This window comes from Arthrobacter sp. NPDC056727 (genome assembly GCF_042790555.1).
In the GTDB taxonomy this organism is placed as follows: domain Bacteria; phylum Actinomycetota; class Actinomycetes; order Actinomycetales; family Micrococcaceae; genus Arthrobacter.
The window spans coordinates 228,366-285,272 of record NZ_JBHTZA010000001.1 but is presented as its reverse complement, the minus strand read 5'-3'; the positions used below and the strand labels follow the sequence as shown (position 1 = coordinate 285,272).

Below are 56,907 nucleotides of genomic sequence, written 5' to 3'. Positions count from 1 at the left end.
GCCAGCGCCTTCAGGGCAGCCTTGTAGCCGTGCACGACCTTCGGGGACCCTGCGTCCCGGAGCCACTGTGCCAGAACGTTTTCCGCCTCGGCGTCCAGGCCTGTGAGGTCCACGTAGCCGGCGGCATCGTCCCGCACGATGGCGACGGCGTCGGCGTCCTCGCCGATCCGGCCGGCGAGCACATCCACGGCGAGGGCTGACCGCTGGCCGGCACCTGCCTCGAGGAAGGTCCGGAGGGAGTCCGCATCCTGCAGCGTTGTGAAGTCGCGGCTTTCCAGGGTCTCGCGTTCGGCTTCCGTGACCTCACTGGCGTAAAGGTCAAAGAGCCGGGTGCGGATGGTCTTGAATTCGAGCTCATCGAAGAGCTCCTCCAGCGCCTGCTGGTCCGGCCGCGGATCGGCGAGCTCGTCCAGCGTCACCGGGAGGTCAAGGTCGGTGTGGAGCTGGTTGAGCTTGCGGTTGCGCTTGACGGCGTCCACGTTGGCCCGCAGCGAGTCTCCCACCTTCCCGCCGATGGCATCGACGTGTTCCAGCACGCCCTCGAGGCCCCCGTAGAGGTTGATCCACTTGGCTGCAGTTTTGGGCCCGACGCCGGGGACGCCCGGCAGGTTGTCCGCGGTCTCGCCCACCAGCGCGGCGAGGTCCGAGTACCGGGAGGGGCTGACGAAATACTTGTCCTCGACGGCTGCGGCGTCCATCCGCGGGATGTCGCTGACGCCCTTCTTCGGGTACAGCACGAACACGTTGTCGGTGATGAGCTGGAAGGCGTCGCGGTCGCCCGAGACGAGCAGGACCTCGTGGCCGGCCTTTTCACCCATCGCAGCGAGCGTGGCCAGGATGTCGTCCGCCTCGTAGCCGGGCATCTTGATGGTCTTAATGCCCCAGGCGCCCATGACTTTGTCAATGAGGTCGATCTGGCCGCTCATTTCCCGCGGCGTCTCGTTGCGGCCGCCTTTGTACTCGCTGTACTCGGCCTTGCGGTGAGTGGTGTCATCCGAGACGTCGAACGCGACCGCGATGTGGGTGGGCTTCTGCTCCTTGATCAGGTTGATGAGCATGGAGGTGAAGCCGTGGATCGCGTTGGTGTGCTGGCCCCGGGCGGTGGAGAACTTGTCCGCAGGGAGGGCGAAGAAGGCACGGAAGGCCATGGAGTGCCCGTCCAGCACCAGAAGCCGGGGCTGCTCCGTCAGGGGAACGACGGGGGCCTCGGTGGCAGACACCGAAGTGACGGCAGGATCGGACACCGGAATGTCCTGAAGGGTCTGGGTTGCGGACGGATTTGGGGCCGGTTTGGTTGTTTCACTCACAGGTGCCAGCCTAGTTGCCATGATGGACAATTTCACGCCCGGCCCTGCCGGTGAGGCCAGCCCCACAGAGGCCGGCCGGACCGCGGAAGCGCCTGCAGCCGTAGAAGCGCCGGCCGCCGTAGAAGCACAGTTCCGGGAAGAGCTCGTTGCCGCCGGCGTCCCGGAGCACCTGCACGACTGGCTCGCCGAGTACGGCATCGGAGCGCTGGTGGTGAAGATGGGGATCCGGTTCCTGGAGATGAGCCCCGAACGGTGCGTGGCCACGATGCCGGTGGAGGGGAACACCCAGGTGGCCGGGATCCTGCACGGCGGCGCCCATGTGGTGCTGGCCGAAACGCTGGGGTCGTTCGCCGCCGGGATGCACGCCGGCCCGGGCCGCCAGGCGCTGGGCATCGAGGTTGGCGCCACGCACCACCGAGCCGTTTCCGCAGGCACGGTGACCGGAACCTGCACGGCCATCCACCTGGGCCGGACGCTGACCACCCACGAAATCGTGATGACCGACGAGCAGGGACGGCGGCTGTCCACGGCGCGCATCACCAACCTCATCAGGTAGCGGCCGCAAACACCCTAACGTCCAGAGAGAACTAACGTTCAGGCCAGCTGTACCGGAGCTCCACGATCCCTCGCCCCTGGCTGCGTGCTTCCTGCAACTCGAGTGGCGCCGTCGGGCCTTGGACCAGGGGAAGCAGACGCTTGCCACTGCCGAGCACCACGGGGATGACCGAGACGATCAGTTCGTCCAGCAGGCCGGCGCCGGCGAACTCGGCGGCCAGCTCTCCGCCGCCCACCACCCAGATGTTCTTGCCGCCGGCGTCCCGCCAGAGGTCGTCCATGAATTCGGTTACCTCGCCGCGGACGAACGTGACGTCGGCCCCCGGCGGGGCGCTGAACTCGTGGTGCGTGAAGATCCAGCAGGGCGTCCCGGGGTAGGGCCAGTTGCCGGGTTCGTGCTCCATGAGCCACTCGTACGTGGTCCCGCCCATGACGATGCAGCCGACGCCGGCGATGAAGGCGTCGTAGCTTTCCTTGCCGCCTTCGAAGCCGTCAAACTGCAGCAGCCAGGCAAGGTCATCGTCTGCGGTGGCGATGAAACCGTCGAGGGAGGACGCAACGTAATACTGGACGCTCGGCATGCGCCCAGCCTAGCCATTCCCGTTCCCTCTTCCCAGAGGGACCAGCCCTTCCCGGCAGGGGGTTAGCTGTTGAAGTACGGAATGATCAGGTAGAGCCCGAACAGCACGGCGATGCCGCAGAGGCCGAAGCAGGCATAGGAGAGGTACCTGACCCACACCGGCGCGCCGACCTGGCGGTCACCGGCGATGGCGGTCAGGCGGACGCCGAGGGAATAGAGGACAACGACGGTCACGGCGGCGACCAGGGTGGCGCCGGCTACGGTGAGGAGTTCCAGCCACTTCATCGCTGCGGGCCCTTCGGGTTGTTGTTCCTGGCGCGCTCGGCGGCGCGTGCCCTGGCGAGGGCCTTCTTCTTGGCGAAGCGGACAGCCTGGCCGGCTTCTTCGACTTCCACGGCGTTGTGGTGGCCCACCTGGGATTTGCGGGAGACCAGGAACATGTACAGCACGGCTCCGATTCCGGCCACGGCCGCGATCACCACGCCGATGACGCCGGTCTTGACCAGCAGCGCCGTCAGGGCACCGACGATGCCGGCGGCGGGCAGCGTGAAGAGCCAGCCGAGGGCGATCCGCCCCACCATGCCCCAGCGCACCGTGGTGCCCCGGCGGCCCATGCCGGAGCCGATCACGGAGCCGGAGGCGACCTGGGTGGTGGACAGCGCAAAGCCCAGGTGTGAGGAGGCGAGGATGGCGGAGGCCGTGCTCGACTCGGCCGCGAAGCCCTGCGCGGGCTTCACCTCGGTGAGCCCTGCTCCCATGGTCCTGATGATGCGCCAGCCGCCGGCGTAGGTTCCGACGGCGATAGCGAGCGCACACGCCGTAATCACCCACAGCTGCGGGCCCGTGCCGGGCTCCTGCGTCCCCGCGGCGATGAGCACCAGGGTGATGATGCCCATGGTCTTTTGCGCGTCGTTGGTGCCGTGTGCCAGCGCCACCAGGCTGGAGGTGAAGATCTGGCCGGTCCGGAAGCCGCCGCGCTTCTGCGTCAGCTTGCTGCCGGTTTCCGGATCATGCCGGGACGTGAGCGCGTAGGCGATCCGGGTGCAGACGTACGCCACAAGTCCGGCGATGACCGGGGCGAAGACGGCGGGCAGAATGACCTTCTGCAGCAGCGTCTCAAGATTGACCGAGTGGAAGCCGATGCCGACCACCGCTGCGCCGATGAGGCCCCCGAACAGTGCATGGGACGAACTGGAAGGCAGTCCCTTGAGCCAGGTGATCATGTTCCACAGGATGGCGCCCATAAGGCCGGCGAAAATAATGTCCGGCGTGATCTGGACCCCGCCTGACCCCTCGCGGATGATGCCGCCCGAAACCGTCTTGGCGACCTCTGTGGACAGGAAAGCGCCGACGAGGTTCAGGGCCGCCGCGAGGGCAACCGCAGTCTTCGGCTTGATGGCACCGGTGGCAATGGGCGTGGCCATCGCATTCGCAGTGTCATGGAAACCGTTCGTGAAGTCGAAAAATAATGCCAGCGCAATGACCAGCGCCACCATGAAGGTGATGTCCACCTGTTGCCCAATCTGCAGAGTCTACGTACAGCAGTTCCACTTCCCCTGCCTGCACTGCACAGCATAGTTCACCCGGTCTTCACGAGGTGTTAAGAGGGTGGGGATAGCGGAGCTGCAGGGCAGGCTTGAAACCTTATCGATGGTACGCGTCCTGCAGTCGAGGTCCAACCTGCGCCGCGTACGGCCTGTCACACCTTCGGGTCCGGAGGCCGCGCGAAGGCGCGGACTGCCTCCAGGTCAGCGGGCGAAAGGCCGGTCCGGGGGTCCGGCGAGACCAGCAAGGCACGGCGGCCAAGGATGCGCGCCCACGCCTGCGCACGTCTCTCAAAGGCGAGCTGGTCGTCCACCCAGATGATCCGCTCCGGGGTGTTCCTGCCCACATCAGCCTGGATGGCTTCCAGCTTCCACCATTCCGCGCCGCCTCCGGACCCGCCGGCGGTCAGCACGGGCCACGAGCTTCCCTTCAGTCCCGTGACCGGGCAGAGCACGGCGGGCGCCAGTTCCTCCCAGCTGGTGAGCCAGACGCAGCGGAGACCGGGCCACACCGCCAGCCGGTTCAGGGCCGCCACCAGCTCCGCCGCGTAGGCCACTTCCAGCATCCCGGCGTAGGCGTAGTGCCAGGCCGAGTCCCAGGGCGTGTGCCCGGCCGGGCCGAACGGGCACACGACGCCGTCCACATCGAGGTAGAGGGTGACTGTATTTTCCACGGCGTTCCTCCAGCGCCTGCTCTGCAGCCCACGCTACGGACACCGTGTCCGGAGGGGCAAGGGTTTGTTAGGCGGGGACCCTCACCCGGTCCGCCGGCGCCGCTGCGGCGGGCACGCCGTCGCCGTCCTGGCCGTACAGCCAGTCGTTGTACTGGAAGTCGCCGTCCTTCCGGCTCTTGAAGAGCAGGTTGCGCAGGGTGCGGGCCAGCCCCGATACGTGCCAGGATTCGCCCCAGACGCGCGCTGTCCGCTGCACCCGGGCCGTGCGCGCGCCGCGTGCAGAGTTGAACGCCCGGATGGCGGCATCCCAGGCGTCCGGGTCTGCGCCGTCCTCCGTGAAGACGGTCCCGAGGCTCGCTTCCTCAAGCACGGCGGCGTCCTCGAGGGCCTGGCAGGCGCCCTGGGCAAGGTACTGGAGCATGGGGTGCGCGGCGTCACCCATCAGGACCATCCTGCCGGCCACCCAGTTTTCGATGGGGTCACGGTCGTACATGGGCCAGCGGATACCCGTGGCGAGGTTTTTCAGGGCCTCCCGGACCGCGGGCACGCAGTCCCTGTACGCCGCCTCGAGCTCGTCCACTCCCCCGTACTGTTCCTCTCCGCGTTCGAAGGAGGCTGACTTGAACACTGCCACGGTGTTGAGCAGCTCGCCCTTCCGCAGCGGGTACTGGACCAGGTGGCAGTCCGGCCCAAGGTAGACAATCACGTCCTCGAGGTCGCCCCGGGGCGTGTCCGCCGTGATGGGGACGGTTCCGCGGTAGGCCACGTACGACGACGGCACAAGGCCCGATGACGATACAGCGCCGTCCTGCGCCACCTCACGCCGGAGGGTGGACTTGAGTCCGTCCGCTCCGAGGACGACGTCGGCCTCCCAGGTGGAACCGTCCGCCGCCAGCGCGGTGGCCCGGCCGTCCGCGGTCCGGACGGCCTCGACCGCCACATCGTTGACCAGGCGGACGCCGGCGTCCCGGCAGGCCTCAAGGAGGATGCGGTGCAGGTCGCTGCGGTGTATGACGACGTAGGGGGCGCCATACCGTTCTTCGAAGCTGCCGCCCAGTGACTGCCGGGTGAGTTCCTCGCCCGTTACAGCGTCGCGGAAGACCAGATGCTTGGGCCGGACCCCGATCTCCAGCGCCTTGTCCAGCAGGCCCCAGCGCTTGAGGACGCGGGAGGCGTTGGGCGCCATCTGCAGGCCCGCCCCGACTTCGCCGAACTCCGGCGCCCGTTCCAGCAGGGTGACCTCCGCGCCGTTCCCGCGGAGGGCGAGGGCGCCGGCCAGGCCGGCCATGCCGCCGCCGATCACCAGGACATCGGTGGACGGTTTCGGGTTAGACATTATTGACTCCTACAGGTGTTGAGGTTGTGCGGATGGTTTTTGCGCCGACGGCCACCAGCAGGAGTGCTGCGACGGCGGCTGCCCCGGCGAAGGCCAGGAAGTTGGAGTTGACGCCCAGCCCCGCTGCCAGCAGCAGGCCGCCGGCCTGGGGTGCGGCCACGGCGCCGATCCGGCCCACACCAAGGGCCCAGCCGAGGGCCGTCCCCCTCAGGTGGGCCGGGTAGTGGCTGGCGACGGCGGCGATCACCAGGCACTGCGTGCCGTGCGTCCCGACGCCGGCCAGCACCAGCATCAGGTAGACCACCGTGACCGGCGGGCCGGCCACGAGCACCAGGAGGGCGACGGCGGCGACGGCGGCTGCTGCCACCGCCGTCGGGACGGGGCCGAAGCGGGTCCCGGCCCAGGCGGTCGCCACGGAACCGACGACGGCGCCAAGGTTCAGGGCCAGGGCGAACGTCAGCGCGGAACCGAGGTTGTAGCCGGCCAGCTGCATCAGGTTGGGCAGCCAGGTGCCCAGCCCATACCAGGCGAAAAGGGTCACCAGGGTGGCCACGGCATAGAGCACACTCACGCCCAGGTACGGTGCTCGGAGCAGCGAACCAAATCCGGCGGGACGGCTTTCCCGGGCTGGGGTTCCGGCGTGCTGGTCTCCGGCCGGTGGCAGGGTCTCGGGCAGGTAGCGCAGGCCCACCGGGATCACCACCGCCAGTGCCAGCACCGCGACGAGGAACATGACGGGCCAGCCAAAGGCCGGGATCAGCGGAATGCCGGCCAGCGCCGCCAGTGATCCGCCGATCGGCACGCCTGACATCATCAGGGTGGCGATGGTGGACCGCCACTTCGCGGGTACGAGTTCGGCCACGAGGGCGTTGGCCGAGGGCACCAGTCCGCCGAGGCCGATCCCCGCCATGAGCCGCAGTGCGCCGAACACATAGGCGTTCGGGGCGAAGGCGCACAGGATGGTGAAGATGGAAAACACCACCGCGCAGCCGAGGATGGTTCGGCGGCGGCCCCAGGTGTCGGCCATCCGGCCGGCAAAGACGGCACCGATCATCATGCCGGCGAAGGCCATGGACCCGACCGTCCCGGCGGTGGCCTTCGTCAAACCCCAGCCGGTGTCGCTGATGAGCGCGGACTGGACGGTGCCGTAGACGATGAGGTCGTAGCCGTCGAAGACCACCAGCAGCCAGCAGACGAGCACGGCCATGGCGGACTGTTTCGAAAACTTGGGCGGCTCCGCGGACTTCGGCGGCGCTGGCGTGGACACTGCTCCGGACGCGGACCGCTCCGTCGCGGCAGCGGAAGGTGTGTGATTCATGCCACCAACTGTCAGTGCTGAAGCAGTGGCCTTCCAATAGAATTCTGTCATGCAGAACTTGCCGCTTCGGAAGAAGCCCGCGTATTCCATCGAGGCGGTGGACAACGCACTGCAGCTGCTCCAGCTCCTGCGCGACGGGGGCAGCCTGCGGCTCAAGGACGCCGCGGATGAACTGGGCGTGGCTCCGTCCACCGCGCACCGCCTGCTGGCCATGCTGGTGTACCGGGGCTTCGCGGTGCAGGACGAAAACCGGCGCTACGTCCCCGGACCCGCGATGGGGGCTGGTCCGGCCGGCGTTCCATGGACCCGGCTGCTGCGGAACGTCTCCCGGCCGCACATGGAACTGCTGAGCTCGCGCCTGAACGAGACCGTGAACCTCATGATCCGGGTGGGCACCAAGGTCCGCTTCCTGGAGACGGTGGAGGGCACCAGCACCCTTCGGGTGGGCGACCGGCAGGGCACTGTGCTGCCGGCGAACAGGGCGTCCGGCGGCAAGGCGATGCTGGCAGAGCTGGAGCCGGCGCTCATTGAGCAGCTGTTCCGGAGCCAGAACGCGGAGATCGGCGGCGACAGCATTCCCGACGCCGAGTACCCGGCCTTCCTGCGGGAGCTGGAAACGGTCCGAGGGAACGGCTTCGCGGCGAACTTCGAGGGCACCGAGGAGGGCATCAGCGCCCTGGGCATGGCCCTGCACAACGGGAAGGGCGAGGTGGTGGGCGCGATCAGCGTGGCCACGCCGGTGACCAGGTTCCGCGCGGTGTTCGACGGCGGCCTGGTGGCGGCCATGCTGGAAACGCGCCGGCAGCTGGAGATCGACATCGCCGCCAACCCTGCGGAGCCAGGCTGACCTGAGTAAATTCTGCCTGCCAGAATATCGTGGGGATCACGGCCCCGGTGTCTCTAATCTCGGTACTACGCCAGACGTACCAGGAACCACCGAGGAGGCCGCCGTGTCCATCAGCGCCGAGACCACGACCCACGAATCCGTTGCCGCCGCCCATGTGGCCCCGGAGCCGACGCCGGAGGAGGCCGCGCAGCTGGAGCAGCTGTACCGGGACTTCGACAAGGAAAACCTCATCCCGCTGTGGACCGAAATCGGCGACCTGATGCCGATGGTCCCCTCACCCAAGGCCGTGCCCCATGTGTGGCGCTGGCACGACCTCTACCCCCTGGCTGCCCGCGCCGGTGACCTGGTTCCCGTGGGGCGGGGCGGCGAGCGGCGGGCCATAGCCCTCGCCAACCCGGGGCTGGGTGGCACGCCCTACGCGACACCGACGCTGTGGGCGGCCATCCAGTACCTGGGCGCCCGCGAAACCGCGCCCGAGCACCGCCACTCACAGAACGCGTTCCGCTTCGTCGTCGAAGGCGAAGGCGTCTGGACCGTGGTGAACGGGGACCCGGTGGCCATGCGCCGCGGCGACTTCCTCCTGACGCCGGGCTGGAACTTCCACGGCCACCACAACGACACCGACCAGCCGATGGCCTGGATCGACGGCCTGGACATCCCGTTCGTGCACTACGCGGACGCGGGCTTCTTCGAGTTCGGCACCGAACGCGTCACCGACGAGGCAACTCCGGACATCTCCCGGTCCGAGCGGCTCTGGGCCCATCCCGGCCTGCGTCCGCTCTCCGGCTTGGACAACACCACCAACTCCCCCATCGCCGCGTACCGCTGGGAACACACGGACCGGGCATTGCGTGAGCAGCTGCTCCTGGAGGACGAGGGGCACCCGGCCACGGTCAGCCAGGGCCACGCCGCGATCCGGTACTCGAATCCGACCACGGGCGGGGACGTGATGCCCACCATCCGCGCCGAGTTCCACCGGCTCCGCGCCGGGGCCGCCACCCAGGGCCTCCGCGAGGTCGGTTCCAGCGTGTGGCAGGTCTTCGAGGGTACCGGCAGCGTGCTGCTCAACGGCGAACGCAAGGGCCTGGCCAAGGGAGACCTGTTCGTGGTCCCGTCCTGGCAGGAATGGTCCCTCGAAGCGGACAGCGAGTTCGACCTGTTCCGCTTCAGCGACGCCCCCATCTTTGAACGGCTGAACTTCAGCCGCACCTACACCGAAGGACGCAAGTAAATGAGACTCCTCACCCTCCGCACTGCTGATGGAACCGTGGCAGTCCGCCAGGACGGCGGTACCCTGACGGAGATCGACGGCTTTGCCGACGTCGGCGAGCTGCTCCGCAGCGACGACTGGGAGACCACGGCCACGGCGGCCAACGGCGCAACGCACGCGCTCGACGGCGCCGACCTCGCCGCCGTCGTACCCGCGCCCGGCAAGATCATCTGCGTGGGCCACAACTACCGGAACCACATCAAGGAGATGGGCCGGGAAATCCCGGACCATCCCACCCTGTTCGCCAAATACCAGGAATCCCTGATCGGCCCGAACGACGACCTGGCACTGCCGCAGGAATCCGACACCGTGGACTGGGAAGCCGAGCTCGCCGTCATCATCGGCAAGAAGGGCCGGCGGATCAGCGAAGCGGACGCCGCGGACCACATCGCCGGCTACTCGGTCCTGAACGACATCAGCATGCGCGACTACCAGTTCCGCACCGTGCAATGGCTGCAGGGCAAGACCTGGGAAAACTCCACCCCGTTCGGCCCGGCCCTGGTCACCAAGGACGAGTTCACCGTTGGGCCGCTGATGACCTCGGCCGTCGACGGCGAGGTCCAGCAGAGCACCCCCACCGGCGACCTCGTCTTCACCCCGGAGTTCCTGGTCGCCTACATCTCCACCATCATCACGCTGAACCCCGGTGACGTGATCGCCACCGGCACGCCCGGCGGCGTCGGCCATGCGCAGGACCCCAAGCGCTACCTGCAGGAAGGCCAGGTCCTGGTCACCACCATCGAGGGCCTGGGCCAGCTGACCAACCGCGTGGTCAAGGAGGCCTGATGGCCGCCCGGCACGACCTCGCCACCGATCCGGGCCTGCAGGAAGAACTCCTGCAGGCCCGGCGGGGCACCGCGTTCTTCGCACGCAAGTTGAACGAACTCACCGATGCAGAGCTCGACGGCGGTTCCCTCCTTCCCCGCTGGACACGCCGGCACGTCGTGGCGCACGTCGGCTACAACGCCAGGGCTGTCGCCCGGCTGGTGGAGTGGGCCGCCACGGGGGTAGAGACCCCGATGTACCCCTCCACCGAGGTGCGCGACCACGAGATTTCCTTCGGCGCGACCCTGTCACCGATCGCGCTGCGGAACCTCTTTGACCACTCCGCCGTCCACCTCAGCGTCGAATGGCGCGACCTGCCGGACCGGGACTGGGCCAGCGAGGTGAAGACCATCCAGGGCCGCACCGTTCCGGCGTCGGAAACCGTGTGGATGCGCACCCGCGAAGTCTGGATCCACGCCGTCGACCTCGGCAACGGGGCAACCTTCGCCGACGTTCCGGCACCTGTCCTGGAACGGCTCCTGCGGGACATCACCGGAGCCTGGCACGCCCGCGGCACTGACGCCGGGCTGATGGTGAGGGTGCCGGGCACAGACCTGGAGTTCGGAGACACGGGGGCGGAGGATCCGACGATCGTCAGCGGACCCCTGCCCGCCGTCGTCGAATGGGCCTCCGGCCGCGGCACCGGCGGCGTCACCGCGAGCGGGCCGGGTGCCACGTGCGGGGTGCCCGCCGCCCCGAAGTGGATCTGAGGGAGCCCAAAACCCCGGGGGTAGACTGTGCCCGTCAGCGCGGGAACGGAACCGACGGAAGGCACACCAATGGGCATGGCCGAGACAAGCGGGACGATATCGGATGAAGAGCTGGACCTCCTCCAGCGCTACTGGAGTGCGGCCAACTACCTCACGGTGGCCCAGATCTACCTCCAGGAAAATCCGCTGCTCAGGGAACCGCTGCGGCCGGAGCACATCAAGCCGAGGCTGCTGGGCCACTGGGGTACCGGGCCCGGGCTGTCCCTGATCTATGCCCACCTGAACCGGCTGATCAGGAATACATCTGCCGAGGTGCTCTTCATCGCCGGGCCCGGCCACGGCGGCCCGTCCGTGGTGGCGAACGTCTACCTCGAAGGCACCTACTCGGAGATTTACCCCGACATCAGCCGCGACGCCGAAGGCCTGCGCCGGCTGGCGCGGCAGTTTTCGACGCCGGGCGGTGTGGGCAGCCACGTTGGCCCCGCCACCCCCGGCTCCATCCACGAGGGCGGCGAACTGGGTTACTCCCTGATGCACGCCACCGGCGCGGTGATGGACAACCCGGACCTTATCGCCGCCTGCGTGGTGGGCGACGGCGAAGCAGAGACCGGCCCGCTCGCCGCCTCCTGGACGGCGCCGTTCTTCCTCAACCCGGCACGGGACGGCGCAGTCCTGCCCATCCTGCACCTCAACGGCGCCAAGATTTCCGGGCCCACCGTTCTGGGCCGCCGCCCGGACCGGGACGTCGAGGCACTGCTGCACGCCAACGGCTGGGAGCCCGTGACGGTGTCCGGCCACGAGCCCGGGAAGGTCCACCACGCCTTTGCCGCCGCCCTCGACAACGCCTACGCCACCATCCGGGACATCCAGCAGGGCGCCCGGGGCGGCGCCAGCTCTGGGGCCGCTGACGGTTCCGGAAACAACCGAACGACGGCGGCCCGCTGGCCTGCGATCATCCTCCGCACGCCCAAGGGCTGGACCGGCCCGGAGAGCGTGGACGGCAACCCCGTGGAAGGTACGTTCCGTGCGCACCAGGTTCCCTTGTCCGGTGTCCGGGACAACCCGGAGCACCTGGCGCTGCTGGAACAGTGGATGCGCTCCTACAAGCCGGAAACCCTGTTCGACGACGACGGCCGGCTCCTTCCCGAACTTGCTGCGCTGGCTCCCGAAGGCAAACTCCGGATGGGGGCGGCCCCCCGGGCCAACGGCCAGCCGTCCGTCCCGCTGGAGATTCCCGACCTCGCGCAGTACGCCGTCGACCCGGGCCAGCCGGGCTCAACCAGCATCGAAACCACCAAGCCGCTGGGCGAGCTGTTCCGCGACCTCTACACCGGCACGAAGGACAACCCGCGGTTCCGGCTGTTCTGCCCGGACGAGACCAACAGCAACCGGCTGGGCGCCGTGTTCGAGGCCACCGACCGCTGCCTCATGCTGCCGGGCAGCGACGGCGACGACCACGTCTCGGCGGACGGCCGCGTGATGGAGGTGCTCTCCGAGCACCTGTGCCAGGGCTGGCTGGAAGGCTACCTGCTGACCGGCCGGCACGGGTTTTTCGCCAGCTACGAGGCGTTCGCCATGGTCAGCGCCTCGATGACCGTCCAGCACGCCAAGTGGCTCCAGCATGCCCGCGACCTGGAATGGCGCTCGCCCGTGCCGAGCCTGAACATCCTGCTGACCTCCACCTGTTGGCGCAACGACCACAACGGCTTCAGCCACCAGGGCCCGGGCCTGATCGACACCGTGCTGTCCCTGTCCGGCGAGGTCACCCGGATCTACCTGCCGCCGGACACCAACACGCTTCTGGCCGCCGCAGATCACGCCCTCCGCAGCAAGGACTACGTGAACCTCGTCGTCGTCGACAAGCAGTCCCACCCGCAGTACCTCACGCTCGACGAAGCCAGGGCGCACGCCGAGGCCGGGGCCTCCCGCTGGGACTGGGCGGGCAACGAAAACGGCGGCGGCAGTGAACCGGACGTCATTCTCGCCTGCGCCGGCGACATCCCCACCGAGGAGGCACTGGCGGCCGCCTGGCTGCTGCAGCGCCACGTGCCCGACGCCACGGTGCGCGTGGTGAATGTCATGGATGCCATGGTTCTTCCGCCACGGGACGTGCACCCGCACGGGCTCGACGACGGCACGTTCAGTTCGCTGTTCACGGACACATGTGAGGTGGTGGTGGCATGGCACGGCTACGCCCGCTCCTTCCACCAACTCCTGCACGGCCGGCCCAACCCGGAGCGGTTCCACGTCCGCGGCTACAGCCAGCAGGGCACCACCACCACGCCGTTCGACATGGTGGTGGTGAACCGCATGAGCCGCTACCACCTGGCGCTGGAGGCGCTCCGCCGGATGCCGCGGCAGTTCGACGGCGCGGAGACCCTGGCCGGGCACTGCCACCGGCAGCTGGACGCCCACGCCGAGTACATCCGTGAGCATTTCGAGGACCTGCCCGATGTCCGCGAGTGGGTCTGGTCCCCGCCGCGTTCCTGAACCGCTTACTGCCCTAACCGCAACGCGGGGTCACTTGGCGCCCAATAAGCCTCCGTTATTGGGCGAAAAGTGACCCCGCGTTGCTTTTCTAGTTCAGGAGGCAGGCGCTGCGGAGGCTCCGCTGACGTTCACCAGCCAGGCGATGCCGAACTTGTCGGTGCACATGCCGAAGATGTCGCCCCACGGTGCCTTGTCCATCGGGACGGTGACCGTACCGCCGTCGACGGACAGCTTGTCATAATAGCCGCGCAGTTCGGCCTCGTCGTCGCCGCTCAGCGACACGGAGATGTTGTTCCCCGGCGAGTAGTCCATGGAGTTGGGGGTGTCGGCCCCCATAAGCACGAGCCCCTTCGCCGTGGTCAGCATCCCGTGCATGATCTTGTCAGTTTCGGCCGGATCTTCGCTGGCGTGGAATTCTCCGAAGGTGCTGAGCGCCAGGTCGCCACCGAACACGGACTGGTAGAAGGTCAGGGCGTCGCGGGCGTTGTCCCGGAAGCTGATGTACGGGTTGAGCAGGGTGGACACGATCGGTTCTCCTTCGGCTGTACGTGTGGCGCCCGGTGTGCGGCGCAACAGTACACATGTTGCCCGAATCCGGCTCCCCTTCATAGGGGTTCATGGAAGTTCACGGGACGTTCATAGGCGCAGGTCAGGGCCGGAAACGGTAACCGACGCCGGCCTCGGTCAGCAGATGGCGCGGGTTGCCGGTGTCCGCCTCCAGCTTGCGCCGGAGCTGCGCCATGTACACCCGCAGGTAGTTGGCTTCCTTCTCGTAGGCCGGCCCCCACACGCTGGCCAGGATCTGCTGCTGTGTGATGAGCTTCCCGGGATTCCGTACCAGCAGTTCAAGGATGCTCCACTCTGTGGGAGTGAGCCTGACGGGTTCTCCGTTCCGGGTGACCATCCGCCGCCCCAGGTCCACGCTGAACTCCGCGGTGTCCACGGTGGACGGCTCGGGGGCTTCCGGGGCACGGCGCAGGAGTGCGCGCAGCCTGGCCAGGAGTTCCTCCAGCCCGAAGGGTTTGGTGATGTAGTCGTCGGCCCCGGCATCGAGCGCATCCACTTTGTCGGATGAGCCGTGCCGGGCCGAGAGCACCAGGACCGGGGCGGTGCTCCAGCGGCGGAGTTCCCTGAGGACCGCTGCACCGTCCATGTCCGGCAGTCCGAGGTCCAGGACAACAAGCTGGGGCGGATTGCGCGAGGCAGCGAGCAGCGCCTCTTCACCGTCGGCGGCTGTCTCCACGGTGTAGCCGTGCGCCTGCAGCGTGATCCGCAGGGCCTTAAGGAGGTGCTGGTCGTCGTCGACCACGAGGACGCTGCTCACTGGGCCGCCTCCTGTTGGGTAGCGGCCGGTGAGGCGTCATGCCCTGTTGGCTCATGTCCTGTTGGGTCATGTCCCTGCAGGTCATGCCCCGTGGACAGGGGAAGCCGGATGACCATGGTGAGTCCGCCGCCGGGCGTTTCCTCGGCCGCCAGGCTCCCGCCCATGGCCGAGACGAACCCCCGGGCGACGGCCAGTCCGAGGCCCACGCCGGTTGTCTGGGAAAGGTCGTCCAGCCGCTGGAAGGGACGGAACATCGCCGGCACGTTCCGGTCCGGCACGCCGCGTCCGTGGTCGATGATCCGCAGTTCTCCGGCAGGGTGTCCGTTAAGGACGGCGCTGCTCAGCCCGCCCGCCGCGGAGGTCACGATGATGTCTGAGGCGGGAGCGTACTTGACCGCGTTTTCCGCGATGTTGGCTATCACGCGTTCCAGCAGGACGGCGTCGGCGTCGACGGCGGGAAGGTTCGGCGGGAGGATCACCCGCACCCTGCCCGCCGCCAGGCCGCGCAACGCCGGCGGTACAACATCCAGCCACCGGACGGGCTTCAGCAGGGGGCGCACCGAGTCGGCGGTGATCCTGGACATGTCCAGGAGGTTCCCCACCAGGCCGTCCAGCCGGTCCGAACATTCGTCGATGGTTTCCAACAGCTCCTGCTTCTCCTCGGGGGTGTACCTGACGGCGGTCTGCAGCAGCCCGCCGACGGCGAGCTTGATGCCGGCGAGCGGGGTGCGGAGGTCGTGTGAGACGGCCCGCAGGATGGCGGTGCGCATGCTGTTTCCTTCGGCCAGCCGAAGCACCTCCAGACGGCTGGCGGCCAGCTGCCGGCGCTCCAGCTGGGCGAGCACGTGGGCGGCGAAGGCGCCCAGCAGGCTGCTGTCGGCTGCCGGCACTGCCCGGCCGAACAGCACCAGCCAGGTGCCGTCGTCGAGCGGTTCCACCGTGTGTTCGGCGAAGTCCGTGCCCTCCCGTTCGGATTCGGTCAGTTCGCCCGCACTGGCGAGCAGCTTCCGCTCGGATTCACCGTCCCCCTTCCGGACCGCCTGCCGGTCACCGAAAGCGGACGGGTCACCCAAGGCAAACCGGCCGCCCGGCCCATACCGGTCACCCGGGGCAGCGCCGTTCCGGAAGGCCGGGCCGCTGAAGAGAGCCGCGCCCCGGACACCGAAGACGTCCAGCGCCTGTTCCAGCAGGCTGCCCACCGTGTCCTCCGCGCGGGTGGCTCCGCGGGCGAGCTCACCGAGCGTTGCCGCCTCGGCACGGGCCCGGGCGGCTTCCTTGGAGCGCCGGGCGGACCTGTCCACCACGCCGGCCACCGCCACCGAAACGCCCACGAAAACACCCAGCGCCAGCAGGTCCTGCGGGTCTTTGATGGCCAGCTCGCCGACAGGCGGCGTCGAGAAGTAATTGACCAGCAGACTGCTCCAGAGCGCACCCGCGACCGCAGGCCACAGGCCTCCCACCAGCGCCACGGCCACGGCCCCCGCGAGCTGGACCAGGACGGCGGTGGCCACACTGTGCTCGATGACGGCGAGCGCCAGCTGCATCAGGATGGGAACGGTGGCCGCCAGCACGAAGCCGACGGCGACGCGTGCGCGGCCAAGGTTCCGCTGCCGGCGCCGTCCGGTGCCGCGTCCGGCGAGGGGGTGCGGCACTACCTGCACGTCGAGGTCGCCGGCGCAGCGGATGATCCGCGTCTCAGTGCCGCCGCTCAGCAGCCGCGACAGCCGGTGTGCCCGTGACTGGCCGATGACCAGGCGGGTGGCGCCGACATGGGTTGCGAACTCCAGGAGGGCTTCGACTGTGTCCTGGGCAGCCACCGTGTGATAGCTGCCGCCCAGCTCCACCACCAGCCGCCGCTGTGATTCGAGGGCGCTGGTTGATTCGTGCGACGCGCCCTCGGTTGAGCGGATGTGGACGGCGAGCAGTTCGCCGCCGCCGGCATCATCGAGGACCTTCACGGCACGGCGGATCAGGATCTCCCCTTCAAGGCCTCCCGAGAGGCCTATGACGATCCGTTCCCCTGCCATGACGCCATTCTTTCACCTGTGCACCGCCTTGCCACGGCACGGGCTCCCCCGGTGGTGGGGTGGCTCACACGGGCGTTAAGGATGCGTCAAGATTCCGCCACCGGCGGTTCCTGTGCTGCCGCACGGTGCTACGTTCGGCTTGCCCCAGCGATGTACCGCGGCAGCAGTAACTTGCCGCGGGAGCGGGCACCAATCAGAGATGAAAGGCACCATGACCACCATGAGCCGCCCGCCGGCGGAACCTTCGGAGCTGCGCCATACCCGGAGGCAGCGGCTTTCCAGCTGGCTGCTGCTGGGACTCCAGGACAGCAAGGGATCCCATCAGGGACCAGGCGGCCAGACGACGGCGCACGAGCGGAAGCATGCGTGGTGGCAGGTCATGTGTCTCACCGGCGTGGACTACTTCTCCACCCTCGGCTATCAGCCCGCCATCGCCGCGCTCGCCGCCGGAGTCATCTCTCCGCTGGCCACGCTGGTCCTGGTGGCCGTCACGCTGTTCGGGGCATTGCCCGTTTACCGCCGGGTGGCCGGCGAGAGTTCACATGGCGAGGGTTCGATCGCCATGCTGGAGCGGCTGCTCCCCCGCTGGGGCGGGAAGCTGTTCGTCCTGGTGCTGCTGGGCTTCGCGGCGACGGACTTCATGATCACCATGACCCTCTCCGCCGCCGACGCCACGGCGCACCTCATCCAGAACCCGTATGCCCCCGGCTGGCTGCAGGGGCAGGAGGTGACGGTGACCCTGGTTCTTTTGGCGCTGCTCGCCGCAGTGTTCCTGCGTGGCTTCAAGGAAGCGATCGGGATCGCCGTCGTGCTGGTGGCGGTCTATCTGGGACTGAACGTCGTGGTGGTGGCGAGGGCCGCCTTCGAAACCCTTGGCCACCCGGCCGCCGTCGGGGACTGGTGGCAGGCCCTGGGGACATCGCACGGCAATCCCGTCCTCGCGGTGGCCATAGCCCTGCTGGTGTTCCCCAAGCTGGCGCTGGGCCTTTCCGGCTTCGAGACCGGCGTGGCGGTGATGCCGCAGGTCCGCGGCCGGGATACGGACACGGAGGAGAACCCGGCGGGCCGCATCGAGGGGACACGCCGCATGCTGACCACCGCCGCGCTGATCATGAGCGCGTTCCTGATTACCAGCAGCCTCATCACGGTAATCCTCATTCCGGCCGCAGAATTTCAGCCCGGCGGGCAGGCCAACGGACGCGCCCTGGCCTTCCTGGCGCACCAGTACCTGGGGAACGGCTTCGGGACGGTGTACGACCTCAGCACCGTCGCCATCCTGTGGTTCGCGGGAGCGTCCGCGATGGCGGGGCTGCTGAACCTGGTGCCGCGGTACCTGCCGCGTTACGGGATGGCGCCGGAATGGGCCAAGGCCGTCCGGCCGCTGGTGCTGGTGTTCGGCGTCATCGCCTTCCTCGTCACCATTCTTTTCAAGGCCGACGTCGATGCCCAGGGCGGTGCGTACGCCACCGGCGTGCTGGTACTGATGACCTCCGCGGCTATCGCCGTCGCGCTGTCCGCCCGGCGCCGCCGGCAGCGCGCACGCACCATCGGGTTCGGGCTGATCGCCCTCGTGTTCATCTACACCACAGTGGCCAATGTCATTGAGCGGCCCGAGGGCATCCGGATCGCCGGGTTTTTCATTCTCGGGATCATCGTCATTTCGCTCCTGTCCCGGATCGGGCGGTCCTTTGAGCTGCACGCCACCCATGTGCGCCTCGACCGGACGGCACTGGAGTTCGTGGCGGCGGATGAGAGCGGCCCCATCGGGATCATCGCGCACGAACCCCGCAGGCTCACCGCGGAGGCATACCGGCAGAAGCTGACGTCGGCCATCGAGGTCAGCCACCTGCCGGTCCATTACCAGGCGCTGTTCCTTGAGGTGATTGTGGACGACTCGTCCGACTTCGAAACCGAGCTGCAGGTGCACGGCGTGGTGCGGCACGGCTACCGGGTGCTGGAGGTCCACGGGCCCGTTGTGCCGAACACCATCGCCTCCGTGCTCCTGCACATTCGGGACGTCACCGGGCTCATGCCGCACATCTATTTCCGCTGGACCGAGGGCAATCCGGTGGTGAACCTGCTGCGTTTCCTGTTCCTCGGCGAGGGTGAGATCGCCCCGGTCACCCGGGAGGTGCTGCGGGAGGCCGAGCCGGATGTCACGAAGCGTCCGTGGGTGCATGTGGGGTGAGCATGTTGGACGGCTGGCGCTCGCGAATGCGTGCGCGGAACGCCGCCCGGCCGTAGGCTCAACGCATGGCGAAATTCTTTGATGTCCACCCCGAGGACCCCCAGCCCCGCGCAATCTCGCAGATCGTGCAGCTCCTTCGATCAGGCGGGCTGATCGCCTACCCCACGGACTCCTGCTACGCCCTCGGCGCCCAGCTGGGCAACAAGGAGGCGCTGGACCGGATCCGCAGCATCCGCCAGCTGGACGACAAGCACCATTTCACGCTAGTCTGCCGGGACTTCGCGCAGCTGGGGCAGTTTGTGAACATCGGAAACGACGTGTTCCGCAGCATCAAGTCCGTCACGCCGGGCAGCTACACGTTCATCCTGCTGGCCACCAAGGAGGTTCCGCGCCGGCTGCTGCACCCTAAGAAGAAGACGGTGGGCGTTCGCATCCCGCGGCACAACTTCGTCCAGGCGCTGCTGGCCGAGCTCGGCGAACCCCTGCTGTCCAGCACGCTGCTGCTGCCGGACGAGGAGGAACCCCTGACCCAGGGCTGGGAGATCAAGGAGCGGCTGGACCACGTAGTAGACGCGGTGGTCGAGTCCGGTGACACGGGCTCCGAGCCGACCACCGTCGTCGACTTCTCCAGCGGCACCGCCGAGGTGGTGCGCCGCGGCACCGGCGATCCCTCGCGCTTCGAGTAGGGGCGGGATGGAGTAGCGCCGGCTACTCCGGCTTCTTCGCCCGGCTGGGCTGCACGCGGGGCGGCTCGCCCGGCATCTTCGGGTAGTCCGGCGGGAAGGGCAGTTCCCCCAGGCCGTTTTTAAGGTCGCGACCCCACCACTCCAAGAGCGTACCGATGGTGCCAGCCTTCGCATGCATGTCCGCCCACGGGTCCCCCACCGTTTTCAGCCTGTCCGGCACCGTGAGGATGGTGAAGTCCTTGGGCCTGGCATCCGCCAGCTCGTCCCAGGTGATGGGGCAGGAAACGGACGCGTGTGGAAGGGCCCGCGGGCTGTAGGCACCGGCGATGGTGCGGTCCCGGTTGGCCTGGTTGAAGTCGACAAAGATGCGCTCGCCGCGTTCCTCCTTCCACCAGTTCGTGGTGACCTTGTCCGGCATGCGCCGCTCAAGCTCCCTGGCGGCCGCGATCACCGCGTGGCGGACGTCCAGGAACTCACGGTTCGGCTCTATGGGCGCGTAGACGTGCAGGCCGCGGTTTCCCGACGTCTTCAGGAAGGCTTCCAGCCCTGCCTCCGCGAGCACCTTGCGCAGTTCCAGGGCGGCGGGGATGGCGTCGTCGTAGTCGGTGCCGGGCTGCGGGTCCAGGTCGATGCGCAGCTGGTCCGGGTTGTCCGAGTTGTCCGCGCGGGATGGCCACGGGTGAAAAACCACCGTGTTCATTTGCGCGGCCCAGACCACCGCAGCCGGCTCGTCGAAGACCAGCATGGGGTGCGAACGGGCGCTCGGGAACACCACCTTCACCGTGCGGATGAAGTCAGGAGCACCCTTGGGCGGGTTCTTGGAGAAAAACTGCTCGCCGTCCACGTCGCCCGAAAACCGCTGCAGGGCCACCGGCCGGTCACCGTTCGCCCGGATGAAGGCCTCCCCCACATCCACGAAGTAGCGCGCCAGGTCCAGCTTGGTCAGTCCCAGTTCGGGCCACAGCACCCGGCTCGGACTGGAGATGCGCATTTCCCTCGGGCCGCCGGGCCCGTCGACACTGATGGTGGTCTGTTCACTGGCCATGGGGACAACCTACCCCGCCCGGCGTGCGGCGTCAGCAGTTAGCCAACCACGGTTCCTTCCGGAACTTTACCCGCCGAGGTGAGCACCGCCGTCGGGCACTGAGAAAACATCTGCCTGTTCTCTGGGCAGCGGCGGGACCATCTGTAAGGATGAAAGCCACGGGCGCCGCCAGGCGCAAAGCATCCTCGAAGGAGTCCCGTTCCATGGTTGAATCCGCGAGTCTGGACGCTACCCAAGGACCATTTGCCGCCCGGGAATCCGGTGGACCCCAGCTGTTCTATACGGCGGCTGAGCAGGCCGGGCTGGCACCGGGCAGCGGGGACTGGACCGCACTGGAGCAGCGCTTCGACCGGCATTTCCCTGACCTGTCCAGGCTGTTCCGTTCGCTCTACGGATCGCGGCCGGACGTTGATAAGCAGCTGGCCGACCTGGCCCTGGAGATTGCCCGTTCCTGGCGGGACCGGCCCGCGGACCTGAAGGAGCTCGACGCAGTCCGCGAAGGCAACAGCGAGTGGTTCCAGTCCAACCGCATGCTCGGCGGCGTCTGCTACGTGGACCGGTACGCGGCGGACCTGGAAGGGGTCCGTGCACGCATCCCCTATTTCAAGGAACTGGGCCTCACCTACCTGCACCTGATGCCGCTGTTCCTCGCCCCGGAACCGCTGTCCGACGGCGGCTATGCCGTCTCCAGTTACCGCGAGGTCAACCCGAAGCTCGGCACCATGGACCAGTTGCGGGCTCTCGCCGCAGAACTGCGTGACAACGGCATCAGCCTGGTGGTGGACTTCATCTTCAACCACACCTCCAATGAGCACGAGTGGGCGCAGCGGGCCGCCGCGGGCGATCCGCGCTACAGCGACTACTACTGGATCTTCCCGGACCGCGCCATGCCCGACGCGTTCGAACGGGACGTGCGCGAGATCTTCCCCGAAGACCACCCCGGCTCCTTCGTGCAGCTGCCCGACGGCCGGTGGGTCTGGGCCACCTTCCACACATTCCAGTGGGACCTGAACTACTCCAATCCGGAAGTCTTCCGTGCCATGGCCGGCGAGATGCTGTTCCTGGCCAACCTGGGCGTGGACATTCTCCGGATGGACGCCGTGGCGTTCATCTGGAAGCAGCTGGGCACGCCGTGCGAGAGCCTGCCCGAGGCGCACACGTTGCTGCAGGCCTTCAACGCCGTCTGCCGGCTCGCGGCGCCGTCGCTGCTGTTCAAATCCGAGGCGATCGTGCACCCGGATGAAGTGGCCCTGTACATCGATCCGGCCGAGTGCCAGCTTTCCTACAACCCGCTGCAGATGGCGCTGACCTGGGAGGCCCTGGCCACGCGGAACGTGTCGCTGCTGGCCCAGGCCCTCGAGCGGCGGCACAACATCGCGCCGGGGACGTCCTGGGTGAACTACGTGCGGAGCCACGATGACATCGGCTGGACCTTTGCCGACGAGGATGCGGCCGAATTCGGCATCAACGGCTTCGACCACCGCCGGTTCCTGAACTCGTTCTACGTCAACCGGTTCCCCGGCAGCTTCGCCCACGGGGTGCCGTTCCAGGACAACCCGCGCACCGGCGACTGCCGCATCTCCGGCACCACGGCGTCGCTGAGCGGCCTGGAGGACGGTTCCGCGGAGGCGATCCGCCGCGTCCTGCTGACCCACTCGGTGGCCTTCAGCACCGGCGGCATCCCGCTGCTCTACCTGGGCGACGAGGTGGGACAGCTCAATGACTACGGGTATGCGCAGGAGGACGGCCACGAGGCCGACAGCCGGTGGGTGCACCGGCCGCAGTTCCCCGCCGAAAAGTACGCCAGGCGCCTGGACCCGGCCACCCCCGAGGGTGCCGTGTATGCGGGGTTGCGGCGGCTGGCTGAGGTCCGTGCCGGCACACCGGAGCTGGCCGGCACCCGCCTGGTTCCGTTCACCACGAACAACCCCGCCGTGCTGGGGTACCAGCGGCCGGGCGAGGGAACGGTGGTCCTGGCCCTGGCCAACTTCAGTGAAAACCCGCAGGTGGTCTCGGCGGAAACACTGTCCGGGTTCGCGGCGGAAGCTTTGGACCTGTTCTCAGAGGAACCGGTTCGGATCGATGAGGGACTGGTGCTGCGGCCGCAGGACTACGCCTGGCTCAGGGTTGTCCCGGCTTCCTGAGAACTCCCGCCGACGTCATCGGGGCTGAAGGCCGCGGTGCCGCAGAAAGCCGCGACCAGCATGGCAAGAAGCGCCGCGCCGAGCCTGCCGCTGCCGATCGTCAAGGGTGCGATGGGCCGGTACACGATCATGATTGTTCCTCCTGGCGGGTGTTTCTCTGTTGCCGGCGTATCCGGATTCTGTATCAACGGTCCGGTTCGGAGCTGGCTGGAGACTTTTGCCCGCCTGTGCCTGGCCTGTGCATCACAGGCGTCCGGATGTGCGCCCGGACCAGTCCCTCCCGATCGGGCATGATGGAGTCATGCCCACTGCTGATACCCCCGTCACCATCGCCGTCGGCGATGGCCATGTCTCCGGCGCCTACGCTCGGCCGGCCAATCCGTTCGCAACCCTGGTGCTGGCCCATGGCGCCGGGGCGGGCATGGAACATCCGTTCATGCGCGGCTTCACGGCAGCCCTTAACGACGACGGCGTGGCCACCTTGCGCTTCAACTTCCCCTACCGCGAGGCGGGCCGGAAGTTCCCCGACCGTCCGCCCGCTGCGATTGCCACGTGGCGGGCCGCGATGGCCGAGGCGGCGGCCCGCTCCCGGTCCGCCGGGGAAGCCGAGCCGGTATGGGCGGCCGGGAAGTCGTTCGGCGGCCGGATGGCCTCCATGGCTGTGGCCGAGGGGATGCCCGCGGCCGGACTGGTCTACCTCGGCTACCCGCTGCACCCACCGGGCAAGCCGGAGAAGATCCGCGACGAGCACCTCTACGGGGTGGAAACCCCCATGCTGTTCCTCCAGGGGACGCGCGACACCTTCGCCACCCGGGAGCTGCTGGAAGGCGTGGTCTCCCGGATCGGGCCGACCGCCACGCTGCAGTGGTGCGAGGGCGGCGACCATTCGTTCGCGGTTGCCGGAAACAAGCGCAGCGCCGAGGACATCGGCGCCTCGCTCGGGGCACCGGTCGCCGCGTTCCTCCGCGCTCACAGTCCTGCGGGAGGTTAGAACTCCGCAAGGCACCTCGCCGTGTTCTACTTCGCGGCGGCGGTTATGGGGCCGCTCTCCTCACGGAACACGACCACGTCGCCGTAGCGCCGGGCAATTTCCGCCAGCGTCGGGTTGTCCGTCAAAGCCACGTCCCCCGGTTGCCTGAGTACGCCGACAACGACCGAGTCTATGGAGGTATTCAGCCCAACGGACTGGATACCCCCCTCCGCCGGCACAAGGTACTTCTGCACGATGACGTTTTTGACGGCATCAAGCTCGGACCAGGACCATTTGACGTCCACTGTGACGATGCGGCGGCGGCCGGGGTCCATTTTCGTTGCCAGTTCCTCGTAAGCCGTCGCGGCCGCGTGGCGCGGTTCGGCCACCCCGACGTACACCTTCGAATAATCCGACGCGAAGTAGGCACCGGAGAACGTCTCCGGATAAGCACTCGCAAACTCATTGACCTTGTCCGCGAGGGCGTTGAGCACGCCGGTCGGTGCCCCCGGCATCGGAGGATCCGTGTAGATACGGATCCTTTGACTGGCCTGAGGGGTTTGGCTCTGGCTCCCGGTGGAGGCCGCGGCGGTCTCAGTCACCGAAACTGTCGGGGTGGGGGCTTTTTCATCCGCTCCGGTGCACCCGGCCAGGCAAAGTGGACCGACGACGGCGAGCACCAGGGTTAGCACGCCGAACGGGTTAGGTGCCCGGTGCGGTTTTTCCATTGCGGGCGCCCCAGTCTCCAGGCAGCCCTCAGGCGTTCGCGGCCGCCGGCGCCACGTTCCCAGGAACCGGTTCGTGCCGCAGGTAGCTGCGGCGGAACCTGCCGGTTCCGGCGGTCAAAGCCCGGAGCTGGACCGCATACCTAAGGAGTTCCCCGTCCGGGACCTCGGCGGTGACCTCCGTGACGTCGCCGCCGGACGACGTCGTGCCCGTGAGCCGGCCACGGCGCGACGAGAGGTCGCTCATGACAGACCCCACGTATTCGTCGGGGATGCTGATGGTGACGGAGGAGACCGGCTCCAGCAGTTGGATGCGGCCGGCGGCTGCAGCCTCCCGCAGCGCCAGTGCCCCGGCGGACTGGAACGCGGCGTCGGAGGAGTCAACGCTGTGCGCCTTGCCGCCGACCAAAGTGACCCGGATGTCCACTACCGGGAAGCCGGCCGAGACACCCTTCTGCATCTGCGACCGCACGCCCTTCTCCACCGAGCCGATGAACTGGTTCGGCACCACCCCGCCCACGGTCTTGTCCACGAACTCGAAGCCCGCCCCGCGTTCCAGCGCCTCCACCTCGATGTCGCAGATGGCGTACTGGCCGTGGCCGCCGGACTGCTTGACGTAGCGCCCGTGTCCGGCGGCGGGCGCGGCAAACGTTTCCCGCAGCGGGGTCACCACAGCCACGGTCTGCAGTTTCACGCCCTGGTCGCGCAGCCTGTCCAGGACCACCTCGCCGTGCGCCTCCCCCATGCACCACAGGATCAGCTGGTGGGTTTCCGAGTTGCGCTCCACCCTGAGGGTCGGATCGCCGGCGGCCACCTTGCCCAGGCTCTTGGCGAGGGCGTCCTCGTCACTGCGGGTGGCGGCCTCGACGGCGACCGGCATGAGCGGCTCCGGCATGTCCCAGGCGGTGATCAGCAGCGGCGAATCCTTCGCCGACACGGTGTCGCCGGTCTCGGCGCTGCCAATCTTGGTGATGGCGCAGATGTCACCGGCCACGCAATACGGAACGGGCCGCAGGTTTGCCCCCAGCGGCGAATACAGGTGGGCCAGCCGCTCGTCGCTGTCGTGGTCCTCGTGTCCGCGTTCGGCCAGCCCGCGGCCGCTCACGTGCACCGCCGAATCCTCGCGCAGCGTGCCGGAAAAGACGCGCACCAGGCACACCCGCCCCAGGAACGGGTCGATGGTGGTGCGCACCACCTCGGCCGCCAGCGGCCCCTCCGGGTCGCACGTCAGCGGTCCTGCCGGCTCCCCGGCGAGGTCGGTCACGTCCGGCACGGCGCGCTCCAGTGGCGTCGGGAAGGCGCGGGTCAGCATGTCCAGCAGCTCGGTCATCCCCAGGCCGGTTTCGGCCGACGCCGCCAGAACGGGAAAGAACGAACCCCGGGCCACAGCCGTTTCGAGGTCACCCACCAGGACGTCGACGTCGATATCCTCACCGCCGAGGTAGCGGTCCATCAGGGACTCATCCTCGCTCTCGGAGATGATTCCTTCGATGAGCATGCCGCGCTCGGATTCGGCCGCGGCACGCTCATCGGCACTGGCGTCCCGGACCGCGGGCTCCGGGGACTCGCCGTCGTACTCGGAAACCTGCCCTGACAGCAGGCCCAGCAGCCCGCTGACGCTGCCGTCAGCGCGGACCGGAAGGTAGGCAGGCACCACGGACTGTCCGAAGGCACGCTGGCAGGCGGCAAGGGCGGCCTCGAAATTGGCCCGCGGGTGGTCGAGCCGCGTAATCACCACGGCCCGCGGTGTATCCAGCTGGGCGCACTCCGCCCACAGCGCGGTGGTGGCGGCGTCTATGCCGTCCACGGCCGAGACCACAAACAGCGCCGCGTCCGCAGCGCGCAGCCCCGCCCGCAGCTCCCCGGTGAAATCGCCGTAACCCGGCGTGTCCAGCAGGTTCACCTTGACGCCGTCGTAAATCAGCGGCGCCACGGACAGGACCACGGAGCGCTGCTGGTGGATCTCCGACGGTTCCGCGTCGCTGACCGTGTTGCCGTCAACGATGGAACCCATCCGCGGGATGGTCCCGGCGGCGGCGAGCAGGGCCTCGAGCAGCAGGGTTTTGCCGGCCCCCGAGTGTCCCACCAGCGCGACGTTGCGGATGCCCTCCGGCTTGTCCACCGGCGCTCCAGCCGACGCGTCCGCACGCCGGAGATCGGAACTGCCCCGGCCCGGACCCTTGCCCCGGCCGTTAGTGCCTTTTACCGACATGACCATCTCCCGGCGTGCTAGTCGTGAGCCGCCAAGCGGCCTTAGTAAGAAGATTCGACACCTAAAGCCGCTGTTCAGCAAGGGGTCACGGCCCCTCAGCAGGAGTCCGACGGCGCGGCGGTGCGGCTCTGCGGGGCAGCCCCGCCGAAGAGGAATCACCCGTTGCGGCCTCATCCCGGTAGGGGGACGATGGATAACGTGGCCGCAGGGCCGGCCCATGCCATCCGACCAGTCGCCAGGGAGCAGTCGATGAGTGCGTGGAATGAAAATATCGGTGCAGGATCATCCGGACTGACGGCGGTGACCGTGGTGGAGGGCTCCTCCTTCTGCATCTCCGCCGAGAGCGGGGACGTGTTTCCCGGCCAGCCGCAGGGCGCTTTCTACCAGGACACCCGGATTCTGTCCCGCTGGCAGCTGACGGTCGACGGCGTTCCGCTGGAACCGCTGTCCGGCCAGACCCGTGAGCCCTACCGCGCAGTGTTCGTGGGCAGGCCCCGCGGCGCCAACGGCGCAGTGGAAAGCCCGCTGGTGGTTGAGCACAGCCGGCAGGTCGGGCCGGGGCTGCGGGACGACATCAAGGTCCATAACTACTCGGAGAAGCCGCTGACCTGCCGCATCCAGATCAGGGTGGACGCTGACCTGAGCGACCTGTTCGACGTCAAGGGCGGAAAGGTGGTTCCCTCCGCGGAACACAGCCGGAAGGTCCGGGCGGACGCCCTGCAGATAGACGCCATCCGCAACGGCGTCCACCGCGGCGTGGTCATCAGCGCCCAGGGAGCAGCGGCCACCGAGGATGCCCTGACGTTCGACGCCGAACTGGCCCCCCGCGGTAACTGGACCGCCACCGTCTTCACCACTCCCCTGGTGGACGGCGCCGGGCCTGAGGAACCCTTCACGCATGAGACGGCCCTTCATGTCGGCGCGCAGCGCTACGCGGCCTGGGAGGAACATGTCCCGCGGCTCACCGTGACGGACAAGAACGTGGAAAAGGTCCTCACCCGCAGCCAGGAGGACCTCGGCGCCCTCCGGATCTTCGATCCCGACCATCCCGAACGGGCCGCCGTCGCCGCCGGCGCCCCGTGGTTCATGGCGCTGTTCGGCCGGGACTCCATCCTGTCCTCCTACATGGCGCTGGCGGTGGATCCGAAGCTTGCGGCCGGGACACTCCAGACCCTGGCCTCGCTGCAAGGGGAGAAAGTTGATCCGGATACCGAGGAGGAGCCGGGCAGGATCCTGCACGAGGTGCGGCTGGGCGTCACCGCCGGGCTGGCACTCGGCGGCAGCCAGGCGTACTACGGCACCGCCGATGCCACGCCCCTGTTCGTGGCACTGTTGGCGGAGCTGGGACGCTGGGGGCTGGCGGGTGACCTGCTGGAATCGCTCCTGCCGCATGCGGACCGGGCCCTGGAGTGGGTGGAGCGGTACGGCGACCGTGACGGCGACGGCTTCGTGGAATACCAGCGCGCCAACGAGCACGGACTGCTGAACCAGGGCTGGAAGGATTCCTGGGACGGCATCAACTTCGCCGACGGCCGGATGGCGGAGGCCCCCATAGCGCTGTGCGAGGTCCAGGGCTACGTCTACGGCGCCTACCTCGGACGCGCGCTGCTCGCCCAGCAGCTGGGTGACACGGAACTGGCGTCCAAATGGAACAACCGGGCCGCCGACATCAAGGCCGAGTTCAACGAGAAATTCTGGCTCCCCAAAAAGGGGTACTTTGCCGTGGCCCTGGACAAGGACAAGCAGCCGGTGGATGCCTGCACATCCAACATGGGCCACTGCCTGTGGTCGGCCATCGTGGACGCGGACAAGGCGCCCCTGGTGGCAGAGCGGCTCATGTCGCCGGAGATGTTCACGGGCTGGGGAATCCGGACGCTCGCCTCTGACATGGGCGCCTACAACCCGGTCAGCTACCACAACGGTTCGGTGTGGCCGCACGACACGGCCCTGATAGCCGGCGGACTGATGCGGTACGGGTTCGTCGAGGAGGCCACGCGGATTGCCATGGGCCTGTTTGATGCGGCGGAAAAGTTCGACGGGCGGCTGCCGGAACTCCTCTGCGGGTTTCCGCGGGACGATTTCCCTGAACCGGTCCCCTTCCCCACGTCCTGCTCGCCGCAGGCCTGGGCCTCAGCCGCGCCGGTGCACCTGATGCGGATCCTGCTCCGCTTCGATCCCCTGCTTCCCCGCGAAGAGGTCTGCCTGGCCCCCGTGCTTCCTGCTGCGTTCGGCAGCTTCAGGGCAGACCACGTGCAAATGGACAATTCCCGGATCACCGTTCAAGCCACCGGCACGGAAGGGTCCATCGACGGCCTGCGCCAGGGCCTGACTCTGCTGCACGAGCCCCGTCCGCCGCTGGCGCGGCTGATGGCGCCCTGACAAACCCGGCGCCATAGCAAACGCGCTTGTCCCACCCACAACTGAATGGTCTCAGTAGTTAAGACGGTCTCAGAACATCCGGACAACAAGGGAGCTACGGATGCGTATCGGTTTAATTGCGGGGCCTTGGTATCCGATTCCCCCCACGGGGTACGGAGGCATCGAGCTAGTGGTTGATGCCCTCGCCAGGGGATTTGCCAGGGCAGGGCACGAGGTGCTGCTCGCCGCCCCGGCGGACAGCACCTGCCCGGTGACGCAGCTCCCCGGGATGCGCACTTCCGAGCCTGACCTCGTGGGATTCACCTCTTCTGAACTCAGCCACGTCATTAACGCCTATGCCGGGATGGACGGCATGGTGGACCTGGTCCATGACCACACCCTGGCCGGCCCGCTCTACCGGGGACGCCCCGAGGGGCTGCCGGTGGTGACCACGCTTCACAGCGACCTGAACCCCTCCTACACCGCCGTTTATGGTGCAGCAGCACGGGACACAACTCTGATCGCCATCTCCAGGAGCCAGGTGAGCACTGCGCTGGCCGACCGGGTCGCGGCCGTCATCCCGCACGGCATGGAGGTGGCCGCTGTTCCGGTAGGGCAGGGGCAGGGCGGCTACGCGTGTTTCCTCGGCCGGATGTGTCCCGACAAGGGCGTGGTGGAGGCCATCACGATGGCCCGGCTGGCAGGTATCCCGCTCCGCATCGCTGCGAAGATGCGGGAGCCCGCTGAGGTGCAGTACTTCCACGACGTCGTGGAGCCGATGCTGCGACCTGACGTGGAGTTCCTCGGTGAAGTGGGCGGCGACGACAAGTACGAGCTGCTGGGTGCCGCCGTCGCCCTGCTCAACCCCATCCAGTGGATGGAGCCGTTCGGCCTGGTGATGATTGAGGCGATGGCCACCGGCACCCCGGTGGTCGCCACACGTATGGGCTCGGCGCCAGAGATCGTCGACGACGGCGTCACCGGCTACCTGGGCTCGTCACCGGAGGAACTGGCCGGTTTCCTGATACGGGCGTCGGACCTCGACCGGCCGACAGTCCGGGCCGAAGCTGAAGACCGCTTCAGCACCGAGCGCATGGTCGATGACCATCTGGCCCTCTACGCCCGGCTGATCGGTGTGGCCTCAGGGCGGTAATTATTTCCGGGTCTTTGTCCGTGCGGTGGCCGTCGCGGTCCAGGGATCTTCGGGCCAGGGGTGCTTGGGATAGCGGCCGCGCATCTCGGCGCGGACCTGCGCATAGGGCCCCGACCAGAACGAGGCGAGGTCATCCGTGACGGCCAGCGGCCGCCGGGCCGGCGACAGCAGGTGAAACTGCACCGCCACCCTTCCATCCGCCACCCGCGGCGTCCTGTCCCAGCCGAAGCATTCCTGGAGCTTGACCGCGACCACGGGCCTGCCGCCGTCGTCCGCGGCCGCCGGGTAATCAATCCGGACGCGGGAACCGCTGGGCACCTCCAGAAACTCCGGGGCGAGCTCGCCCAGCCGGGCGGCGTCCGGCCAGGGCAGCAGCCGCCGCAACGGTTCCGTCAGATCGATGCCGGAGGTCGGGGCCCCTCCGGCCAGCGCCTCGAGCTCCGGACCAAGCCAGTCATCGAGGTGGGCCAGCAGGGCCTGCTCGGACATGTCCGGCCAGGGAGCGCCCAGTTCCCGGTGCAGCAAGGCGAGCCGGCGGCGAATCGCCTCCGCCGCCGTCGACCATCCGATGACTCCGAGCCCCTGCTCCTCCAAGGCCCGGGCCACGGCGGCGCGACCCTCTGCCGCGGAGGCACGCACCGGCGTGGAGGAAAGCACGATGGCGCCCAGCCGCCGCTCCCGGCGGGCTGTCACCCTCCCTTGGCTGAATGAGGCCTCCACCGTGTCGCGCAGCAGGTGAGCGGCGGCGGCCTCTGCTGTGTCCGCCGTGAGCGGTGCGGCCGAGCGGATCACCGCGCCGGTCCCGGCGGCGTCCCGCCCGCCCGCCCGTGCAACCTCAGCCACAGCCAGCCATTCGTGACCGGCAAGCGGGCTGCCGGCGGGCAGCCCGGCGCGGGTGCCGGAGGTCAGTAGATAGCGCTCCGGGCCGTCCCCGGGAACGCGGCGTGCCACCCGGTCCGGAAAAGCGAGGGCCACGACCAAGCCGACCTGCTCGGCGGTTCCTGCCGGCACCTGCACCCGTGGAAGTCCGACGCCGGTCGCTGCCTGACGTGCCAGTGTGCCCATCCGTCTGGCCTCCTCGGCCCACCGCCTGGCGGCGGGATCCTTGCCGTTGCGGAGTGTTGAAACCAGGCGGGGCAGGTCGGCTCCGGTGGCGCGCTGGTCGCCTGCCACGGCGGCAACGACCTCCGCCGCCGAACAGCCGCCAGTCTTCCGCCCGCCCAGCAGTGCCGACCCGACCAGCAGGGCGCGTCCCAAACGGGGATCGGCGGGGATGCGCGCAAGCGCCTTGCCCAGCTCCGTGGCATGGCCGTCCTCCTCCACTGCGCCAAGTTCCCGGAGCACCTCGACGGCGTCTGCCATTGCCGACTGCGGCGGCGCGTCCGGCAGGGCAAGCCCCCGGCCGCCGGGTGCGCCCCAGCAGGCCAGGATCAGGGCCGCTCCGGTGAGGTCGGACACCGCGATCTCGGGAGTCTGGTGCGCAGGTGCCGCCCCCAGACTCTTCTGGTCATAGCACCGGACGACCTTCCCCGGCGCCTGCCGCGCTGCACGGCCGGCGCGCTGTTCCGCTGAGGCCCGGGAACAGGAGACGGTGACCAGGCCCGTCATGCCGCGTCCGGCGTCGCGGCGCGGTTCGCGGGACAGACCGGCGTCGACCACCAGCCGGACGCCCGGCACCGTCAGGGACGATTCGGCCAACGCCGTGGACACGATGATCCGGGCAGGATCCTCCTGATTGCGGCCGGACACGGCACGGTCCTGGGCCGCCGGGCTGACCTGTCCGTGCAGTTCCACGATTTCGACGCCGGGACCCACCCGAGTGCGCAGCCGGCCGGCCACATGCGACACCTCCCAAACGCCCGGCACGAACACCAGCGCATCAGTGCCGGGGTCGCCGGCGAGGGCTTCGGCGTGTGAGGCGGCGGCGGTATCCGCCACATGGTCCAGGAAGGCGCGCGTCACCCCGCGTCCGTCCAGGCGCGCCACGGGAGCAGGCACCCAGGCGGTTTCCAGCGGGTGAAGCGCAGAAGGGCAGTCGACGACGGGAACCGGCCCCCCGCCGTCGGCCTCCCCGTCCTGGGGGCTGCCGGGATCTGCCCCGAGCAAGGCGGCGAACCGCGGGGCGTCGAGGGTGGCGGACATGGCGACGACGACAAGGTCGCCGCGCAGCTGGCGCACCTCGGCGAGCATGCCGACCAGCAGATCAGTTTCGAGGCCGCGTTCGTGAACCTCGTCAAGGACAACGGCATCAGTGCCCTCCAGTCCGGGGTCAGCCAGCAGGCGCCGCAGCAGGATGCCCGGTGTCACAAACTCGATGAGGGTGGCGGGGCCAGCCTGCCTTTCGCCGCGGACGGTGTAGCCCACCCTGTCCCCCAGCTTCGTTCCGTCCAGCGCGGCGAGCCGCCGTGCGGCCGAGCGGGCTGCAACCCGGCGCGGCTGGGTCACGACGATGCGCGGCTGCCCCTCCGCGGCGGCAGCCGCTGCAAGGTTGGCCACCAGCGGCGGCACCAAAGTCGTTTTGCCGGTGCCGGGCGGGGCCTGGACCACCGCTGCTCCGCCGGCACCCTGCTGTCGGAGTACGTCCGCGAGCTCTTTCAGCGACTCCGCAAAGACCAGCCCGGAGCCGATGGCCTGAAGGTCGAAAGGTGTGGAAGGTGCCGGTGCGTCGTGTGGAGCGTCTTGCGGGAATGGTGCGGAAGTCACCCCTCCATTGTGCCGGTGGCAGCAGTGGGACCTGACATGGTCCCAAGGCCAGCAGGCAGGAGGGTATCTTGTCCGACACCGGCCGCTCCCTTGGGGCAGGGCATGTTCCTAGGCTGCTGTGGATGATCCCCAGTCTGGCCACGGATCAGGTGGGAGCGGTAGTCCTAGACCGTAGACCGCCGGTAGCCCGTGAACACCGTCAGCGTAGTCGGGGGCTTCCAGAGGTTCGAAGCCACTGGGATGGTGTGGCGGTTCGGGCCAGTCGGACGGTTCTAGCCAGCCGGGCGGTTCCGGTATGTCTTGGCCGGGTAGCGCGGAGAACCAGATCGGTGGTTCCCAGTCCTGCTGCTCGGCGCGGTAGTGGCGCCCCGCCGGCGAGATCCAGCCGGGCGGATGGTCCCGGGTGGCGCCGACTGGTCTCCACGCTGTGCAGTGTTTGAGGCGGTGGTGTTTGGGGCAGGGTTGGCCGAGGTTGGCGACGCCGGTGCCGCCGCCGTCGGCCCAGGCGAGGATGTGGTCGGCGTCGTTGTCGAGGGAGTGGTTGTTGCAGCCGGGGAACGTGCATTTGGCGTCCCGCAGCCGGAGCCATTGGCGCATCGGCTTCCTGACCCGGTAGCTGGTGCGTCCGATCTCCAACGGTGCCCCGTCCCGCGGGTCGGTCAGGACCCGCAGGAACGATGTTGCGCCGTTGGCGACCAGCCGGCGGGCCATCGAGGCCGGGATCGGCCCGTACCCGTCGAGTGTGGCCGGTTCCTCGGTCTGGCCGAGCAGCGAGAACACCGGAACCGTGACCAGGACCTGCGCCGCCGGGGACGGCACGCCACCGGCCGGCATCCCACCGGCAAGGATGGACCCTGCGCGGGTGCCGTCCACTCCCGCGGCCGGGCCAAGCAGCCAGGCGGAAGCGACATCAGCCCGCAGCTGCGTCAGGGTCCGGGTTTCGGTAGGCCCCTGAAGCCCACGCGCCGCGGCGGTGGCACGGTTCCAGATCCCGGCGGCCTGGTCCGCGGGCAGATACGCCGATATCCACGCCATGCCATCCCGATCCGGGGTGTACTCCAGCCGCCGGTCCTTGGCACTGTTCCGGTGGCGGGTTTCGATGCTCTCCTGATGGTGCCGTTCCCGCCAATACCGTGCCCTGGCCCGGAACCTCGCCGGTAACAGCTCCCCGGCCGGGCAACCCCGGGCCGGGTTGGGAACGCCCGGGTCCAGGAAGTGCGCCTCAAAAGCCGCCGCGGCCACCGGGTCCAGCCCGTCGGTTTCGTCGCACATGATCCGGGCGTGCTGCCACGAAATGTTCCCCGCCTGCAGCGCTGCCAGCGTCACCGGCAGCCTCGTGCTCAGCCTGCCCGATTCAACCAGCAACCGTGCCGCCGCCCCTTCGCTGACGGTCAGCGAACCGGCCACCTCCGCCATCACCGACATCTGCCGGACGGTAACAGCCTGCGGTCTTGCACCCGGAGCCGCCATCGCCGCGTCCGCCGCCACGTATCCGGTGGCGAGCTGCACCTTCACGGACGCCAGCCGGGCTTCCATCCCGGCCACCCCGGTCAGGCCGGCCAGGAACGCCGTCGCCTGCTCTCCAAGCGGGTCAACGCCATCCGACAGCGAATCAGCGCCCGCACCGGCAGGATCAGCAGTCCTGCGCAGCTCGGCAGCCACCGCCAAAGCGGAGACACTAATAGCCTCCAACGCCTCCGCAGCAGCCGTGCTGTTATCCATGCCCACAGTATGAGAGGGGGCACTGACAATTAACGCCTGGCCAAATGGCCGGTCCCGCTGCGCCGCGTCTGCACGGCCCAGGCCGCACTACCTCCGGATGACGACGTCGTCGACGTAGGTGTCGCCCATCTGGCGGGGGTGCTCGGCTCCGAACTGGACCTTGCTCAGGCTTGTGGCGCCGAGAACCACACGGTTGTTGGAGAACACCTTGGCGCCGTCAAGCCAGATCTCGACGGAGGACTTTTCACCGTTCGCCCTGACCTGCATCTGCACATGGTGCCAGGCGTTGAGGCGCATGTTCGCTACCGATAGCTTGGTGTAGGAGAACGTCCCGTTGGGATTGGTGATCCGCAGCCAGGGCGTGCCTGTGGCGTTGTCACGGAAGACGTCGGCGATCCGGGTGGCGCCCGAGAAGAACCGCACATAAGGAACGTTGTTCCCGCGCAGCCCGCCGGACACGATGTTGACCCACGCGTCGGCGCTGGCCCGGGTGGTACCGGCTCCCAGGCCGTACCCCATGTTCGCCACGGAACCGAGGGTATCGGTGGCCCGCAGCCGCGCCGAACACGTTCCCGTATGAGCCGTTGGACTGGCAACCGTCACCGTCCCATTGCCTGCTCTTGAAACCACGAACGGTGCAAGCGTATTGCCCTCAAAGGTTGTGGCGGTCAGTACCTTGCCCCCGAGGTTGGTCACCGGGACCGCCGTTCCGGGACGGCAGGTGGCCGCCAGTGCGGCCTGTGATGAACCGAAAATCAGGCTGCTCGACAGCAGCAGCCCGAGGCTTCCGATCGTGCCGAGTTTCCGTAGCTCGCCCATGGCATGTCCTCACTGTTGTTCGGTTTCGTCGCCGCAGCCATCCAGCTTGCACTCCCCGAGCACATGGTCGGCGTGGAAGGCTGCAAAAACCTTGCGGAAACCCTATGAAGCGCATAATGGCAGGATCAGGGGAAAATCACGACGGCGGCCAAGGAGGTCCGTATGCTGAGGCCCCCGCGCATCACAATCGAGGTTCCGGTGCTCGGCATCGGTGAACGTCCTGCGGACTATGAACAGCTCGCGGCGTACGCGGACGGGCTCCGGAGACCGCAGGGCCTGCACATGACCCTGCTGCACATCGGCATCCTCGACGACCTTGCCGGCGACGTTGCCGCCTGGACCAAGGGCGCCACGGATCCCGCCGCGGCAGTTGTCAAAACGGCCGACTGGCTCCGCGCGCTGCCCGTGCTGGAGGGATTCTCCGGAACAGCGGAGAGGCTCGTCCTTTTCGGCGGCGGCAGGGTATCCGGGCTCGACGTGGACGTGCCCCAGGCCGTGCGCGACTTCCAGGTCTCCCTCGTCGTGGCCCTCCACGAACTACTAGATAACCTGCTGGTGGACAACCCTGATGACTTCATCCTCAGCTCCCCAGCCCTGGGTTACAGGTACCCGCGGTGGCACCCCCACGTTGCCGTGGGCAAGCCAAAATATCAGAGTCACCCGGAGCCAGGCCGCCCAGGGGAAGGCCGGGCAAGGGAACGGAGCGGGTCCTGGGAAATCCGTCCGCTTACAGTGGACTTCGGGCCATCGCAGATCAGGAACCGTCAGTTGCTGCCGCCCGCAGGTTCCCCGGGGAAGTAAACACGTGCTAGCAGGAGTCCCGCTCGTGTACCCGGTCGAGCCACTCGGCGATTAGCGCCTTGAGGAGGCCGGGCTGCTCGTGCGGCAACGCGTGGCCCGCGCGGTCGAGCACGGCGAATGTGGCCCGTGGATAGTGCCTGAGCAGATCCCATTGGCTGGCATATCCCACCATGGAGTCCTGGCGTCCGACGGCGATAAGGACCGGGCCGGTGTACGGCGGCCCCGCTCCGGGGCTGGTACTGAACAACCAGTGCTGGCCTATCCGCTCGAGGCCGCCCTCGTCGACCAAACCCATGCCGGGAAGCACGTACTCCTGATACCGGTCCAGCGTGGCCTGCGTCTGCACCACGAAATAGTCGCGGAATACGCCTGCGTCGGCCGCGCCGAGCGTCTCGTCCGGATCGACCGAGGCGTGCAGGACCTGAGTGGCAGGCAGGTCCCGCACGTCTTCCACCAGGGGACAGATCAGAGCGAGCCCTGCCACCTGATCCGGGCGCCTGCCGGCGATGGCGCGGGCATAGTAGGCTCCGGCAGAGTGTCCGAGGAGCCGGAACCGCGCGTCGCCGATCACGCCATCAACGAAGGCGAGCAGGACGTCGAGGACATCGTCGGCGCCATTGATCGTTCCCGGCGCCGGAGTGTGCCCCATGCCCGGCAGATCCGGGTAAATGCGCCGATAGCCGGCCAGCTCGCTGAAGATCGGATCCAGGGCACCGAGCATCTCCCGGTGGTCCACGCCTGCGCCGTGCAGCACCAGGACCGGCACGCCGTCGCCGTGCTCGACGTAGTGCACCGGTACGTCACGTGCCCAGCACTCCATAACGTCAGGACTCCATAACGTCAGCCTGGCCGCTGCCCGGCAGGAAGGGCCGCCCCTCACGGCGCCGGTGAGACCACCATGGCGGAGCCTCCCCCGCGCCTGACCGGCTCAGCCGCGGCAACCATCCGTCCGCCGGACCTGAACTCGATGGCGGTGGCCGCGCCGATCTCGGCTGCCGACGTGAACGCGTCACCCGACGGCGTGAACTCGTGGCCGAACGGCATCAGCTGCTTTTCGTAAAGCGCGAGGAAGCCGGGCTCGGCCGTGACCTTGGCCGCGTTCCGCTGCGCCGCCCGCGGAGCCGCGATGGCGTCGGGGATGCTCATACCGAGGTCCACCCGGTTCAGGATGGTCTGCAAAACGGTGGTGATGATGGTCGAACCGCCCGGGGATCCGAGGGCCAGGAACGGCTCGCCGTCCTCGAGGATGATCGTCGGGGACATCGAGGACCGCGGGCGCTTGCCGGGCTCGATCCGGTTCGGGTCCTTGGGGTCGTACACGGTGGAGAAGTCGGTCAGCTCGTTGTTCAGCAGGAATCCCCGGCCGGGAACCACGATGCCTGAGCCGCCGGTCTGCTCGATGGTGAGCGTGTATTCGACGACGTTGCCCCACTTGTCCGCGACGGTCAGGTTGGTGGTGGAGATGTTCTCGGTGTCCTTCTCGCTGGCGGGGGCCGCCGCGGTGGCCGGGCACGCGCCGTCGAAATTGGCCACGTCACCGGGAGCCACCGGCTTCACGGCTGCAATCTTCGGATTTATCTCGCAGGAGCGTTCCTTGCCGAACCGCGGGTCGGTCAGGGCGTCGGTGGGAACGTCGACGAATGCCGGATCGCCCACGTACTTGCCGCGGTCCGCAAAGGCGAGTGCGCTGGCCTCAAGGTAGTGGTGCAGCGCGCTGGGTTCGGACATCCCCGAAAGGTCGAACGGCTCAAGAATGTTCAGGGCCTCGCCCACCGTGGTGCCGCCGCTGCTCGACGGAGCCATGCCGTAGACGTCCAGGCCGCGGTATTCCACGTGGGTGGGCGACTGGTTCAGGGCGCGGTACCTGGCGAGGTCCGCCGTCGTCAGGTGCCCCGCAGGGACGGGGAGCTTGGTGGTCTTGGTCTTCGGCGGAGCCTGGACAGCTGCCGCTATCTCCTTCGCGAGGGCACCGTGGTAGAAGCCGCGGGTTCCCTTGTCAGCCAGCAGGCGGTAGGTGCCCGCGAGCTCCGGGTTACGGAAGATGCTGCCGACGGCGGGTGCGTCACCGCCGGGAAGGAAGAGCTTGCTGGTGGAGGTGAACGCCTCGAAGCGGAGCTTGTTGTCGAGGGTCTGCTGGCGGAAAGTATCGTCCACAACGAGGCCGCGGTCCGCCACGTTGATGGCAGGCTCGAGGACGTCGTCGAGGTCCTTGGTTCCCCACCGGTCCAGCGCGCGCTCCCATGTGGCCGGAGTGCCGGGCACGCCCACCGAGACGCCGCTGGTGACCAGTTCGGGAGTGAAGTTGTAGGGCTTGCCTGTGGGGTTTTCCGGGCTGATAGTAACGGGATCGATGAACGCGTCGTGCGGCATGGCTGCGGGCGCTGTCTCGCGGCCGTCGATGGTGCTCACGTGCCCGGTGTGTGAGCTGTAGAAGACGAAGTACCCTCCGCCGCCGACTCCGGCACTGTACGGCTCGGTCACGCCGAGGGTCGCCGCAGCTGCCACGGCGGCGTCTGCGGCGTTGCCTCCCCTGCGGAGAATTTCGATGGCCGCGGCGGAGGCTTCCGGGTCCACGGTGCTCACCGCGCCGCCGTACCCGGTGGCGGTCGCCGTCTTTTCCGTCACCCGCTCATCAGCAAACGCGGGACTGGTGACGGCCCCTGCCGTTACGCTCATCGCCAGGGCCGTGGTGACGGCTGCTATTCGGCTTCTCAGGTATGGCATGGTCGCTCCCGGGTCGGTGTAATGCGGGTTGACGGTACTGTCACGCTACTCCGCAGGGGAAGGACACTCAACGGTCCGCACATTCACCGGACAGCGGTTTCACTTGCCGTGGGATTCGTCGGCAGCGGCGCCCTGCCGGCGGCTCGCGTACAGGAACGGCACGGCGAGCAGCTGGATCACGCCGCTGAACGCCACCGAAGCGGAGTAGCCGTAGACGTCGGCCGCGCGCCCCAGCAGCGGCTGCACCACCACACCGCCGCTCGATCCCATGAGGGAGGCAAAACTGAGCACAGTGGCGCGCTGCTTGGAATCGATCATGTCATTGAGGTAGGCCTGCCCCACGGGAATCCCAACCTCGGCCACCAGCGCCCAGACAGCGAGCAAAGCCAGGGCCACCCAGAACTCCCGGGTGAAGCCGAGCGCCACCAGGATCAGCGCGCTGACGGCCCCGCTGAGGATCAGGACAGTGGTGCGTTTGCGGACCAGCCGCCGGACCCGCGGTGCCAGCCAGCCGCCGATGACCTCGGCACCTGCCACGATGGCCGCCGCCAGGCCTGCAATGGCGTAGGCGCCGCGGTCGCCGAACAGCTCAAGCAGGAACGGCTGCAGGGCGTAGAAGACGTAGATCCCGACGCCGGCCGTGAACGGCGCGGACAGCATCACGTACCGCACGGGCGGATTTTTCAGGCCGTTCTCAATGGACGCTGAAAGCACGGCGCGCGTCGCCCGCAGAGGGTGTGCCGAGCGTTCGGGGGTGAAGCCGACGTCGTGCATGAGCCACAGGGCCACGATGAACATGGCCATCAGCACGCCCACGCGCAGCAGGAACGGCACCCCGAGGTCGGTTGCCTGGGCGATCACCCCGCCCGCCACGGACCCGACGAGCATGGCGGTGCCGGACACCATCTGGCCGCGCCCGAGCACTGTTTCCAGCGCGCCATCGTAGCCGGAGAAGTGCAGCGCGTCCACCAGCCAGGCCTCCACTGCGCCGGAGAAGAAGGTGAAGCCCAGCCCAAGCAGCACGGACACCACTGCCCACCACCAGAAAGGCGCGGAAAGCTGCCACAGCAGGTAGTACAGGAGCGTCGAGACGGACAGCGTGGCGGTGCCCAGCAGGAACGAGACCCGGCGTCCCCAGCCGTCGGCCACCACCCCGGTGGGCACCTCGAAAAGAACCATCCCGGCGGTGAAGAACGCATTGGCGGCAAATGCCTCAAGGTTGCTGAGCCCGGCATCGAGCAGGAAGAGGGTGTTAATGCCCCAGATGAACGAGGCCGCAAGGGTATTGCCCAGTGTCAGCGTCATGTAGATGCGCTGCACCTTGCGGGCCGCCGGGTTCATCGCCTCGCTGTCCGGCCCGGCGCGAAGTTGGGGCACGCACCCATTCTCGTCGTGTTTGCCGGGGGCCGCCAGAGACCCTTTTATCGACGGGCGTTCGGGCGTACCGTCGTGCCCAACGGAGTAGGCGGCAGCCTGGTGGTGCGGCTTCCGGTCCGCACAGCGCCGCCTCCCTCCTGAGCCGTCGAAGGAGGCGGAAATGGCTGCTGGCTGGAATGCTGATACGGCTGCCGGTCCGGTGGGGGCGGGCACGGTCACCCTGGTGGAAGGTTCGTCCTTCTGTATTTCCTCGGCGAACGGGGACATCCATCCGGAGCATCCGCACGGGGTCTTCCATGAGGACACCCGCATCCTGTCCCGGTGGAACCTGTCCGTGAACGGCCAGCCCCTGGAGGCGCTGACGGCCGAGACCAAGGAGCCTTACCGGGCGCTGTTCATTGGCCGCGTTCCCCGCTCTGACGGCTACGCGGACAGTCCCCTGATTGTGGAGCGCCTTCGGGAGGTCGGCGCCGGGATCCTTGAACAGATCACCATCCGGAACTACTCCTCGAAGGAGACCGAATGCGTCGTTTCCCTCAGCGTTGAATCGGACTTCGCTGATCTTTTTGAGGTGAAGGAGGCACGTGTCCAGCGGCGCTGGGAGGAGTCCCGCCAGCCCGAGGGTGATTCCCTGGTGATCAGGGCCGGCTGGCAGGACCTGGTGAAGAGCGTGGTGGTCAATGCCAGGGGTGCCGAGGTCACGGCAGATTCCGTCACCTACCGGACCGTGGTCCCGGCGCGTGGCGAATGGAGCGCACGGGTGAGCGTGGCGCCGGCAACCGACGGCGGCGGGGTCCCGCCGTCGTCCCTGGTCCGAACGGTTGGTGAGGTCTCACCAAGCGACCGCCGGCGGCAGGAATGGGTGGCCAAGATACCCAAGCTGCACATGAGCAACCGCTCCATCGAGCGCACCCTGCGGCGCAGCTACGACGACCTGGGCGCCCTCCGGATCGAGGATCCCGCCCACCCCGAGCGGATCGTGGTGGCCGCGGGCGCGCCCTGGTTCATGACCCTGTTCGGCCGCGACTCGTTGTGGGCGTCGGAGATGGCACTCCCGGTGGATCCGTCCCTGGCGCTGGGTACTCTGCAGACGCTGGCCGACCGGCAGGGCAAAGTGGTGGACCCGATGAGTGAGGAGGAGCCCGGGAAGATCCTGCACGAGGTCAGGCTCGGTATCTCCAGCGGGCTGGCACTGGGCGGCAAGTCCGCGTACTACGGGAGCGTCGACGCCACGCCGCAGTTCGTCATGGCCCTTGGTTCGGTCAGCCGCTGGGGATTCGGCCGGGACACCATCGCCGCCCTGCTGCCCCATGCCGACCGTGCGCTGGACTGGGTCCGGCATTACGGCGACAAGGACGGCGACGGGTTCGTCGAGTATGAGCGGCTCAACGACCAGGGACTGATCAACCAGGGCTGGAAGGACTCGTGGGACGGGATCAACTTCGCGGACGGGACGCTGGCAAAGCCTCCGATCGCGCTGTGCGAGGTCCAGGCCCTGGTGTACTCAGCGTTTTTGTCCCGGGCGTGGATGGCGTACGACGCCGGCGACACACCTTTGGCGGCGCAGCTCACCGATGAGGCGGCGGCGCTGAAGAAGAAATTCAACGAGCAGTTTTGGCTGCCGGACCGCGGCTACTACGCCATCGCGCTTGACCGGGACAAGCGGCCCGTTGATGCGTGCGCCTCGAACATGGGGCAGTGCCTGTGGCACGGCATCGTGGATGAGGACAAGCTGCCGTTCGTCGCCGAGCGGCTGATGTCCCCGGAGATGTTCAGCGGCTGGGGCGTACGGACCCTGGCCACCGACATGGGCGCCTACAATCCCGCCAGCTACCACAACGGCTCGGTCTGGCCCCACGACAACGCCGTCATCGCGGTGGGCCTGCTGCGCTACGGCTTCGTGGAGGAGGCGCAGCGGATTGCCACGGCCCTGCTGGAGGCGGCGGATTACACCGACGGCCGGCTGCCGGAACTGTTCTGCGGCTTCAGCCGGGACCAGGTCACCGAGCCGGTGCCGTATCCGACGGCGTGCTCCCCGCAGGCGTGGGCGGCCACCACGCCGATAATGCTGGTGACCAGCCTGATGCGGTACGACGCGCACGTCTCCCGCGGCGGCGTGTGGATGGACCCGGTGCTGCCGGCCTCCTACGGGGATCTGCACATCACCAACGCGCCCATGGGTGCCGGCCGGATCACCATCGACATCACCGGCTCCGAAGCTTCCGTGCAGGGGCTGCCGGAAGGACTGACATTCCACCGCGAGCACCGGCCGTGGCTCACGGAGCTGATGGCGGAGGCAGGGCTGGGAAAGTAGGGTCTAGGAGCGGCGGTCCAGTGCTCCAAGCAGCCGCCGGACCGAGCCGCCGAGGTTCCACTCTGTGGCGAGGCGCTCGAGTTCTTCCCTCGCCCCGCCCGTGACGGGCTGGAGTTCGGCGCCCGCCTCCTCAAGGGGCGGCAACTCAAGGTTGCGCACAACATTGACGACGGCGGGGGCCACCTTGAGATAGCCGGCCGCCGCTGCGAGCCTGGACCGCACCGAGGCGGACACGCCACCTGCCGGATCTGCCGCCGCCGCGAGCAGTCCGTCGAGGGTGCCGTGTTCCAGAAGCAGGGCGGCCGCGGTCTTCTCGCCGATGCCGGCGACGCCCGGCAGCCCGTCCGAGGCGTCGCCGCGCAGGGTGGCATAGTCGGCGTACTGCTGCGGCAGTACACGGTACTTCCCGACGACGATCTCGTCGGTCAGGACTTCAAGGTTCCGCATGCCCCGGGCGGTGTAGATCACCCGCACCTGCCGGACGTCGTCGACGAGCTGGAAGAGGTCCCTGTCCCCCGTCACCACGTCCACCGGAAGGTCGGCGTGGCTGGCGTAGGTGCCCACGACGTCGTCGGCCTCATGTTCTGCGGCACCCACGACGGCTATGCCGGCGAGGCCCAGCACGTGGCGGATCAGCGGGATCTGCACCTCAAGCCCATCCGGCACCACCTCCACATCGGCCGCACCGGCCACCACTTCGGCCACCCGGTGCGCTTTGTACGTCGGGATGAGGTCGACCCGCCACTGCGGACGCCAGTCGTCGTCCCAGCAGGCCACCAGATGCGTGGCGCCGTAGTCAGTGGTGAGGCGCGCGATCATGTCGAGCAGGCCGCGAACGGCGTTCACCGGCGTGCCGTCCGGGCGGCGGATGGTGTCCGGCAGCCCGTAGAACGCACGGAAGTAGAGGGAGGCGGTGTCGAGCAGCATCAGGCGGTTGACCATGACTGATCCTGACACGGATTCATCCTGCTGTGCCTGTAACTCGGGACGGAAGTGGGAGGATGGGCAAATGGAATTGCACATCACCGGCGACGACGCCGCCGACAAACTGCTCAGCGATGACGCCTTCGCACTGCTTACCGGCATGCTGCTGGACCAGCAGGTGACCATGGAATCGGCGTTCGCCGGCCCAGAGAAGATCCGCACGCGCATCGGCTCCATCAGCCCGGCCGCCGTCGCCGAATACGACCCGGCAGGCTTCGTTGACGTTTTCAAGGAACGTCCGGCAGTGCACCGCTTCCCCGGCTCCATGGCAGCCCGCGTCCAGGCGCTCGCCGAGGCTGTCGAGAGCGACTGGAACGGTGAAGCAACCGCCATCTGGACCCGCGACGAGCCGGACGGAAAGGAAGTGCTCCGCCGGCTGAAGGCGCTGCCCGGGTTCGGCGAGCAGAAGGCCAAGATCTTCCTGGCATTGCTTGGCAAGCAGTGCGGACTCCAGGCACCGGGCTGGCGGGAAGCCGCCGGCCACTATGGCGAGGAGGGCTCATACCTCTCTGTTGCGGACATCGTGGACCCAGAGTCGCTGACGAAGGTCCGCGCCAGCAAGCAGGCCGCCAAGGCCGCCGCTAAGGCAGCCAAGGCGCCCGCCGCCGGTTAACAACTAGACGTACGACGGCGGGCGGTTGCCTTGGCGGGTCTGCTCAGTACTGGGTCTGCTCAGTATTCGCCCTTGATCACGAAGTAGGAGCCGCGGATCACCCCGGCCAGCTTCGACTTCTGGCGGGCGAACTTAAAGCTTGACGCGAGTTCCTCGGGAACTTCCATCCCGTCCGAGAGCTTGAAGCCCACCGCGCGCTTCGATCCGGCCTCGATGCCGTACATCACGTTGATGGACAGGCCGGATTCGTAGAACACGTACGCCATCCGCAGGCCGTCCACCTCGAAGGATGTCACCTCAAGCGGACGGGATGAGATGACGATGTTGCGCTCCTCGGCGAGGATTCGGTTCACCCACTCGAGGGTTTCCGGCGCGTCGCCTGCGGGCTGGACGGTGAAAACGTGGTCGTACTTGTTCTTGTAGTAGCGCGCCTCGTTGGCGCGCAGTCCTGCCAGCGTTTCCGCCACGGGGGACGGCTCCAGGCCGACGGTGGACACGTTCTGGAAGTCTACGGTGTATGGCATGCGCCCTCCTGGCACTGGTTAATCTCATACTGTTTCATCGCACTCCTCACCCTACGTCCAGCGCCGCGGGCCGGCTTCTCGATTCCTGATTGATCCGGGCTACATTGTTTCGGGCACCACTGATTCGGGCAACACTGATTCGGGCAACGGGGACGTCATGCCCTACCCTCGCCCGAGGACCTGTGCGGCAGCCAGATAGCCGGTGAGCATTGCAGTGGCCACACGGCCTACGGCATGTCCATCAGGAGCAAAGGTACTCGCGTGCAGGTTCCCGCTCGCGGCCGGTGTCCCGGTGAAGATCATCACCGCCCGCGCAGCCGAACCATAGAACGCGAAATCGTCCGAGCCGTAGGAACGGAATTCACGCAGCGCATGCCCTTGGGCGGCGAGCCTGCGCCCAATTCCCGCAGCAAGTTCGGCGTCGTTCTCCAGAATGGGTTCGCCCCTGCTGATCTCCAGGCGCACCCTGCAGCCATGGGCCATCGCAACGCCGTTGGCCACCTGGCGGAGCCGGTCGTGGATCATCTGCCGTTGCGGTTCTGTCATGGTGCGGATCGTCCCCGTTACCGTCGCTTCCTCCGGGATCGTGTTGGTGCTGCCGCCCGCTGTGATGGTTCCGACCGTGAGTACCGCGGACATCGTGGGATCGACGTTGCGGGAAACGATCTGCTGACTTGAAACCACGAAGGCGCTGGCGGCCAGAAGGGCGTCGGAGGAATGGTGGGGGTAAGCGCCGTGCGCGGGCTGTCCGGCGATCAACAGTTCGAACTCGTCGGCAGCGGCATTCACCGGGCCCGGCGTGCATGAATAGGCCAGCGAGTCCAGCGCCGGCTGCAGGTGCGCCCCGATGACGGCTCCCACTTGCTGCGCTTCGAGCACCCCGGCGCGCAGAACGTCCTGGGCTCCCGATTCACCGACTTCCTCCCGGGGCTGGAGAATTCCCACCAGCGGAACCGGCGGGGGCACCAGCGACGCGACAGTCCTGGCAACCGCGACAAATGCCGCCATGTGCACGTCATGTCCGCACGCGTGCATGGCGCCGTTTCTGGCCGCCCACGGAAGGCCTGTCTGTTCCACGATCGGCAGGGCGTCCATCTCCGCTCTGATCGCGACGGACACCCCGGCTCCGCCGAGGCGGACAATCCCGATGTTTCCCTTCAGGGTTTCCCTGCTGAATGAGGCTGGCAGTTCATTCAACAGTGTGGCCAGGGTGTCGCCCTCATCCCCCGAAATTCGGGGCGTGGCGTGCAGCTCCTTGTACAGCCCGTCGACGTTCTGCACCTCGACGGCCAAGCGCGCGAAGGCGGGATCCGCGTCAAACGCCGTTGTCCGGTTCATCGCCGGCTAGTACCGCCAGCGCAGCGCGTCGATCACGGCGTCACGGTCAAGCTTGGCAAACCTTTCGGCTTCACCCCGCCGCACAGCCACATAGGCATCCAGCAGTTCATGCCCCAACGCCGTGCAGAGGAAATTGCTGCCTTCCAGATCATCCAGGGCGGTCAACAGGTCAGGGGGAAAGGTCCGGATGTCCAGGCTCTCCCGCTCCGTCTGGCTCAAGGTTCCAGGGTCCACCGTGACCCCGGCAGGCAGTTTCAGCCGGCCCCGGAAGCCCTCCAGTGCCGCCGCCAGGATCGCTGCCACGGCAAGGTACTGGTTCGCTGATCCATCGCAGCATTTCACTTCAACGTTCGACTGCCTGTCCTCGTAGCCCTTGGGGCCCGGCACAAAGCGGATGGCGGCCTCACGGTTGCCTGTACCCCAGCAGATGAAACTGCCCGCCCACTGCTGTGGCTGGAGCCGGGCCACGCTCAGGGCGCTTCCTCCCAGCAATGCCACACTTTCAGCCAACCTCCCGAGTACGCCGGCGATCATGCTCCCGCCTGCCGGACTCATCTGCGTCGTGGCTGCAGGGTCGTAGAAAAGGTTGCCTTCCCTGTTCCGCGCGGAGAAATGGATGTGGCAGCCGTTGGTCGCAGTCCTGGAATCCGCTATCGGCGAGTAGGAAACGTGCAATCCATGCTTCCGGGAAACCCTTGAGACGATGAACCGCGCCAGAAGGTAATCATCGACGGCCTGCACCGGGTTCCTCGGGGCCAGGGCGATTTCCACCTGGCCCCGGCCGTACTCGGGGTGAATCTGCTCAACAGGGACGCCGGCTTCCACCAGAGCTGCGAGCACGTCCAGGTGCCATGCTTCCAGCTGCAGGAATGCAGCCGCTCCATAGCCCGGACCATCGTGCGCCAGGACCGGCGCATCCTGCGTACCGCTAAACACGGTGAATTCCAGCTCGAAGCCCGCCGAGACCTCCAGCTCCGCTTCTGCCCATTCGGCAGCAACGCGCTTGAGGGCCGTGCGCGGGCAGGTCGGATAAGGAACACCGTGCATGTCCACAAGGTCGGCCGGCGCCCAGGCCAGTCCGCTTGCCTTGTCGACGACGGTAACGGCTGAGCGGTCCGGCATACCGCGCAGGTCACCGACTATGGGGTCGATCGGGGATGACCTGGTGACATGGTCGTCAACGGCCAACAGCACTCCGACGCTTACTGAGATACCGCAGCCATTGTGGAAAGCATCCTCTACCTTGGGTCCCGGAAGAACCTTGACCCTGGAAACGCCTGCGTTGTCCAGGCAGGAAATGACAAGGGCCCTGACGTGCTGGAGATCCATGTCAGCCTTCGGATTTGAAGTCACGGCTTTCCTTTCGTTGTTCAGGCGATCGGCATTGGGCCTTCGGGGTTCAGGTTGTAGACGCGCTTGGCATTTTCCGCGGCCACCATCGAGGCAATTTTTTCGGCGTCGTTTGGAGTGGCCCACCCGGAAGCAACCCATTCGTCCATCAGGGCCGCGAAGGCAGTCCGCCAGTTGGCGGCGCTGACGGCGTAGTGCTCGCCAAGGCCATACGCATCCGATGAGTAGAGGATCTTGCTGAACGGCGCGATTTCCACCGCCTGGCGGATTGCGGAGCCCGCACTTGGACCCAGATAGTGCGAGACCAGGCCCACGTCCAGATAGACGTGCGGAAAGATCTGGGCGAGGATTCCGGCTTCCCTGACAAAGGGGTAGCAGTGCAGGAGCATGAAATCGACACCCAGCGTCCTGGTGGCGTGGAAGAACCGGGTGAGCCGGGATGGATCAGCCCGGAAGAGCTCAATGTCCCCGTCGCCGTATCCCACGTGGAGCTGGATGGGCAGGCCCGTTTGGATCCCGGACCACAGCCCGAAGCTCAGCAGGACCGGATCAGTGACCCTGAAGGTCCCGGTTTCTTCGGCCGTGCGGAACCACCTGTCAGCGGCCTGGAGCAGTTCACGCCCGGATGGCCGTTCCGCGGGGATATCGAAACCATGGCGGTAGGCAACGATGGATTTCAGCCCCACGACCTCCCGGGCCCTGGCGGCCAGCGTTTCCGGGAATTCCGTAACGAACCCGGCTGCTGTGGACTCGGCGGCAAGGAGCTCGGCTACTCTTTCGATCCGGACGATCCCGCGAACTCTGGCACCGGCACATACTGCCATGGCGGCGGGCCGCAGCAGGCGTCCGTCCGGTATACCCGTGTCAAGGAGGTAGTCGGACGTACCCGTGCTGCGGAGCAGCAGCCGGTTGGCTTCGGAAGCGCCAATGGTCCTGCGCTGGGCGAGATATTCGTCCAGCGGCGCCAGCGGCTCGAGCCCGAGGACCGGGGCACAGAAACGGCGAACCGCCAGGCCGAAGGGTGACTCGAGGCTGTCCGTGCCTGCCGGCCCCGGCCAGTCGGACTCAGTGGCCAGGCTCCTGAACTCCTCGTCGCTCAGTTCAGCGTCCACCACACCATGGCAATGGTGATCGATCAGGGGCAGGTCGATCCTGCGGCTGCTGGTGTCAGTCATGCTCCCCGCCAACTGTTCGTATCTGGCCACCCTAGATTGAGTATGGGTCCGATGTCACGGGCAGGACAGCCTCTAGGCCGGCCGGTACGTCACCATCAGCACTCCCGTGGCAGTGGGCGTGGAGTCGACCAGCCGGAGGCGGTGCGCTTCGTCGTCGGGCCCGAACAGGCGGTGGCCCGAGCCGAGCACGACCGGGTGAATCATCAGGAACAGTTCGTCGACGAGTCCGTGCGGGAGCAGGGAGCGGATGAGTTGCCCGCTGCCCATGATCACGAGGTTTCCGCCGGGCTGTTCGCGCAGTGCGGCGACCGCAGCGGGGACCTCCCCGCTGAGAAGCGTGGAGTTTGGCCACCGCAGCTCGGCATCCGGGTTGGAGGAGGCGACGTACTTCCTTGTCCCGTTGAGACCGTCCTTGAACGGGCCGCCGGCCTGGTTCCAGTAGGCGAGCATGTCCTCGTAGCTGCGGCGGCCGAACAGCCAGGCGAAGTCCTGGCCCATCCGCTCTCCCATGGCCGCGAACATTTCCGGATCGTTGGCCCCCTCTGCGGCCCAGCCGCCGTGCCGGAAGCCGTTCCGGGTGTCTTCGTCAGGGCGGCCGGGCCCCTGCAGGACACCGTCGAGGCTGACGTGATTCACGACCAGAACGCGCATGCGGGACTCCATCCACTATCAGTTGGCGTTGACCGCCGGGGTGTTTACGTGTCCGCCCAAAGCGGCCCAGAGATACCGGACGGCTGCCTCGACGCCCTTGGTGTCCGCGCCGGCCAGCAACTGGAGCACCAGGCCGTCCAAGGCTGCGAAAGCGGCCCGGGCAGCGCCATCCTGCCCGCCGAAGCCTATCCGCTGCAGGCCGTCCGAGAGCGCTGCGATGTAGCTGTCGTAAAGGTGCCGCACCGGCCCTGCCAGCTCGGGGCGCCGCCGCGACTCAAGGATCATTTCGTACTGGAAGATCTGGAGGTCCGGGTTGTCTTCGATCAGCGACAGGATGCTCTGGCAGAACTCCTCCTCGGTTGCAGGCAGCGCTTCCAGCTGTGACAGCCCGATCGACTGTTGCACGGACCATTCGAGGGCGGCTTCGATGAGCGCATCCCGCTTGCCGAAGTGATGGACCACCAACGTGTTGTTGACGCCGGCGTGCTCGGCGACTGCACGGAAGGTCAGTCCGCGCAGTCCCTTGCGCGCCACCACGTGCACGGTTGCGGCCAGCAAGGCCTCCCGCCCCGTGCCGTAGCCGCCATGTTTTTGCCCGCTCATGTTCCCGAGTCTAGCCGCTGGCATCACGCTATTGACTTGCAGCCTCAGCAGATGCTTAGCTGTGGGGCATCACACAACTAAGCATCTGCGTAGTTGTTCCCATCCGAGGAGGATCCCATGCCCACGTCCACGAACGCCGTCGAATTCACCGTCCACGACGCCTTTGACCCGCAGAAGCACGAGCCGTTCGTCCTGGGCCATGTCCAGTGGGTGCGCCGTCCCGGCGACGGGGAACGGCCCGCGCTCTCCGCCGGCTTCTGGCACGTCACCGCCGACGAGGCTCCACAACCGTTCGACCTGCTGATCGAGGCGGACGAGACCATCCACATCATCGAAGGCCACCTGCACATCGAGGTCGAGGGCGGGAAAAGCTTCGACCTGAAACCGGGTTCGGCTGCTTCATTCAACAAAGGCGCCCAGACCCGGTGGACCGTCGTCGAAGACACCACCGAGTTCTTCGTCTACTCCTGACCAACAACGAGAAGATCTCAAACAGAAAGCTCAACGTGACTGCCACCAACAACACCCAGCAGACCGACGTCGTCATCATCGGTGCCGGATTCGCCGGCCTGACAGCGGCACGTGAACTGCGCCAGGCCGGCTTGTCCGTGATTGTCCTTGAGGCCCGGGAACGGATCGGCGGCCGGACGTGGCTGGGTGACCGCCTTGGCCGGCCGCTGGAAATCGGCGGTACCTGGGTGCACTGGACCCAGCCCTACGTCTGGGCGGAAATGAAGCGCTACGGAATCGGCACCGTCCAGAGCCCCGTCCCGGAACGGGCCTTCTGGTGGGCGGACGGTGCCCGGCATGAGGGCAGTCCTGAACAGTTGCTTCATGAGATCGACGCACCCAACCGGAAGCTCGTCGAACAATCGCGCGAGTACTTCCCCCAGCCATTCAGCCCGTTCACCAACCCGGACATCAAGGGCGTCGACCATGTTTCCCTGACTGAGAAAATCGAGGACCTGCAGCTCACGGACTACTCCCGCAATATCCTCGAATCCTTCTGGGCGCTGAATTTCAATGGCCCCATTGATGACGCCGCCTTCACCCAGGCCCTGCGGTGGGTTGCGCTCACCAACGGCGACTGGATGGTCAACTTCGAAGCCTGCGCCACGTACAAGATCGAAGGGGGCACCGGGAAACTGATCGACGGCATTGCCGCCGGAACAGACATCCGCCTCGGGAAGACCGTCTCGGCCGTCAACTGCGCCGAAGGGAACACCACCGTCGTTGCCGGCGACGGCGGTGAATACCACACAGCGTACGTCATCTGCACGCTTCCCCTCGGCGCCATGGGCACCATCGCGTTCACTCCGCCACTGCCGGCGTCCGCCCAGAAGGGGATCACCGAAGGCCAGGTCTCCAAAGGCATCAAGGTCTGGATCACCGTCAAGGGAGAAGTGAAACCATTCGTTGCCCTCGGCGCCGCAGGATGGCCGCTGAACTTCGTCCAGGCCGAATACGACCAGGACGGCAACACCATCCTCGTCGCCTTCGGACCCGACGCCGCCCGCCTTGACGCCACCGACATCGGGCAGGTCCAGGCCGCCATCGACCGGCTCGTCCCGGACCTTGAAGTCCTGGACGTCGCCAGCCACGACTGGGCCAGCGACCCGCTGTCCGGCGAGACCTGGCCCATGCACCGGCCGGGCTTCCTGACAGAGTCCCTGGGCAGCTTCCAGCAGCCGCACGGCAGCCTCCTGTTCGCAGGTTCGGACTACGCCAGCGGCTGGGGCGGCTTCATCGACGGCGCCATCGAAAGCGGGCTGGAGGCAGCCCGGAGCATTGTGAACGGACTCGGTACTGTCGCCGACTCCGGTAGAGGCTAAAGGCCGGCGGAGGGCTAAAGGCCGGCGGCGTTCGCGCCGCTGGCTGTGGCCGAGCGCTCGAGGAGCCTTCCGACCTGGATGACGGCGGCCCGGATCTTCGCCGGGTTCCCGAAGGTAAGGAACTGCAGCATCAGTCCGTCCAGCGCGGCGAAGACGGCACGGGAAAGTTCTTCGTCAGTATCGAGGGAACGCGCGCGGAGAGCCGATTCGACGGTTGAGATGTAGTTGCCGTAAAGGCGGTCCAGCAGGGCCCGAAGCTCCGGCTGACGCCGCGCCTCGAGCAGCATCTCGAACTGGAACAGCTGCAGCTCCGGCTCCGCGGACACCGAGTCCAGGAGCGCATCGGCGAACTGCTCATCGAAATCGGCCACCCGCGCGAGCCCGGTTTCATCGATGGACCGCTGCACGGCCCACTCAAGCGTGGCGGCCAGCAAACCTTCGATCGAACCGAAGTGGTGCGTGATCAGCGTGTGGTTCACGCCCGCCCGGCCGGCTACCGAGCGGTACGTGAGGCCCCGCAGGCCTTTCTCTGCAACAACGTCGACGACGGCGGCCATCAGGGCATCGCGGCCATCCCCATAAGGCAGGCGTTGGGATTCCAGGCTCATAAGCCGATTTTAGCCCCGCCTGGGCGCCTTCCCGGGACCCTTGACGCTAAGAACTAAACACTTGTATAGTTTCATCAGTGACGCGGCTCACGTACCGCCCATCACCATCACTTCCCCGAAAGACGCGCACGAGGGGGTGCGCGCCAACCGGAACCCATTCGAATTTACGAGGCATGACCTCCGGGTCCATGCCCTGGCGAAAGAGCCACATCATGAATCAACAAACCGGACAGATCGTCGCCACCGAGGACACCGCTGCCGGCACGGCCCGCCTCCGGCCGAACAAGCTGGGCGTCATGGCGGTTGCCTTCTTTGCCATCGCTGCGGCTGCCCCCATGGCGGCCGTCGTCGGCGCCAGCCCCGTCCTGTTCGCCGCCAGCGGACCGGGAACCCCCGTCATCTACGTCATCGCTGCCCTGCTCGTGGCCCTGTTTTCCGTGGGATATCTCCGGATGAGCCACAGCATCACCAACGCGGGAGGATTTGTGGCCTACATCGCCAGGGGGCTTGGAACCAAGTGGGCCACCGGCGGCGCAGGCATCGCTATCCTGACCTACGTCAGCCTGCAGGTTGGCCTCTGGTCCCAGTTCGGCGTCTTCGCCCAGCAGCTCGTCGAGAGCCTGACAGGGCTTGGCTTGCCCCCATTTTTCTGGATTGTCGTCGTACTGTCCCTGGCCACCGCCCTGACCATGAAGGGCGTGGACGCCAGCCTGAAAGTGCTGGGAGTGCTGATCCTGGGCGAAACCCTGGTGGTGGCCGCCCTGGTCGTGTCGCTGATCGCCCAGAAAGGGTTCGGCATATTCACCTTTGCCGGATTCACCGGCGCCAGCATCGTGGGACCCGGCCTGGGCATCTCACTGCTGTTCGCCTTCGCCTGCTTCACCAGCTTTGAAGCCACAGTGGTCTTCGCCGAGGAAGCAGTGAACCCGCGCAAGACAATTCCGCGCGCGGCCTATCTGGTCATCGCCTTCGTCGGGTTCTTCTACATGATCTCGACCTGGGCCATCAGCGGCGCGATCGGCATCGACCGGGTCCAGGCTGAAGCCGCGGCGAACCCCGCAGGCATGATCTTCGACCTCGCGCAGGCCAGTGCCGGCTCCTGGCTCAGCCTCGCCATGCAGATTCTCGTCGTCACCAGCTTCATCGCCATGATGCTGGGACTGGCCAACATGTTCGCCCGGTACCTCTTCGCCCTGGGCCGTGCCGGGACCCTGCCGGCACGGCTGGCCGCAGTTTCCAGGACCGGCGCACCGACGTTCGCAGGGCTCATCAACGGCGTCGTGGTTCTGGCCATAATCAGCGCCTTCCTGATCTCGGGGGCCGACCCCATCACCACCGTCTTCGCGTGGTTCGTCGCTCTCGGGACCGCGGGCTTCATCAGCATCCTCCTGCTGACCTCCGCCGCGATCGTCGTCTTCTTCGCCAAACAGAAGATGCGCGACAACCTGTGGGTGACCGCCATCGCGCCCGTCCTGTCCTTCGTTTCCTTCATCGTCATCGGCTACCTCACCCTGGACAATTACGACGCCCTGCTCGGCGGCGCCGGCGGTGTTGCCCGCTGGCTCCTCCTGGGCATCCCGCTCGTCCTCCTTGCAGGAATAGCCCGCGGCGCCCGGAAACCGTCAATCGACTACGCCTCCGAGATCGTCTGACCCACAGCAAGTCCCCAATGAGCCACCGGATAAAACCCCTTCACGCCGTCCAGCAAGACTCATCATCAGCCAAAGGAAAACCATGACCGCGACCGATATCCAGGACTTCGTACCCGAAAGCGAGTGGCCCTCCGTGTCCACCATGCTCGACGGATTCGGAGACCAGACCCTGCCCGCCTCCGCCGCCCTGACCGGAAAAGCACTGCACCTTCCCCGCGAAAGCGGCCCGGCAACCACCTACACCTTCCATGACGCGCATTCCCTGACGTGGACCCATGCCGGCGGAGAGGAACAGGCCGGCGCAGCCAGGTACAAGGCCATCGAGGCGCGCCCCGGAATCTTCATCATCGACTTCGTCACGGGCGAAGAGCACCGGGCCGAGAATGTGACCATCATCTTCGACAGCACCACCGGCGCCGTCACAACAGCCGTCAGTTCCTTCATCGGCGAAGGCGGCAAGGTCCGCAGCATCACCCGATTCAGCCACGGAAACGTTGAAGGCTCCGCAGCCGTCCACCCGCGTTCCACGGCACTGGTGGGCAAGCGCATCTACTACCGCTACAGCGACGTCGAAACGTACGAACACATCTACCTCAACCCGGGCACCTTCACATGGCACTGCCTCCGCGGCGGCGAGGCAGGCCTCGCCGACACGGACCGCTGCATGGCCTTCGACGTCGCCGACGGCCTCCACCTGTTCTTCTGGACCGAAAAGGTCATGACGGTAGAGGCGGTCCTGCTCATCGACCTGCGCGAGCAGCGCTCCATCGGACGGATGTTCGGCTGGGACGAACCGGCGGCCGAACCCGTCATCCTGCCCTTCAACTCCCGGCTCACGGTCCTCAACAGTACCGAGTACCCGCGCGACAACCACAAGCACTAAAGGACAAGCCTTGGAAACCTATGATGCCCTCCTCGCCTCCATTACCGCCGGTCCCGGCCAGGAGAGCCGGACCATCCTCGACCCCGCCACCGGCACCGTCGTCGGCCACGCCCCCGTCCACACCATTGAAGACCTCGAAACCGCTATAGCCGCCGCGGCCGCCGCCCAGCCCGCCTGGGCGGCCCTGGGCCACGACGCCCGCTCCGCCGCGCTCCTCAAGGCAGCCGACGCCGTCGAACGCTCCGCCGAGGAACTCGCCCGGCTCCTCTCCCGCGAACAAGGCAAACCCCTCAACGGCCCCAACGCCCGCTTCGAAGTCGGCGCCTGCGCCGCCTGGCTCCGCGCCACCGCCACCACCGAACTCACCCCCGAAGTCATCGTCGACGACGGCGACACCTACGCCGAACTCCACTACAAACCCATCGGCGTCGTCGGCGCCATCGGCCCCTGGAACTGGCCCATGATGATCACCATCTGGCAGATCGCCCCTGCCCTCCGGATGGGCAACACCGCCGTCGTCAAACCCTCCAAAATGACCCCGCTCTCCGTCCTGGCCCTCATCAAGGTCCTCAACGAAGAACTCCCCGACGACGTCCTGCACGTCATCGCCGGCGACCGCGAAACCGGCGCCCGCCTCGCCGAACACCCCGCCATCGGCAAAATCATGTTCACCGGCTCCACCGCCGGCGGCAAAGCCATCATTCGCTCCTCCGCCGACACCGTCAAACGCCTCACCCTCGAACTCGGCGGCAACGACGCCGGCATCGTCCTGCCCGACGCCGACCCCAAAACCATCGCCACCGACCTCTTCTGGGGCGCCTTCATCAACACCGGCCAAACCTGCGCCGCCCTCAAACGCCTCTACGTCCACGACACCATCTACGACGCCGTCTGCGACGAACTCACCGCCGTCGCCAACACCATGCCCATGGGCGTCGGCCTCGACGAAAACAACGTCCTGGGCCCGCTCCAAAACAAAGCCCAATACGACATCGTCGCGCAACTGGTCCAAGCCGCCAAAGACTCCGGCGCCCGCATCCTCACCGGCGGCAACCCCGACCCCGACCAGCCCGGCTACTTCTACCCCGCCACCCTCATCGCCGACATCGACAACACCAACCCCCTCGTCACCGAAGAACAATTCGGCCCCGCCCTGCCCATCATCCGCTACACCACCATCGACCAGGCCATCGAAATGGCCAACGGACTCGACGTCGGACTCGGCGCCTCCGTCTGGTCCCCCAACCTCCCCGCAGCCCGCGACGTCGCCAACCGCATCCACGCCGGCACCGTCTGGATCAACAAACACGGCGCCGTCGACCCCCGCATCCCCTTCGGCGGAGCCAAACAATCCGGCTACGGCCTCGAATTCGGCACCGAAGGCCTCAAACACCTCGGCATCCCCCAAATCATCAACGGCTAACCCCACACCCCAACAAAACCCAGGAGCCGCCGTCGCCACCCCGCGACGGCGGCTCCTCCACTCGCGGCTAGGACGTTTTCGTTCCCATGAGCTCGCGGTTCACGGCAGGCATGATCTCGGTGGCGAGCAGTTCGATGGAACGGGCCGTCTCGGCGAAGGGCAACCCGCCCAGGCCGACCTGAGCCATGTACCGGCTATTGCCGAGAGCCTGGTGGATTTCGATCAGTTTCTCGGTGACCTGCTGGGGGCTGCCCACCAGCAGCCCGCCGCCCGGTTCGCTCCAGTCGTCGAAAGTTGAACGCGGGAAATGGTCCACGGGGCGTGGCATGTTCTGCTCGAAGTAGGCGCGGTAGTAGGGGTAGAACGTATCGCGGGCCTGCTGGGAGGTAGGTGCGGCGTAAAAGTGGCCGCCTGCTCCGACCGGCAGGGATTCGCCATCGTGGCCGGCGTCGGCGGCGCTCTGCCGGTAAAGCTCCACGAGGCGCCGGAACCGTTGGGGTCCAGAGAGCAGCGCAATGAACAG

At 67.4% G+C, this 56,907-nt stretch carries 49 protein-coding genes (2 of these 49 running past the window's edge); 20 read left to right on the top strand and 29 right to left on the bottom strand.

Annotation, left to right across the window (positions count from 1 at the left end):
• Positions 1-1,148, bottom strand: partial view of a DNA polymerase I gene (polA, locus tag ACFRAH_RS01285; RefSeq protein ID WP_377989199.1) — the start only. It extends 1,492 nt beyond the left edge of the window; the window shows 1,148 of its 2,640 coding nt (coding positions 1-1,148); it begins with the start codon at positions 1,146-1,148; its stop codon lies beyond the left edge, outside the window.
• A 178-nt stretch (positions 1,149-1,326) separates the two neighbouring features.
• Between polA and ACFRAH_RS01280 the strand changes: the two genes are divergently transcribed.
• Complete coding sequence (locus tag ACFRAH_RS01280) at positions 1,327-1,863, top strand: hotdog fold thioesterase (protein ID WP_377989104.1); 537 nt, start codon at positions 1,327-1,329, stop codon at positions 1,861-1,863.
• Between the two features lie 31 nt (positions 1,864-1,894).
• Here ACFRAH_RS01280 and ACFRAH_RS01275 read toward each other — a convergent pair whose 3' ends face one another.
• The 6 genes from ACFRAH_RS01275 to ACFRAH_RS01250 all read right to left on the bottom strand — a co-directional run bounded on the left by ACFRAH_RS01275 (position 1,895) and on the right by ACFRAH_RS01250 (position 7,314).
• A complete protein-coding gene (locus tag ACFRAH_RS01275; protein ID WP_377989103.1) occupies positions 1,895-2,443 on the bottom strand; it encodes a dihydrofolate reductase family protein in 549 nt (182 codons plus the stop codon).
• Between the two features lie 62 nt (positions 2,444-2,505).
• The gene (locus ACFRAH_RS01270) at positions 2,506-2,727 is read right to left on the bottom strand and encodes a hypothetical protein (protein WP_377989102.1); all 222 of its coding nucleotides are present in this window, start codon (positions 2,725-2,727) and stop codon (positions 2,506-2,508) included.
• Entirely contained in the window at positions 2,724-3,953 is a 1,230-nt protein-coding gene (locus ACFRAH_RS01265) for an anion permease (protein ID WP_377989101.1), read from the bottom strand. Before ACFRAH_RS01265 ends, ACFRAH_RS01270 begins: the two co-directional genes overlap by 4 nt.
• Before the next feature lie 188 nt (positions 3,954-4,141).
• Entirely contained in the window at positions 4,142-4,660 is a 519-nt protein-coding gene (locus ACFRAH_RS01260) for an HAD domain-containing protein (protein WP_377989100.1), read from the bottom strand.
• A gap of 67 nt (positions 4,661-4,727) precedes the next feature.
• Positions 4,728-5,996 carry an FAD-dependent oxidoreductase gene (locus ACFRAH_RS01255; RefSeq protein WP_377989099.1) on the bottom strand — a complete coding sequence of 423 codons (1,269 nt, stop codon included), beginning with the start codon at positions 5,994-5,996 and terminating at the stop codon, positions 4,728-4,730.
• On the bottom strand, positions 5,989-7,314 hold the full coding sequence (locus tag ACFRAH_RS01250) for an MFS transporter (protein WP_377989098.1): 1,326 nt from the start codon (positions 7,312-7,314) through the stop codon (positions 5,989-5,991). Before ACFRAH_RS01250 ends, ACFRAH_RS01255 begins: the two co-directional genes overlap by 8 nt.
• Positions 7,315-7,363: 49 nt before the next feature.
• On the opposite strand from ACFRAH_RS01250, the gene ACFRAH_RS01245 reads away from it, so the two are divergent.
• From ACFRAH_RS01245 to ACFRAH_RS01225, 5 genes are all read left to right on the top strand, one after another.
• Positions 7,364-8,161: an IclR family transcriptional regulator gene (locus ACFRAH_RS01245; protein WP_377989097.1), complete on the top strand. Its 798-nt coding sequence runs from the start codon at positions 7,364-7,366 to the stop codon at positions 8,159-8,161.
• A 103-nt stretch (positions 8,162-8,264) separates the two neighbouring features.
• Positions 8,265-9,392: a cupin domain-containing protein gene (locus ACFRAH_RS01240; protein ID WP_377989096.1), complete on the top strand. Its 1,128-nt coding sequence runs from the start codon at positions 8,265-8,267 to the stop codon at positions 9,390-9,392.
• Entirely contained in the window at positions 9,393-10,217 is an 825-nt protein-coding gene (locus ACFRAH_RS01235; protein WP_377989095.1) for a fumarylacetoacetate hydrolase family protein, read from the top strand.
• On the top strand, positions 10,217-10,966 hold the full coding sequence (locus tag ACFRAH_RS01230) for a maleylpyruvate isomerase family mycothiol-dependent enzyme (RefSeq protein WP_377989094.1): 750 nt from the start codon (positions 10,217-10,219) through the stop codon (positions 10,964-10,966). Before ACFRAH_RS01235 ends, ACFRAH_RS01230 begins: the two co-directional genes overlap by 1 nt.
• Positions 10,967-11,041: 75 nt before the next feature.
• Positions 11,042-13,456 (top strand): phosphoketolase, encoded by a 2,415-nt coding sequence (locus ACFRAH_RS01225; RefSeq protein WP_377989093.1) that lies wholly within the window; start codon positions 11,042-11,044, stop codon positions 13,454-13,456.
• 93 nt (positions 13,457-13,549) lie between these two features.
• Here the strand turns inward: ACFRAH_RS01225 and ACFRAH_RS01220 are convergent, their stop codons facing one another.
• The 3 genes from ACFRAH_RS01220 to ACFRAH_RS01210 all read right to left on the bottom strand — a co-directional run bounded on the left by ACFRAH_RS01220 (position 13,550) and on the right by ACFRAH_RS01210 (position 16,807).
• Positions 13,550-13,981, bottom strand: coding sequence for a VOC family protein (locus ACFRAH_RS01220; protein WP_377989092.1), 432 nt, complete (start codon positions 13,979-13,981; stop codon positions 13,550-13,552).
• Between the two features lie 124 nt (positions 13,982-14,105).
• Positions 14,106-14,780 carry a response regulator gene (locus ACFRAH_RS01215; RefSeq protein ID WP_377989091.1) on the bottom strand — a complete coding sequence of 225 codons (675 nt, stop codon included), beginning with the start codon at positions 14,778-14,780 and terminating at the stop codon, positions 14,106-14,108.
• Entirely contained in the window at positions 14,777-16,807 is a 2,031-nt protein-coding gene (locus ACFRAH_RS01210) for a DUF4118 domain-containing protein (protein WP_377989090.1), read from the bottom strand. Before ACFRAH_RS01210 ends, ACFRAH_RS01215 begins: the two co-directional genes overlap by 4 nt.
• Before the next feature lie 211 nt (positions 16,808-17,018).
• On the opposite strand from ACFRAH_RS01210, the gene ACFRAH_RS01205 reads away from it, so the two are divergent.
• The gene (locus ACFRAH_RS01205; RefSeq protein ID WP_377989089.1) at positions 17,019-18,995 is read left to right on the top strand and encodes an amino acid transporter; all 1,977 of its coding nucleotides are present in this window, start codon (positions 17,019-17,021) and stop codon (positions 18,993-18,995) included.
• Between the two features lie 65 nt (positions 18,996-19,060).
• Positions 19,061-19,681 carry an L-threonylcarbamoyladenylate synthase gene (locus tag ACFRAH_RS01200; RefSeq protein ID WP_377989088.1) on the top strand — a complete coding sequence of 207 codons (621 nt, stop codon included), beginning with the start codon at positions 19,061-19,063 and terminating at the stop codon, positions 19,679-19,681.
• Positions 19,682-19,703: 22 nt separating this feature from the next.
• Here ACFRAH_RS01200 and ligD read toward each other — a convergent pair whose 3' ends face one another.
• Positions 19,704-20,726, bottom strand: a complete 1,023-nt coding sequence (gene ligD / locus ACFRAH_RS01195) for a non-homologous end-joining DNA ligase (RefSeq protein WP_377989087.1) — start codon at positions 20,724-20,726, stop codon at positions 19,704-19,706.
• Positions 20,727-20,929: 203 nt separating this feature from the next.
• On the opposite strand from ligD, the gene ACFRAH_RS01190 reads away from it, so the two are divergent.
• The gene (locus tag ACFRAH_RS01190; RefSeq protein WP_377989086.1) at positions 20,930-22,870 is read left to right on the top strand and encodes an alpha-amylase family protein; all 1,941 of its coding nucleotides are present in this window, start codon (positions 20,930-20,932) and stop codon (positions 22,868-22,870) included.
• On the opposite strand, the gene ACFRAH_RS01185 is transcribed toward ACFRAH_RS01190, so the two are convergent.
• On the bottom strand, positions 22,837-23,001 hold the full coding sequence (locus ACFRAH_RS01185) for a hypothetical protein (RefSeq protein WP_377989085.1): 165 nt from the start codon (positions 22,999-23,001) through the stop codon (positions 22,837-22,839). The two genes, ACFRAH_RS01190 and ACFRAH_RS01185, sit on opposite strands and share 34 nt — an antisense overlap.
• Positions 23,002-23,171: 170 nt before the next feature.
• On the opposite strand from ACFRAH_RS01185, the gene ACFRAH_RS01180 reads away from it, so the two are divergent.
• Positions 23,172-23,861, top strand: a complete 690-nt coding sequence (locus tag ACFRAH_RS01180; protein WP_377989084.1) for an alpha/beta family hydrolase — start codon at positions 23,172-23,174, stop codon at positions 23,859-23,861.
• Positions 23,862-23,887: 26 nt separating this feature from the next.
• Here the strand turns inward: ACFRAH_RS01180 and ACFRAH_RS01175 are convergent, their stop codons facing one another.
• Together ACFRAH_RS01175 and ACFRAH_RS01170 are read right to left on the bottom strand one after the other, a co-directional pair.
• The gene (locus ACFRAH_RS01175) at positions 23,888-24,442 is read right to left on the bottom strand and encodes a hypothetical protein (RefSeq protein WP_377989083.1); all 555 of its coding nucleotides are present in this window, start codon (positions 24,440-24,442) and stop codon (positions 23,888-23,890) included.
• Between the two features lie 154 nt (positions 24,443-24,596).
• Complete coding sequence (locus tag ACFRAH_RS01170; protein WP_377989082.1) at positions 24,597-26,777, bottom strand: elongation factor G-like protein EF-G2; 2,181 nt, start codon at positions 26,775-26,777, stop codon at positions 24,597-24,599.
• Positions 26,778-27,026: 249 nt separating this feature from the next.
• Here ACFRAH_RS01170 and ACFRAH_RS01165 point away from each other — a divergent pair, with 249 nt between their 5' ends.
• Positions 27,027-29,156 (top strand): glycogen debranching N-terminal domain-containing protein, encoded by a 2,130-nt coding sequence (locus tag ACFRAH_RS01165; protein WP_377989081.1) that lies wholly within the window; start codon positions 27,027-27,029, stop codon positions 29,154-29,156.
• A gap of 100 nt (positions 29,157-29,256) precedes the next feature.
• Positions 29,257-30,288, top strand: a complete 1,032-nt coding sequence (locus ACFRAH_RS01160) for a glycosyltransferase family 4 protein (protein WP_377989080.1) — start codon at positions 29,257-29,259, stop codon at positions 30,286-30,288.
• On the opposite strand, the gene hrpB is transcribed toward ACFRAH_RS01160, so the two are convergent.
• The 3 genes from hrpB to ACFRAH_RS01145 all read right to left on the bottom strand — a co-directional run bounded on the left by hrpB (position 30,289) and on the right by ACFRAH_RS01145 (position 35,532).
• Entirely contained in the window at positions 30,289-32,991 is a 2,703-nt protein-coding gene (gene hrpB / locus ACFRAH_RS01155; protein ID WP_377989079.1) for an ATP-dependent helicase HrpB, read from the bottom strand. It lies immediately after the preceding gene.
• A gap of 108 nt (positions 32,992-33,099) precedes the next feature.
• Entirely contained in the window at positions 33,100-34,713 is a 1,614-nt protein-coding gene (locus ACFRAH_RS01150) for a DUF222 domain-containing protein (RefSeq protein WP_377989078.1), read from the bottom strand.
• Positions 34,714-34,800: 87 nt separating this feature from the next.
• Positions 34,801-35,532: a hypothetical protein gene (locus ACFRAH_RS01145; protein ID WP_377989077.1), complete on the bottom strand. Its 732-nt coding sequence runs from the start codon at positions 35,530-35,532 to the stop codon at positions 34,801-34,803.
• A 162-nt stretch (positions 35,533-35,694) separates the two neighbouring features.
• On the opposite strand from ACFRAH_RS01145, the gene ACFRAH_RS01140 reads away from it, so the two are divergent.
• Positions 35,695-36,333, top strand: coding sequence for a hypothetical protein (locus ACFRAH_RS01140; RefSeq protein ID WP_377989076.1), 639 nt, complete (start codon positions 35,695-35,697; stop codon positions 36,331-36,333).
• Between the two features lie 7 nt (positions 36,334-36,340).
• Here ACFRAH_RS01140 and ACFRAH_RS01135 read toward each other — a convergent pair whose 3' ends face one another.
• From ACFRAH_RS01135 to ACFRAH_RS01125, 3 genes are all read right to left on the bottom strand, one after another.
• Positions 36,341-37,153: an alpha/beta fold hydrolase gene (locus tag ACFRAH_RS01135; protein ID WP_377989075.1), complete on the bottom strand. Its 813-nt coding sequence runs from the start codon at positions 37,151-37,153 to the stop codon at positions 36,341-36,343.
• A gap of 56 nt (positions 37,154-37,209) precedes the next feature.
• Positions 37,210-39,057, bottom strand: a complete 1,848-nt coding sequence (ggt, locus tag ACFRAH_RS01130; RefSeq protein ID WP_377989074.1) for a gamma-glutamyltransferase — start codon at positions 39,055-39,057, stop codon at positions 37,210-37,212.
• Positions 39,058-39,156: 99 nt separating this feature from the next.
• Positions 39,157-40,398 (bottom strand): MFS transporter, encoded by a 1,242-nt coding sequence (locus ACFRAH_RS01125; RefSeq protein WP_377989198.1) that lies wholly within the window; start codon positions 40,396-40,398, stop codon positions 39,157-39,159.
• A 196-nt stretch (positions 40,399-40,594) separates the two neighbouring features.
• Here ACFRAH_RS01125 and ACFRAH_RS01120 point away from each other — a divergent pair, with 196 nt between their 5' ends.
• Complete coding sequence (locus tag ACFRAH_RS01120; protein WP_377989073.1) at positions 40,595-42,748, top strand: glycogen debranching N-terminal domain-containing protein; 2,154 nt, start codon at positions 40,595-40,597, stop codon at positions 42,746-42,748.
• Between the two features lie 3 nt (positions 42,749-42,751).
• On the opposite strand, the gene ACFRAH_RS01115 is transcribed toward ACFRAH_RS01120, so the two are convergent.
• Positions 42,752-43,690, bottom strand: coding sequence for a 5'-3' exonuclease H3TH domain-containing protein (locus ACFRAH_RS01115; protein ID WP_377989197.1), 939 nt, complete (start codon positions 43,688-43,690; stop codon positions 42,752-42,754).
• Positions 43,691-43,757: 67 nt separating this feature from the next.
• Here ACFRAH_RS01115 and ACFRAH_RS01110 point away from each other — a divergent pair, with 67 nt between their 5' ends.
• The gene (locus tag ACFRAH_RS01110) at positions 43,758-44,345 is read left to right on the top strand and encodes an HhH-GPD-type base excision DNA repair protein (protein ID WP_377989072.1); all 588 of its coding nucleotides are present in this window, start codon (positions 43,758-43,760) and stop codon (positions 44,343-44,345) included.
• Positions 44,346-44,404: 59 nt separating this feature from the next.
• On the opposite strand, the gene ACFRAH_RS01105 is transcribed toward ACFRAH_RS01110, so the two are convergent.
• From ACFRAH_RS01105 to ACFRAH_RS01080, 6 genes are all read right to left on the bottom strand, one after another.
• On the bottom strand, positions 44,405-44,869 hold the full coding sequence (locus ACFRAH_RS01105) for a phage tail protein (RefSeq protein WP_377989071.1): 465 nt from the start codon (positions 44,867-44,869) through the stop codon (positions 44,405-44,407).
• A 162-nt stretch (positions 44,870-45,031) separates the two neighbouring features.
• Entirely contained in the window at positions 45,032-46,207 is a 1,176-nt protein-coding gene (locus tag ACFRAH_RS01100; protein ID WP_377989070.1) for a M20 family metallopeptidase, read from the bottom strand.
• Positions 46,208-46,213: 6 nt separating this feature from the next.
• Positions 46,214-47,560 carry a hypothetical protein gene (locus tag ACFRAH_RS01095; RefSeq protein WP_377989069.1) on the bottom strand — a complete coding sequence of 449 codons (1,347 nt, stop codon included), beginning with the start codon at positions 47,558-47,560 and terminating at the stop codon, positions 46,214-46,216.
• Positions 47,561-47,577: 17 nt separating this feature from the next.
• Positions 47,578-48,732 carry an amidohydrolase family protein gene (locus ACFRAH_RS01090; RefSeq protein WP_377989068.1) on the bottom strand — a complete coding sequence of 385 codons (1,155 nt, stop codon included), beginning with the start codon at positions 48,730-48,732 and terminating at the stop codon, positions 47,578-47,580.
• Positions 48,733-48,804: 72 nt separating this feature from the next.
• Positions 48,805-49,383, bottom strand: coding sequence for a dihydrofolate reductase family protein (locus tag ACFRAH_RS01085; RefSeq protein ID WP_377989067.1), 579 nt, complete (start codon positions 49,381-49,383; stop codon positions 48,805-48,807).
• A gap of 18 nt (positions 49,384-49,401) precedes the next feature.
• Entirely contained in the window at positions 49,402-49,986 is a 585-nt protein-coding gene (locus ACFRAH_RS01080; protein ID WP_377989066.1) for a TetR/AcrR family transcriptional regulator, read from the bottom strand.
• A 117-nt stretch (positions 49,987-50,103) separates the two neighbouring features.
• Here ACFRAH_RS01080 and ACFRAH_RS01075 point away from each other — a divergent pair, with 117 nt between their 5' ends.
• A complete protein-coding gene (locus tag ACFRAH_RS01075; RefSeq protein WP_377989065.1) occupies positions 50,104-50,457 on the top strand; it encodes a cupin domain-containing protein in 354 nt (117 codons plus the stop codon).
• A 35-nt stretch (positions 50,458-50,492) separates the two neighbouring features.
• Positions 50,493-51,818 (top strand): flavin monoamine oxidase family protein, encoded by a 1,326-nt coding sequence (locus ACFRAH_RS01070; protein ID WP_377989064.1) that lies wholly within the window; start codon positions 50,493-50,495, stop codon positions 51,816-51,818.
• Positions 51,819-51,832: 14 nt separating this feature from the next.
• On the opposite strand, the gene ACFRAH_RS01065 is transcribed toward ACFRAH_RS01070, so the two are convergent.
• Positions 51,833-52,426: a TetR/AcrR family transcriptional regulator gene (locus tag ACFRAH_RS01065; RefSeq protein WP_377989063.1), complete on the bottom strand. Its 594-nt coding sequence runs from the start codon at positions 52,424-52,426 to the stop codon at positions 51,833-51,835.
• Positions 52,427-52,638: 212 nt separating this feature from the next.
• Here ACFRAH_RS01065 and ACFRAH_RS01060 point away from each other — a divergent pair, with 212 nt between their 5' ends.
• From ACFRAH_RS01060 to ACFRAH_RS01050, 3 genes are all read left to right on the top strand, one after another.
• A complete protein-coding gene (locus tag ACFRAH_RS01060) occupies positions 52,639-54,078 on the top strand; it encodes an APC family permease (protein ID WP_377989062.1) in 1,440 nt (479 codons plus the stop codon).
• Positions 54,079-54,160: 82 nt separating this feature from the next.
• Entirely contained in the window at positions 54,161-54,961 is an 801-nt protein-coding gene (locus ACFRAH_RS01055; protein WP_377989061.1) for a MoaF C-terminal domain-containing protein, read from the top strand.
• 10 nt (positions 54,962-54,971) lie between these two features.
• On the top strand, positions 54,972-56,384 hold the full coding sequence (locus ACFRAH_RS01050) for an aldehyde dehydrogenase family protein (protein ID WP_377989060.1): 1,413 nt from the start codon (positions 54,972-54,974) through the stop codon (positions 56,382-56,384).
• A gap of 67 nt (positions 56,385-56,451) precedes the next feature.
• Here ACFRAH_RS01050 and ACFRAH_RS01045 read toward each other — a convergent pair whose 3' ends face one another.
• Positions 56,452-56,907, bottom strand: partial view of an LLM class flavin-dependent oxidoreductase gene (locus tag ACFRAH_RS01045; RefSeq protein WP_377989059.1) — the final stretch only. Its footprint extends 585 nt past the window's final position; only the last 456 of its 1,041 coding nucleotides appear in the window; the start codon falls outside the window, past its right edge; the stop codon is at positions 56,452-56,454.

What these genes read in the sequence shown, in the direction of transcription:
- ACFRAH_RS01280 (WP_377989104.1), top strand. Translation starts at nt 1,327, where the DNA reads ATGATGGACAATTTCACGCCCGGCCCTGCCGGTGAGGCCAGCCCCACA.
- ACFRAH_RS01275 (WP_377989103.1), bottom strand. Translation starts at nt 2,443, where the DNA reads ATGCCGAGCGTCCAGTATTACGTTGCGTCCTCCCTCGACGGTTTCATC.
- ACFRAH_RS01270 (WP_377989102.1), bottom strand. Translation starts at nt 2,727, where the DNA reads ATGAAGTGGCTGGAACTCCTCACCGTAGCCGGCGCCACCCTGGTCGCC.
- ACFRAH_RS01255 (WP_377989099.1), bottom strand. Translation starts at nt 5,996, where the DNA reads ATGTCTAACCCGAAACCGTCCACCGATGTCCTGGTGATCGGCGGCGGC.
- ACFRAH_RS01250 (WP_377989098.1), bottom strand. Translation starts at nt 7,314, where the DNA reads ATGAATCACACACCTTCCGCTGCCGCGACGGAGCGGTCCGCGTCCGGA.
- ACFRAH_RS01245 (WP_377989097.1), top strand. Translation starts at nt 7,364, where the DNA reads ATGCAGAACTTGCCGCTTCGGAAGAAGCCCGCGTATTCCATCGAGGCG.
- ACFRAH_RS01235 (WP_377989095.1), top strand. Translation starts at nt 9,393, where the DNA reads ATGAGACTCCTCACCCTCCGCACTGCTGATGGAACCGTGGCAGTCCGC.
- ACFRAH_RS01230 (WP_377989094.1), top strand. Translation starts at nt 10,217, where the DNA reads ATGGCCGCCCGGCACGACCTCGCCACCGATCCGGGCCTGCAGGAAGAA.
- ACFRAH_RS01225 (WP_377989093.1), top strand. Translation starts at nt 11,042, where the DNA reads ATGGCCGAGACAAGCGGGACGATATCGGATGAAGAGCTGGACCTCCTC.
- ACFRAH_RS01210 (WP_377989090.1), bottom strand. Translation starts at nt 16,807, where the DNA reads ATGGCAGGGGAACGGATCGTCATAGGCCTCTCGGGAGGCCTTGAAGGG.
- ACFRAH_RS01205 (WP_377989089.1), top strand. Translation starts at nt 17,019, where the DNA reads ATGACCACCATGAGCCGCCCGCCGGCGGAACCTTCGGAGCTGCGCCAT.
- ACFRAH_RS01200 (WP_377989088.1), top strand. Translation starts at nt 19,061, where the DNA reads ATGGCGAAATTCTTTGATGTCCACCCCGAGGACCCCCAGCCCCGCGCA.
- ligD (WP_377989087.1), bottom strand. Translation starts at nt 20,726, where the DNA reads ATGGCCAGTGAACAGACCACCATCAGTGTCGACGGGCCCGGCGGCCCG.
- ACFRAH_RS01190 (WP_377989086.1), top strand. Translation starts at nt 20,930, where the DNA reads ATGGTTGAATCCGCGAGTCTGGACGCTACCCAAGGACCATTTGCCGCC.
- ACFRAH_RS01185 (WP_377989085.1), bottom strand. Translation starts at nt 23,001, where the DNA reads ATGATCGTGTACCGGCCCATCGCACCCTTGACGATCGGCAGCGGCAGG.
- ACFRAH_RS01180 (WP_377989084.1), top strand. Translation starts at nt 23,172, where the DNA reads ATGCCCACTGCTGATACCCCCGTCACCATCGCCGTCGGCGATGGCCAT.
- ACFRAH_RS01170 (WP_377989082.1), bottom strand. Translation starts at nt 26,777, where the DNA reads ATGTCGGTAAAAGGCACTAACGGCCGGGGCAAGGGTCCGGGCCGGGGC.
- ACFRAH_RS01165 (WP_377989081.1), top strand. Translation starts at nt 27,027, where the DNA reads ATGAGTGCGTGGAATGAAAATATCGGTGCAGGATCATCCGGACTGACG.
- ACFRAH_RS01160 (WP_377989080.1), top strand. Translation starts at nt 29,257, where the DNA reads ATGCGTATCGGTTTAATTGCGGGGCCTTGGTATCCGATTCCCCCCACG.
- ACFRAH_RS01150 (WP_377989078.1), bottom strand. Translation starts at nt 34,713, where the DNA reads ATGGATAACAGCACGGCTGCTGCGGAGGCGTTGGAGGCTATTAGTGTC.
- ACFRAH_RS01145 (WP_377989077.1), bottom strand. Translation starts at nt 35,532, where the DNA reads ATGGGCGAGCTACGGAAACTCGGCACGATCGGAAGCCTCGGGCTGCTG.
- ACFRAH_RS01140 (WP_377989076.1), top strand. Translation starts at nt 35,695, where the DNA reads ATGCTGAGGCCCCCGCGCATCACAATCGAGGTTCCGGTGCTCGGCATC.
- ACFRAH_RS01135 (WP_377989075.1), bottom strand. Translation starts at nt 37,153, where the DNA reads ATGGAGTGCTGGGCACGTGACGTACCGGTGCACTACGTCGAGCACGGC.
- ggt (WP_377989074.1), bottom strand. Translation starts at nt 39,057, where the DNA reads ATGCCATACCTGAGAAGCCGAATAGCAGCCGTCACCACGGCCCTGGCG.
- ACFRAH_RS01125 (WP_377989198.1), bottom strand. Translation starts at nt 40,398, where the DNA reads ATGAACCCGGCGGCCCGCAAGGTGCAGCGCATCTACATGACGCTGACA.
- ACFRAH_RS01120 (WP_377989073.1), top strand. Translation starts at nt 40,595, where the DNA reads ATGGCTGCTGGCTGGAATGCTGATACGGCTGCCGGTCCGGTGGGGGCG.
- ACFRAH_RS01115 (WP_377989197.1), bottom strand. Translation starts at nt 43,690, where the DNA reads ATGGTCAACCGCCTGATGCTGCTCGACACCGCCTCCCTCTACTTCCGT.
- ACFRAH_RS01110 (WP_377989072.1), top strand. Translation starts at nt 43,758, where the DNA reads ATGGAATTGCACATCACCGGCGACGACGCCGCCGACAAACTGCTCAGC.
- ACFRAH_RS01105 (WP_377989071.1), bottom strand. Translation starts at nt 44,869, where the DNA reads ATGCCATACACCGTAGACTTCCAGAACGTGTCCACCGTCGGCCTGGAG.
- ACFRAH_RS01100 (WP_377989070.1), bottom strand. Translation starts at nt 46,207, where the DNA reads ATGAACCGGACAACGGCGTTTGACGCGGATCCCGCCTTCGCGCGCTTG.
- ACFRAH_RS01090 (WP_377989068.1), bottom strand. Translation starts at nt 48,732, where the DNA reads ATGACTGACACCAGCAGCCGCAGGATCGACCTGCCCCTGATCGATCAC.
- ACFRAH_RS01085 (WP_377989067.1), bottom strand. Translation starts at nt 49,383, where the DNA reads ATGCGCGTTCTGGTCGTGAATCACGTCAGCCTCGACGGTGTCCTGCAG.
- ACFRAH_RS01080 (WP_377989066.1), bottom strand. Translation starts at nt 49,986, where the DNA reads ATGAGCGGGCAAAAACATGGCGGCTACGGCACGGGGCGGGAGGCCTTG.
- ACFRAH_RS01075 (WP_377989065.1), top strand. Translation starts at nt 50,104, where the DNA reads ATGCCCACGTCCACGAACGCCGTCGAATTCACCGTCCACGACGCCTTT.
- ACFRAH_RS01065 (WP_377989063.1), bottom strand. Translation starts at nt 52,426, where the DNA reads ATGAGCCTGGAATCCCAACGCCTGCCTTATGGGGATGGCCGCGATGCC.
- ACFRAH_RS01060 (WP_377989062.1), top strand. Translation starts at nt 52,639, where the DNA reads ATGAATCAACAAACCGGACAGATCGTCGCCACCGAGGACACCGCTGCC.
- ACFRAH_RS01055 (WP_377989061.1), top strand. Translation starts at nt 54,161, where the DNA reads ATGACCGCGACCGATATCCAGGACTTCGTACCCGAAAGCGAGTGGCCC.